The 57671-nt window shown below is 42.0% G+C and carries 49 protein-coding genes and 3 pseudogenes (2 of these 52 cut by a window edge); 34 read left to right on the top strand and 18 right to left on the bottom strand.

The window, feature by feature from the left end; all coding sequences use genetic code 11:
* Positions 1-619, top strand: the 3' portion of a protein-coding gene (locus tag V7K40_RS16440; RefSeq protein ID WP_334961428.1) for a peptidylprolyl isomerase. 488 nt of this gene lie to the left of the window's left edge; the window shows 619 of its 1107 coding nt (coding positions 489-1107); its start codon lies beyond the left edge, outside the window; its stop codon occupies positions 617-619.
* 70 nt (positions 620-689) lie between these two features.
* On the opposite strand, the pseudogene V7K40_RS16435 reads toward V7K40_RS16440, so the two are convergent.
* Positions 690-1272: pseudogene (locus V7K40_RS16435) on the bottom strand (Uma2 family endonuclease).
* Between the two features lie 88 nt (positions 1273-1360).
* Here V7K40_RS16435 and thiL point away from each other — a divergent pair.
* The gene (gene thiL / locus V7K40_RS16430; protein WP_334961381.1) at positions 1361-2392 is read left to right on the top strand and encodes a thiamine-phosphate kinase; all 1032 of its coding nucleotides are present in this window, start codon (positions 1361-1363) and stop codon (positions 2390-2392) included.
* Between the two features lie 29 nt (positions 2393-2421).
* Here thiL and V7K40_RS16425 read toward each other — a convergent pair whose 3' ends face one another.
* Together V7K40_RS16425 and nadD are read right to left on the bottom strand one after the other, a co-directional pair.
* Positions 2422-3435 carry a type I glyceraldehyde-3-phosphate dehydrogenase gene (locus V7K40_RS16425; protein ID WP_334961379.1) on the bottom strand — a complete coding sequence of 338 codons (1014 nt, stop codon included), beginning with the start codon at positions 3433-3435 and terminating at the stop codon, positions 2422-2424.
* 116 nt (positions 3436-3551) lie between these two features.
* Positions 3552-4178, bottom strand: coding sequence for a nicotinate (nicotinamide) nucleotide adenylyltransferase (gene nadD / locus V7K40_RS16420; RefSeq protein ID WP_334961377.1), 627 nt, complete (start codon positions 4176-4178; stop codon positions 3552-3554).
* 403 nt (positions 4179-4581) lie between these two features.
* Here nadD and murC point away from each other — a divergent pair, with 403 nt between their 5' ends.
* The 4 genes from murC to V7K40_RS16400 all read left to right on the top strand — a co-directional run bounded on the left by murC (position 4582) and on the right by V7K40_RS16400 (position 8409).
* Positions 4582-6045 carry a UDP-N-acetylmuramate--L-alanine ligase gene (gene murC / locus V7K40_RS16415; protein ID WP_334961375.1) on the top strand — a complete coding sequence of 488 codons (1464 nt, stop codon included), beginning with the start codon at positions 4582-4584 and terminating at the stop codon, positions 6043-6045.
* 124 nt (positions 6046-6169) lie between these two features.
* Positions 6170-7168 carry a UDP-N-acetylmuramate dehydrogenase gene (gene murB, locus V7K40_RS16410; protein WP_334961373.1) on the top strand — a complete coding sequence of 333 codons (999 nt, stop codon included), beginning with the start codon at positions 6170-6172 and terminating at the stop codon, positions 7166-7168.
* A gap of 315 nt (positions 7169-7483) precedes the next feature.
* Positions 7484-7831: a YbaB/EbfC family nucleoid-associated protein gene (locus V7K40_RS16405; RefSeq protein WP_273768304.1), complete on the top strand. Its 348-nt coding sequence runs from the start codon at positions 7484-7486 to the stop codon at positions 7829-7831.
* Between the two features lie 62 nt (positions 7832-7893).
* Positions 7894-8409 (top strand): low molecular weight protein-tyrosine-phosphatase, encoded by a 516-nt coding sequence (locus V7K40_RS16400; RefSeq protein WP_334961370.1) that lies wholly within the window; start codon positions 7894-7896, stop codon positions 8407-8409.
* Between the two features lie 43 nt (positions 8410-8452).
* On the opposite strand, the gene V7K40_RS16395 is transcribed toward V7K40_RS16400, so the two are convergent.
* On the bottom strand, positions 8453-9136 hold the full coding sequence (locus tag V7K40_RS16395) for a response regulator transcription factor (protein ID WP_334961368.1): 684 nt from the start codon (positions 9134-9136) through the stop codon (positions 8453-8455).
* A 594-nt stretch (positions 9137-9730) separates the two neighbouring features.
* On the opposite strand from V7K40_RS16395, the gene V7K40_RS16390 reads away from it, so the two are divergent.
* From V7K40_RS16390 to V7K40_RS16380, 3 genes are all read left to right on the top strand, one after another.
* A complete protein-coding gene (locus tag V7K40_RS16390) occupies positions 9731-10012 on the top strand; it encodes a helix-turn-helix domain-containing protein (protein ID WP_334961366.1) in 282 nt (93 codons plus the stop codon).
* 36 nt (positions 10013-10048) lie between these two features.
* Positions 10049-10516 (top strand): SsrA-binding protein SmpB, encoded by a 468-nt coding sequence (gene smpB / locus V7K40_RS16385; RefSeq protein WP_334961363.1) that lies wholly within the window; start codon positions 10049-10051, stop codon positions 10514-10516.
* A 180-nt stretch (positions 10517-10696) separates the two neighbouring features.
* Entirely contained in the window at positions 10697-10975 is a 279-nt protein-coding gene (locus V7K40_RS16380; RefSeq protein ID WP_273768299.1) for a WGxxGxxG family protein, read from the top strand.
* A 70-nt stretch (positions 10976-11045) separates the two neighbouring features.
* Here V7K40_RS16380 and V7K40_RS16375 read toward each other — a convergent pair whose 3' ends face one another.
* Together V7K40_RS16375 and V7K40_RS16370 are read right to left on the bottom strand one after the other, a co-directional pair.
* Positions 11046-12464, bottom strand: coding sequence for an IctB family putative bicarbonate transporter (locus V7K40_RS16375; protein ID WP_334961360.1), 1419 nt, complete (start codon positions 12462-12464; stop codon positions 11046-11048).
* A gap of 304 nt (positions 12465-12768) precedes the next feature.
* On the bottom strand, positions 12769-14322 hold the full coding sequence (locus V7K40_RS16370) for a GAF domain-containing sensor histidine kinase (protein ID WP_334961359.1): 1554 nt from the start codon (positions 14320-14322) through the stop codon (positions 12769-12771).
* A 552-nt stretch (positions 14323-14874) separates the two neighbouring features.
* Here V7K40_RS16370 and V7K40_RS16365 point away from each other — a divergent pair.
* Positions 14875-16068: a DegT/DnrJ/EryC1/StrS aminotransferase family protein gene (locus V7K40_RS16365; protein WP_334961357.1), complete on the top strand. Its 1194-nt coding sequence runs from the start codon at positions 14875-14877 to the stop codon at positions 16066-16068.
* Positions 16069-16131: 63 nt separating this feature from the next.
* On the top strand, positions 16132-17025 hold the full coding sequence (crtB, locus tag V7K40_RS16360; RefSeq protein WP_334961355.1) for a cyanoexosortase B: 894 nt from the start codon (positions 16132-16134) through the stop codon (positions 17023-17025).
* On the opposite strand, the gene V7K40_RS16355 is transcribed toward crtB, so the two are convergent.
* A complete protein-coding gene (locus V7K40_RS16355) occupies positions 17022-17375 on the bottom strand; it encodes a hypothetical protein (RefSeq protein WP_334961353.1) in 354 nt (117 codons plus the stop codon). The genes crtB and V7K40_RS16355 overlap by 4 nt on opposite strands.
* A gap of 68 nt (positions 17376-17443) precedes the next feature.
* Here V7K40_RS16355 and V7K40_RS16350 point away from each other — a divergent pair, with 68 nt between their 5' ends.
* The 3 genes from V7K40_RS16350 (at position 17444) to V7K40_RS16340 (ending at position 22397) form a co-directional block, all read left to right on the top strand.
* Complete coding sequence (locus V7K40_RS16350; RefSeq protein WP_334961351.1) at positions 17444-18166, top strand: cyanoexosortase B system-associated protein; 723 nt, start codon at positions 17444-17446, stop codon at positions 18164-18166.
* A 399-nt stretch (positions 18167-18565) separates the two neighbouring features.
* Positions 18566-19921: a polysaccharide biosynthesis/export family protein gene (locus V7K40_RS16345; protein ID WP_334961349.1), complete on the top strand. Its 1356-nt coding sequence runs from the start codon at positions 18566-18568 to the stop codon at positions 19919-19921.
* 301 nt (positions 19922-20222) lie between these two features.
* Entirely contained in the window at positions 20223-22397 is a 2175-nt protein-coding gene (locus V7K40_RS16340) for a lipopolysaccharide biosynthesis (protein WP_334961347.1), read from the top strand.
* A gap of 84 nt (positions 22398-22481) precedes the next feature.
* On the opposite strand, the gene V7K40_RS16335 is transcribed toward V7K40_RS16340, so the two are convergent.
* Positions 22482-23153 carry a rhomboid family intramembrane serine protease gene (locus tag V7K40_RS16335; protein ID WP_334961426.1) on the bottom strand — a complete coding sequence of 224 codons (672 nt, stop codon included), beginning with the start codon at positions 23151-23153 and terminating at the stop codon, positions 22482-22484.
* A gap of 126 nt (positions 23154-23279) precedes the next feature.
* A complete protein-coding gene (locus tag V7K40_RS16330; RefSeq protein ID WP_334961345.1) occupies positions 23280-23999 on the bottom strand; it encodes a rhomboid family intramembrane serine protease in 720 nt (239 codons plus the stop codon).
* Positions 24000-24222: 223 nt separating this feature from the next.
* Here V7K40_RS16330 and V7K40_RS16325 point away from each other — a divergent pair, with 223 nt between their 5' ends.
* Positions 24223-24843, top strand: coding sequence for a hypothetical protein (locus tag V7K40_RS16325; protein WP_334961343.1), 621 nt, complete (start codon positions 24223-24225; stop codon positions 24841-24843).
* Between the two features lie 81 nt (positions 24844-24924).
* On the opposite strand, the gene V7K40_RS16320 is transcribed toward V7K40_RS16325, so the two are convergent.
* From V7K40_RS16320 to uvrB, 3 genes are all read right to left on the bottom strand, one after another.
* Entirely contained in the window at positions 24925-26082 is a 1158-nt protein-coding gene (locus tag V7K40_RS16320) for a GUN4 domain-containing protein (RefSeq protein ID WP_334961341.1), read from the bottom strand.
* Positions 26083-26175: 93 nt separating this feature from the next.
* Positions 26176-26757 carry a Uma2 family endonuclease gene (locus V7K40_RS16315; RefSeq protein ID WP_334961339.1) on the bottom strand — a complete coding sequence of 194 codons (582 nt, stop codon included), beginning with the start codon at positions 26755-26757 and terminating at the stop codon, positions 26176-26178.
* Between the two features lie 77 nt (positions 26758-26834).
* Positions 26835-28832 carry an excinuclease ABC subunit UvrB gene (uvrB, locus tag V7K40_RS16310; protein WP_334961336.1) on the bottom strand — a complete coding sequence of 666 codons (1998 nt, stop codon included), beginning with the start codon at positions 28830-28832 and terminating at the stop codon, positions 26835-26837.
* A gap of 253 nt (positions 28833-29085) precedes the next feature.
* Between uvrB and V7K40_RS16305 the strand changes: the two genes are divergently transcribed.
* The 5 genes and pseudogenes from V7K40_RS16305 (at position 29086) to V7K40_RS16285 (ending at position 32476) form a co-directional block, all read left to right on the top strand.
* The gene (locus V7K40_RS16305) at positions 29086-29550 is read left to right on the top strand and encodes a hypothetical protein (protein ID WP_334961334.1); all 465 of its coding nucleotides are present in this window, start codon (positions 29086-29088) and stop codon (positions 29548-29550) included.
* Positions 29551-29878: 328 nt separating this feature from the next.
* Complete coding sequence (locus tag V7K40_RS16300) at positions 29879-30061, top strand: CsbD family protein (RefSeq protein WP_334961332.1); 183 nt, start codon at positions 29879-29881, stop codon at positions 30059-30061.
* A gap of 381 nt (positions 30062-30442) precedes the next feature.
* A pseudogene (locus V7K40_RS16295) lies at positions 30443-30782 on the top strand (hypothetical protein); the annotation flags it as partial.
* Positions 30783-30985: 203 nt separating this feature from the next.
* Complete coding sequence (locus tag V7K40_RS16290; protein WP_334961330.1) at positions 30986-32146, top strand: epoxide hydrolase family protein; 1161 nt, start codon at positions 30986-30988, stop codon at positions 32144-32146.
* Positions 32147-32227: 81 nt separating this feature from the next.
* On the top strand, positions 32228-32476 hold the full coding sequence (locus V7K40_RS16285) for an SDR family NAD(P)-dependent oxidoreductase (protein ID WP_334961328.1): 249 nt from the start codon (positions 32228-32230) through the stop codon (positions 32474-32476).
* A 180-nt stretch (positions 32477-32656) separates the two neighbouring features.
* Here the strand turns inward: V7K40_RS16285 and V7K40_RS16280 are convergent.
* Positions 32657-33474: pseudogene (locus V7K40_RS16280) on the bottom strand (IS5 family transposase).
* 148 nt (positions 33475-33622) lie between these two features.
* Between V7K40_RS16280 and V7K40_RS16275 the strand changes: the two are divergent.
* The 3 genes from V7K40_RS16275 to V7K40_RS16265 all read left to right on the top strand — a co-directional run bounded on the left by V7K40_RS16275 (position 33623) and on the right by V7K40_RS16265 (position 39097).
* On the top strand, positions 33623-34261 hold the full coding sequence (locus tag V7K40_RS16275; protein WP_334961326.1) for a histidine phosphatase family protein: 639 nt from the start codon (positions 33623-33625) through the stop codon (positions 34259-34261).
* A gap of 1506 nt (positions 34262-35767) precedes the next feature.
* Positions 35768-37507, top strand: a complete 1740-nt coding sequence (locus V7K40_RS16270; protein ID WP_334961323.1) for a hypothetical protein — start codon at positions 35768-35770, stop codon at positions 37505-37507.
* 462 nt (positions 37508-37969) lie between these two features.
* Positions 37970-39097, top strand: coding sequence for a succinylglutamate desuccinylase/aspartoacylase family protein (locus V7K40_RS16265; protein WP_334961321.1), 1128 nt, complete (start codon positions 37970-37972; stop codon positions 39095-39097).
* Between the two features lie 134 nt (positions 39098-39231).
* Here V7K40_RS16265 and V7K40_RS16260 read toward each other — a convergent pair whose 3' ends face one another.
* Entirely contained in the window at positions 39232-40314 is a 1083-nt protein-coding gene (locus tag V7K40_RS16260; RefSeq protein WP_334961424.1) for an ATP-dependent 6-phosphofructokinase, read from the bottom strand.
* Positions 40315-40597: 283 nt separating this feature from the next.
* Here V7K40_RS16260 and era point away from each other — a divergent pair, with 283 nt between their 5' ends.
* From era to V7K40_RS16245, 3 genes are all read left to right on the top strand, one after another.
* Positions 40598-41572 carry a GTPase Era gene (gene era / locus V7K40_RS16255; RefSeq protein ID WP_334961319.1) on the top strand — a complete coding sequence of 325 codons (975 nt, stop codon included), beginning with the start codon at positions 40598-40600 and terminating at the stop codon, positions 41570-41572.
* 159 nt (positions 41573-41731) lie between these two features.
* Entirely contained in the window at positions 41732-42409 is a 678-nt protein-coding gene (locus V7K40_RS16250; protein ID WP_334961317.1) for a response regulator transcription factor, read from the top strand.
* Positions 42410-43287: 878 nt separating this feature from the next.
* Positions 43288-43728, top strand: a complete 441-nt coding sequence (locus V7K40_RS16245) for a hypothetical protein (protein WP_334961315.1) — start codon at positions 43288-43290, stop codon at positions 43726-43728.
* On the opposite strand, the gene V7K40_RS16240 is transcribed toward V7K40_RS16245, so the two are convergent.
* On the bottom strand, positions 43723-44196 hold the full coding sequence (locus V7K40_RS16240; protein ID WP_334961313.1) for a hypothetical protein: 474 nt from the start codon (positions 44194-44196) through the stop codon (positions 43723-43725). The genes V7K40_RS16245 and V7K40_RS16240 overlap by 6 nt on opposite strands.
* 418 nt (positions 44197-44614) lie before the next feature.
* Here V7K40_RS16240 and V7K40_RS16235 point away from each other — a divergent pair, with 418 nt between their 5' ends.
* Positions 44615-45088 carry a TspO/MBR family protein gene (locus V7K40_RS16235; RefSeq protein ID WP_334961311.1) on the top strand — a complete coding sequence of 158 codons (474 nt, stop codon included), beginning with the start codon at positions 44615-44617 and terminating at the stop codon, positions 45086-45088.
* Between the two features lie 90 nt (positions 45089-45178).
* On the top strand, positions 45179-45652 hold the full coding sequence (locus V7K40_RS16230) for a TspO/MBR family protein (RefSeq protein ID WP_334961309.1): 474 nt from the start codon (positions 45179-45181) through the stop codon (positions 45650-45652).
* Between the two features lie 440 nt (positions 45653-46092).
* Here the strand turns inward: V7K40_RS16230 and V7K40_RS16225 are convergent, their stop codons facing one another.
* The 3 genes from V7K40_RS16225 to V7K40_RS16215 form a co-directional block, all read right to left on the bottom strand.
* Positions 46093-47016, bottom strand: a complete 924-nt coding sequence (locus tag V7K40_RS16225; RefSeq protein ID WP_334961307.1) for a glycosyltransferase — start codon at positions 47014-47016, stop codon at positions 46093-46095.
* Positions 47017-47416: 400 nt separating this feature from the next.
* Entirely contained in the window at positions 47417-47569 is a 153-nt protein-coding gene (locus V7K40_RS16220) for a hypothetical protein (RefSeq protein ID WP_334961305.1), read from the bottom strand.
* A gap of 33 nt (positions 47570-47602) precedes the next feature.
* Positions 47603-48325, bottom strand: a complete 723-nt coding sequence (locus tag V7K40_RS16215) for a M15 family metallopeptidase (RefSeq protein ID WP_334961303.1) — start codon at positions 48323-48325, stop codon at positions 47603-47605.
* Between the two features lie 336 nt (positions 48326-48661).
* Between V7K40_RS16215 and V7K40_RS16210 the strand changes: the two genes are divergently transcribed.
* The 6 genes from V7K40_RS16210 to V7K40_RS16185 all read left to right on the top strand — a co-directional run.
* A complete protein-coding gene (locus V7K40_RS16210) occupies positions 48662-48973 on the top strand; it encodes a CU044_2847 family protein (protein WP_334961301.1) in 312 nt (103 codons plus the stop codon).
* Between the two features lie 60 nt (positions 48974-49033).
* Complete coding sequence (locus V7K40_RS16205; RefSeq protein WP_334961299.1) at positions 49034-50617, top strand: serine protease; 1584 nt, start codon at positions 49034-49036, stop codon at positions 50615-50617.
* A gap of 301 nt (positions 50618-50918) precedes the next feature.
* Positions 50919-53783: a hypothetical protein gene (locus V7K40_RS16200; RefSeq protein WP_334961297.1), complete on the top strand. Its 2865-nt coding sequence runs from the start codon at positions 50919-50921 to the stop codon at positions 53781-53783.
* A 117-nt stretch (positions 53784-53900) separates the two neighbouring features.
* The gene (locus tag V7K40_RS16195) at positions 53901-55436 is read left to right on the top strand and encodes an aminotransferase class I/II-fold pyridoxal phosphate-dependent enzyme (RefSeq protein WP_334961295.1); all 1536 of its coding nucleotides are present in this window, start codon (positions 53901-53903) and stop codon (positions 55434-55436) included.
* A 204-nt stretch (positions 55437-55640) separates the two neighbouring features.
* Positions 55641-56618, top strand: a complete 978-nt coding sequence (locus V7K40_RS16190) for a choice-of-anchor A family protein (RefSeq protein WP_334961293.1) — start codon at positions 55641-55643, stop codon at positions 56616-56618.
* Between the two features lie 137 nt (positions 56619-56755).
* Positions 56756-57671: the 5' portion of an ABC transporter ATP-binding protein gene (locus tag V7K40_RS16185; protein WP_334961291.1), read on the top strand. Its footprint extends 104 nt past the window's final position; the window shows 916 of its 1020 coding nt (coding positions 1-916); it begins with the start codon at positions 56756-56758; its stop codon lies off the right edge, out of view.

Below are 57671 nucleotides of genomic sequence, written 5' to 3'. Positions count from 1 at the left end.
CTTTGAAGTACCTGCCCAGTACAGTAACCTACCACAACTTAAAGGTCGTGCCACTGTAGAATTCAAAACCAATAAAGGCGATTTGACCCTCGTAGTGGACGGTTATAGCGCCCCTGTCACTGCTGGTAATTTTGTAGATTTGGTGCAGAGGGGTTTTTATAATGGTTTAGAGTTTACCCGTTCTGAAGAATCTTACTTTCTGCAAACTGGAGATCCAGCCGGCAAAAACGTGGGTTTCATTGATCCAAAGACGGGCAAATATCGCGCCATTCCCTTAGAAGTCTTAGTTCAGGGTGATAAAGCACCTACCTATGGCATTACACTAGAAGAAGCTGGTCGTTATATCGATATGCCAGTTCTGCCTTTCTCTGCTTTTGGTGCAGTGGTGATGGCTCGTCCCGAAAGTGAAGTAAATGGTGGTTCATCACAATTTTTCTTCTTTTTGTTTGAACCAGAACTCACCCCCGCCGGACGCAACCTGTTGGATGGTCGTTATGCCGTTTTTGGCTATCTCACCGAAGGCAAAGAAATTTTGGATAAACTGAAGGCAGGTGACAAAATTGAATCGGCAACTGTGGTTCAGGGAATAGAAAATCTGGTTGAGCCGCAAGCAGCATAAGAGGAGAGCAGGGGAAGCCGGAAATGAGGCAGATGAGGGAGAATAATTACTAACTCTTAACTTCTAACTCCTAACTCCCCTGACTCAGATTCCCAGCGGTGAACACCTGATCAACTGTAATCGCTAATTCTGGAAAAGTCCGTGCTCCAATTTGGTCACTATCGATAAAAACTGTTTCTTCGTAAAATCCATATTCCAGTAGTAATACTGAAACTTTTGCTTTTAAAGGGTCTACAATCCAATATTCAGGAACCTCTAAGGCTGCGTATTCGGAGCGTTTATGACGATAATCCCGTTTCACCGATTCTGGACTGACCACCTCGACAATTAGTAACGGGGATGACTCAAATACTGCTGAGGCATTGAACAATTCTCTAGCTTGCTCCAGTAGTTACTACACACAAATCAGTCAACCTAGATTTATTTATACCCGTTATCACCCCACTTTCCCGGAAACATAGCCAAGTAGAGCTACAACGTTTGATTTCTGCGTCTAGCAATTGCTAAATTTATTGAGCAATTAGAAAATATTGAATAGTAGGTGGATTCATAAACTCTAGCTTGCCATCCACCAGTTCATAATGAAGATCGTTGCCATGATTATAGGTTAAGTATTCCTCAAATGTGATGCTGGTTACTGGTGTTGTTACCATCCCAACTGACTGCTAGACAATACTTTATATTAAACAGTAAAGCAAATCATCAGTTTTCTTAGTAATTTTGCAACACGGAAAACCGATTGTGAACAGTGAGTTATCTTCCCTACAAGTACAAGATATCGGAGAACAAGGTCTTTTAGAAAGATTGCAGCGCTTCTGTCCTCCAGAAATTATTGGAGATGATGCAGCAGTACTTGTGACTGCACCAGAGCATTCTTTAGTGGTGACTACAGATGTGCTGGTTGATGGCGTACATTTTAGCAATGTCACCACTTCCCCAGAAGATGCTGGTTGGCGAGCTGCTGCTGCCAATTTATCAGATTTAGCAGCAATGGGTGCTTCCCCATTGGGAATCACCGTCGGGTTGGGACTCCCCGGTGAAGTTAGGGTGAGTTGGGTTGAGCAACTATACCAGGGAATGACAGAATGCCTGCAAAAATACAATACCTCAATTGTCGGGGGTGATATTGTGCGATCGCCTGTAATTACTCTGGCAATTACCGCTTTTGGTCAAGTTAACCCAAGTCAAATTATCCGGCGTTGTGCTGCTGTTGTCGGGGATGCGATCGTCGTTACAGGTGTTCATGGAGCCTCCCACGCTGGCTTAGAATTGCTCTTACATCCCGAATTGGGACAAAACCTCAACAACGAAGAAAAGACGGCTCTAATCCGCGCACACCAACGCCCACAGCCACGGTTAGATGTCTTACCAATCCTTTGGAAAATCTTAGCATCCCCATGCCCTATGCCCATTGCTGGTATGGATAGCAGCGATGGTTTGGCGGATGCGATTATCCAAATTTGCCGTGCCAGTGGCGTTGGCGCTGTGCTAGAACGCAGACAAATTTCCTTCCCAGCAGCTTTTGACCATTGGCTGACACCAGAGCAAGCGCTAAAATATACTTTATACGGTGGCGAAGACTTTGAATTAGTGCTGTGTTTGCCACAAGAGCCAGCATTAGCTTTGGTGCAACATCTTGGTAAGAGGGCTGCGATCGTGGGCAAGATTACACCTGGATCAATAGTACTATTTCACGACGAACAAAAAAAATTCCCTGACCAAGTTCTAAATCTTAGCCAGGGATTTCAACACTTTAAAAGTTATGAGTTATGAGTTTTAATTCCTCACTCCTAACTCTTTAATTAAACCCACTTCTGGGCTACCAATTCTGCCAAATCCAAGACTCGTTGGCTGTAACCCCACTCGTTGTCATACCACGCCATAACTTTTACTAAGTCATTGCCCATAACCAAAGTCAAGCTGGCATCAACAATCGAAGAAGCATCACTACCTTGATAATCGGAAGATACCAGTTCTAGATCGCTATAGTCCAAAATACCTTTGAATGAACCTTCGGCAGCATCTTTGAAAGCTTGGTTAACTTCTTCAGTAATAGTACGCTTCTCAACCTGAACTACGAAATCTACCATTGAGACGTTCGGGGTAGGTACACGTAAGGCAACACCATTTAGCTTGCCTTTGAGGTCTGGGATAACCAGCGCCACTGCTTTTGCTGCACCAGTGGAGGTGGGTACAATATTGATCGCTGCTGCCCTCGCCCGTCGCAAATCCCGGTGAGAAGCGTCTAGCAAGCGCTGGTCACCTGTATAGCTATGGGTGGTGGTCATCGTACCTTTGATGATGCCGAACTTATCGTTCAACACCTTGGCGACGGGCGCCAAGCAGTTGGTAGTACAGCTAGCATTACTGATAATGTTGTGTATGTTGTGATCATAGTCGTGATGATTCACACCAATCACAAAAGTGCCATCCTCGTTTTTACCAGGAGCGGTAATCAGAACTTTCTTAGCTCCAGCATTCACATGCTTCAGCGCTCCTTCTTTGCTAGTAAACACCCCCGTTGCTTCGATAATTAGGTCAATTTCCCAATCTCTCCAGGGCAACTTTTCTGGGTTGCGATCAGATACGCACTTAATGGTCTTACCGTTAACGATGATAGAGTTATCATCGGCACTAATCTCAGCATCTTTGATCTTCCCTAGCATCGAGTCATACTTCAGCAGATGAGCATTGGTTCTAGGGTCTGACGTGTCATTAATAGCCACAAGGTCGATTTTACTATTCTCTCTACCCACCCAGCAGCGCGCAAAGTTACGTCCAATCCGCCCGAAACCGTTGATTGCAACTCTAATCACAGTGTCTTGCCCTCTGTATTTATGCTTATATGTTGATATCGTTGACCCCAATCATATCGCAAAGGGGGGGAGCAATAATAACCATAAACTGTTAGATCAATAAAAAAACACATAATTTATTCAGATTTGTTCGAGTAGAGATTGTTGTTAGTGATATATGATCTGACCGATTCCGGGACTAAATAACGAATTGACTGGCGTTCGCGGCAAAATTTGCGAATTAGACTTGACGAAACTCCTACTAAAGGTATATTCAAGAATTGCCAGTGAATAGTGTATGACTGTTCCCTCAGTTGTTGCTCCACTTGCTTGCAGATTAATTTGCTTTGAGTTATAGTCTCACCACCTAGCAGTCGGGGTGCGATTAACCAATCACACATTTGTGCTAGTTCGTATCCACGGTACCAACGGGGTAAGGTTTGGAAAGTATCCAAGCCTACAATCCAGTACCAGTGAGTATTTAGGTAAGAAGCAGATAAGTCGATCAGGGTGTTAATCGCATAGGAAGTCCCAGAGCGATTTGCCTCCACTAGTGAGACGGTAAACGTTGGGTTGTCTTTTATGGCTAATTGCAGCATTTCCACACGATGCTCAAACAAAGCTGCTTCTTTGTGAGGAGGATTTAGGGATGGCACCCAAATTACCTTTTCAAGGGATACTTCTTGCATTGCTGTCTCAGCTACGAGCAGGTGTCCCCAATGAATTGGATCAAATGTGCCACCAAAAATTGCTAGTTGCTGCATCCAGTTATGCCTGGGTTTTATGCAATTGAAAAATAGTTTCATTACCAATGTACTATTGTACTCAATTCACGCCTAGACTTAGTGCAATTTTAAATAAGTTTCACTAAACAATGTATTATGTAGCCAATTCCAGTAAGGTAGCCAAAAATATGTATTTGACATTACAAGAATTTCTTTCCCGATGTAGCCAAAATTTTGAGAATAATCTTAAGAACAGTTCAAAAATAGCAAAAACCTCCAACCAAGGTAAAATCATTCTGAACCAGCAAAACCAGAGCAGAAACATCATCTGGGCATTAAACATAAACATGATATAGGAGCAGTTACGGTAAAAATCAAATTCCTGTTATGATACGCGTGTCATTTGTGATTATGGTGTGGTGTGGTGTAAGAGGAGCAATAAATGACTAATTCAGTAGATTTTAGTGGTAGACCATTTCATTTCATTGGCATCGGTGGCATAGGTATGTCTGCTCTGGCATACGTTCTCACTAAGCGTCAATTTCCAGTATCAGGTTCGGATCTTCGTCCGAACCACATTACGCACAAATTGGAATCTATTGGTGCTCATATTTTTGGTAGACAAGAGGCAAGCAATCTCGAATTCTTTCGCCCTCAGGTATTGGCTAATGCAGTAGTATTAAATTCACAAGAACAATTACCTACTGCTACTAAGTCAAAACTACCTCAAGTCATTTGTTCAACAGCAATTAACACGAATAATTTAGAATACAAAGCAGCACTGGAATTAGGTTGTCCAATTTTACATCGTTCAGATGTACTAGCCGCCTTAATTTCCGATTACTACAGTATTGCAGTGGCAGGAACACACGGCAAAACTACAACCAGTAGCATGATTGGCTATATGCTTCTGGAAGCTGGTCTAGATCCAACAATTTTAGTGGGTGGCGAAGTCAAAGCTTGGGAAGGTAATGCTCGATTGGGACAAAGCCAATATTTGGTGGCCGAAGCAGATGAATCTGATGGTTCTTTGGTAAAACACGCTCCAGAAATTGGCATCATTACCAATATTGAACTCGATCATCCTGACCATTACGATACATTAGAAGAAGTCATTGACATCTTCCAGACATTTGCTGAGGGTTGTAAAACGTTAATAGGTAGCATTGACTGTGCGACAGTGCGCGATCGCTTGCAACCCACAATCAGCTACAGTTTATACTCAGATACCGACGCTGACTACACTGTGACTAATATTGATTATCGTGCTGATGGCACCACGGCTTTAGTTTGGGAAAGAGGCAAAGCTTTGGGCGTATTGAAGTTGCGGCTGCTCAGTCGGCACAATCTCAGCAACGCTCTAGCAGCGGTGGCTGTTGGTCGGGCGTTGGGCTTAGAATTTGGAGCAATTGCCAAAGGCATCGCCACCTTTGAAGGAGCAAGACGACGCTTTGAGTTCCGAGGTGAAGTTGATGGTATTACCTTCATCGATGACTATGCTCATCACCCCAGCGAGATTCGTGCTACTCTAGCCGCAGCACGCTTACAGGCAAGACCAGGGCAAAGAGTGGTTGCCATCTTCCAACCCCATCGCTATAGCAGGACACTGACCTTTTTAAAAGAATTTGCCGAGTCTTTTACCCATGCTGATTTGGTTGTGCTGACTGATATTTACAGTGCAGGCGAACCCAATTTAGGGCAAATTAGTGGTGAATATCTAACGGCGGAAATTGCTAAACAGCATTCTCCTGTAGTTTATCAACCAACTTTACCCGCAGTGTGTGAGTACTTGCTGCAAACACTACGCCCAGGAGACTTAGCGCTATTTTTGGGGGCTGGGAACTTGAACCAGGTGATTCCTGAAGTAATTACAACACTTTGTGAGCCAGCTAAAGCCACATCCTAAGTGGAGACTTTGCGAAGTTTTATTTCTGAGCAAAGCGCCCCTCTAGCAACGGTTTCATAGGTTAACTCTATTACCGTATCTTTGCGGTAAATAAATGTAAAAATTTTACCAAAACAAAGTAAAGATGACCATTTCCCAGGCAGCTGGAAACGTCTGCACAGTTTCTGTTTTGAATACAAAGAAACACCAAACAACTAATTCGGTGGAGAGTGAAGTAATTTACTTACCCAGTACTGATTGTGTGATTAAGTCCCAGGCTTCCTTGTCAGCGTTTACTTCCTATAGGGTTGGGGGAGCTGCTGATTTGTACGTTGCCCCCCGAAACTTAGAAGCACTGCAAGCAAGTCTTAAATACGCAAAAGAACGTAATTTAAAGGTGACAACACTGGGAGCAGGTTCTAACTTGCTAGTGAGCGATCGCGGTATATCAGGTTTAGTCATTGCTACTCGTCATCTCCGCTTCAGCAACTTTGACCTCCAGACAGGTCAATTAACCGTTGCTGCCGGAGAATCAATTCCCAGCTTGGCATGGGCGGCAGCAGAATTAGGGTGGGAAGGATTGGAGTGGGCTGTTGGTATCCCTGGAACAGCAGGAGGTGCCGTGGTGATGAATGCAGGGGCACATAATAGCTGTATCGCAGATATGTTAGTTAGTGCCCAGGTACTTTCACCCGATGGGACGCTAGAAACTATTACCCCGGAACAGTTAAGTTATAGTTACCGGACTTCATTATTGCAAGGTGGCGATCGCATAGTCACCCAAGCTACCTTACAACTCGCGCCAGGTGCGGAGCCAGCAAAAGTTATAGCAATCACCAAACAACACAAAAAGCATCGGTTGAGCACCCAACCATACAACTTCCCCAGTTGTGGCAGTGTGTTCCGCAATCCCAAACCTTACACCGCAGGCTGGTTAATTGAACAAACTGGTCTCAAAGGCTACCAAATTGGTGGAGCACAAGTAGCACTACTCCATGCTAATTTTATCGTCAACCGTGGTGGGGCAAAAGCTAGTGACATCTTCTGTCTCATTAGTCACATCCAACATCAGGTACAAGAACGTTGGTCTATTCGGTTAGAGCCAGAAGTCAAAATGCTCGGAGAGTTTCAAGCTGCTTGTTGAAACTTTCAATCTCGGAAATGGAGCGTTAGAGATTTGGAACTGGAAAGATGAAGGAGACAGAGTGTAACCAATGCCCAATACAACTCTTGGAGAGGCTGCGCCCTAAGCGTAGCTATGCCGCAGGCTTTACGGCTCCTTTTGGCTTCGGTTCCATCGAGCCTAGGCGTGATGCTCAAGGCAAGCCGCTTAGGACAAACTCAGTACAAGTGCCCAATGCTAAGATGCATTAATTATTGGTAAAAAAAGAGGCAAATTACTTACCGCATCTATAATTGAATTTGATTTGTTATTCAACGCACAAGCGTACAACTAATTATGACAGGAAAAGGACAGGGATTCGGCTTTGGTTTAGGAAAAATGAAGGAACTGGCCGAAGCTTTTAAGAAAGCCCAGCAAGTTCAAGAAGGCGCAAAGCGACTTCAAGAAGAATTGGAGCAAATGGAGATTCAAGGAGAATCTGGCGGTGGTTTGGTGAAGGTGATTGTCAGTGGTAACCAAGAACCCAAGCGGGTGGAAATTTCTCCAGATGCTTTAGCCGAAGGTGCAGAAGTACTTTCTGATCTGGTGACAGTGGCAATGAAAGAAGCCTATACCAAGTCCACTGCAACAATGCGGGAACGTATGGAAGAATTGACCAGTGGACTGGAACTTCCTGGATTTTAGTCAAAAGTCATTGGTCATTGGTCTAATGACTTTTGACTTTTGACAAAAGGCAAAAAATATCTATGGCTTACAAGTTGCTATTTGTCTGCTTAGGTAATATCTGCCGATCGCCATCGGCAGAAAACATTATGAATCATTTAATTGAGCAGGCTGGCTTGAGCGATGGCTGTGCCGATCCCAAACGTGTCCGCATCCTTTGTGACTCTGCTGGTACATCTAGTTATCACATTGGTAGCCCACCTGACAAACGCATGAGTGTTGCAGCTGCTACAAAGTTGGGAATTAAACTGCGTGGTCGAGCCCGCCAGTTTCAAGAGTCAGACTTTCAAGACTTTGATTTGATTTTGGCGATGGATCAAGAAAATTATGAGAACATCCTCACTCTTGATCAAACTAAACAATATCAGTATAAAGTGCGTTTGATGTGCGAGTTTTGCTCTCGACACACTCTAAAGGAAGTTCCAGATCCCTATTACGGTGGTCAACAGGGATTTAATCAAGTTATTGATTTACTGATTGATGCTTGCGAAGGTCTGCTTACAAAAGTTATGAGTTATGAGTTAGGAATTAGGAATTAGGAGTTTTAATTTCTCACTCTTAACTTCTAACTCCTCACTTTTTTTATTCCACCAGACCATGCTTAATCGCAAAACGTACTAATTCCGCTCGGTTGCTGGTTGAAGTTTTTCTCAATAAACTGCTAACATACTTTTCCACTGTTCGAGGACTCAGATATAGCTGATGACCCATCTCGGCATTAGAAAGACCATGAGTCAATAACTCTAAGACTTGCTGTTCTCTATGAGTTAGGGATGAGTGCAAGTGGGATTTCTGAATTTGAGTGGACAAAGAATTATGGGCATCCACCGCTTTTGTCGAGGTGGAAAGACCCAAACTATCTTTATGAGAAAAGCGGTACTCTGATTGAATGATTTGCGATCGCTCTAAAAGATTACGGATTGCTGCTGCTAACTCTTCCAGTTCAAAAGGTTTGGGTAAGTATAAATCGCACCCTGACTGGTAGCCCATAATTCTTTCCTGGGTCTTAGTTCGGGCTGTTAATAAAATTACAGGCAATAACCGAAATACTGGTTGTTGACGCACCCGGCGCACTAGTTCGTAGCCATTCATCTGTGGCATGGCGATATCCGTGACAATCAAATCCGGATGATACTCATCCACCATAGCCAAAGCCTCTTGACCGTCATTAGCCGTAATCACCGAGTAGCCAGACAGTTCAAGATAGTCGCTAATATACAGACGAGTGCCCAAATCATCATCCACTACAAGGATCGTCAAGGGCATGGACAATACACCCCAAGCTTTTTTTTACTCAGAAATTTGCTTCTACGTATTCCATCAGTGAACACAGGCAAGAATAGTGTTCTTATGTTTCATACTATGACAGGATTACCAGCTAATGAATGCCTTTAGAGTTGATTTATAAAGGAAATCTTAAATCTTTAGGAATAGGGTTAAATATTATAATTCACCTTTGACTTATTATGCTGGGGAGGTACAGAAAGTTTTGTAATTTGTAACAATTCATCAATAAGGCAGAGCAAATGCTCAATATAGTGTAAATTAATATTGACATAATTAATAATTTTCCAAAAGAAAAGTAACTATAAATATGTTTTATCGTTTGTCCTTTGTGATTAGTTTTTAGCTAATCACTAATGATTATTGGCTCCAGGTAACTTAAATTTGCCAGAAAACTTTTAATTACGAACTTAGAAAAGTTAAATTAGTGATATACAGTTCAGCATTTATAGCGGTTATAAGATATACCCTATATTTTACAAGCCAATCCAAATATTTTTTGAGAATATTTTTGGTAACTCTGCTATAATCACGCTCTGTCTGAAATGACAATAGTGCTTAAAAACAAAAGCTAATATGTTACTGAATTACCAGTATCACGCTTACCCGAATACCAATCAAAAACTAGAACTGAATAGTTGGTTGCGAGTTTGCCGATACTGGTACAACAAGCAACTGGGTGAGAAATTTGATTGGTGGGAAAATAACTGCAACAGTGTCAATGCTTGTCGCCTTGTTTGCTCGTTACCAGAACTGAGGGATAATCCGAATTTCTCCTCTCAGAAAAAACAGCTTCCTGTTATCAAGGAGGACTTGACTTATATTGAATATTCTAGTGAATCGTTAAAAGAGGTGTAGGTAGTTCACGTACATTAAAAGCACACAAAATTATCAATGAGCGACAACAACGAAGGTTACAAAGTTATTAGCGACAACCGCCAAGCCCGTTATTTGTATGAAATTCTGGAAACTTATGAAGCTGGAATTGAATTGACAGGAACCGAGGTTAAGTCGATTCGTGCGGGTAAAGTCAATCTCCAAGATGGCTATGCTTTGCTTCGCAATGGCGAAGCATGGTTGATCAATGTGCATATCTCACCTTACAACGCTAGTGGACAATATTTTAATCATGAACCACGCCGTACACGCAAGCTGCTGCTGCATCGCCAAGAACTCCGCAAGCTAATTGGCAAAGTAGAACAGCAGGGTTTAACTTTAATCCCTTTGAAAATGTATCTCAAACGAGGCTGGGTAAAAGTGAGTATAGCCCTTGGCAAAGGTAAAAAGCTCCACGATAAGCGAGAAGACCTCAAACGACGCCAAGATCAGCGTGATATTCAACGGGCTATGAAAAGCTATTGAGGATCGGTTTGCTAAACTACCACAGTAAGAGTGAGAAACTGATTGCTGTGAAAATTATGTTGTATGTCTACAGCCTGAGTTCTGGAAATGCCTAGTTTATAGCCGCAGATTGATTTTGTTAAGGTTGGGACTCGATACAGTGGTGAGTAACTTCGGATGGCATCAGGAATTTTCAGATTTATGAAAAGTAATTTCATTACATTTGTTGGGGCTGGCGTTCTCAGCTTGAGTATGGGAATTTTACCCTTAACTCTATCTGCACAAGCTCAGACAACTAATGACTCCGGGGCCACTACTGCTCCAACAACGACCACTAATGAGCGCAACGATTTTAATTGGGGTTGGCTAGGATTGATTGGTTTATTTGGTCTAGCTGGGTTGGCTGGCAAAAAGCGCGATCCTCAACCGACTGCTTATCGCGACCCTAATGCCCCAAGTGCCACTACCTACAGAGATTAGACAATTAGACAATTCAAAATTTAAAAGTTGTCAGTTGTTCAGTAAGACAACAACTGACAACTTATTGATGTTAGTTTATTGCTGGTTCTGAGTTAGTTGAACTTGTCTGGTTTTGAGCTAAAGGTGTCCAATAGCTGGCAATTAAGGCAACGATGAGCCACCAGAGAGTATTGACTTCAGGACGATACCAAACAGTATCTACGGTGCCGTGAGCTAGCATACCCAACAAAATAGCGATCGCCCCAATTAACCAAAATCCCTCTCCACTTCTCAATCGTCGCAATCGTCGCACTTGTAGTAATGCCGTATTAAATGTGACAATTATTAGCCAGAGAAAGCAAGCTAAACCAACAAAGCCAGTTTCTACAGTCACTTCAAATAAAATCGAATAGGCACTTAAAGCAGTGTAACGAGGGCGTTGGTAGAGGGGATAAACTTGATTAAAAGAGTTGTGACCAGGGCCAATGCCGAAAATCGGGCGATCGCGAATCATCTCAAAGACAGCATCCCACACATTTCGGCGAAAATTATTACTGCTATCTCCACGGTCAGCAAAAATACTGAATACTCGCAGGCGGACTGGCTCTACAAATATCACTGCTAGTATTAATACCCCGATCAAACCTCCCAACACAATCGGTAGTGACCAAGTACGCCAAAAAAGAGGCATTTGGTCGCTTTTCCAATAAACTAGCGATGCCATCACAGCCAAAACTGCCACCACTAGTCCAATCCAACCGCCACGACTAAAAGTCAGGATCAGGCAGGCAGTATTGACAATCAACATTGTTAATCCTAAAGCTTTTTTGAGCCAGCTTTGCCATGCAAAAATTGCCACCAAGCTAAAAATTACTGCTGGTAGGAGGTATCCAGCCAATAAGTTGGGATTCTCTAAATAACTGTAGACTCTTGTAGTCTTAGACAGAGGAGATTCTGGATCAACCCAAGTTGCCAGTGCTGTGGCTCCAAAAAACCATTGCCGCAATCCATATACACTGACAATTAACGATACGTGTAGGTAAAGGATGATAATCCAAGACCGGAGGCGAGGTGACCTCAGTATCCTCGCACAAAGGGTAAATAGTAGCAAATACAAGGTCAACGTTGCCAAGTCGTTAAGTGCCGCCTTTTTCACTGGTGATAATGCTGTTGCGACTGCGGCAATTCCCCAGTAGAACAATACCAGCAGGTGAATGGGAGTGACTGACGAGACATTTGCTGGTGTTGCTTCATCAGATAAAGTCAACAACAGCCAAAATACCACACAAGCCAACAATAACAAGCCTACCAATGTACTCGAAGCAAAAGGTGCAAGCGCATATACTAAACTCAGTAAAGCCGCTGCGATCGCATCTCCCCACTGAATCAAGACGCTGGTTTGCCGCCAAGAACTTAACAGTCCCACTAGAGAACGGTGTACGTAACTGGTAGCAAGATATTCTTTGAGCGGTAAAGATGATAAAGTAAATCGTTGCCAGACTAAATTCATAAAAAACATTGCGATCAATTAGCCTGCCGACGCAGAACTTGGAATTGATCATAATGCGTATAGCTATAAAAAGGTAATAATGTAGATTGCAATTTAGTGATGATGCTCTTACTCATGCCCATCAGCTACCATCTGTAATCTAAAGCTCCCTGCTTTTCTCTAGTGCGAAAGTAAATAAATGTCAGTAATTGTTAGCTTTTTGACTAGTGTTGATTAACCCTTCACGTACTTAGTACACAACTAAAGTATGAATTTGTCTTTTCCTATCCCCTATCACCTGTAAAATGTTCCCTAATGGCTGTAATCAGACATCGCTAATTGCTTGTGAGGAAGTCGCCAATTGCAATGGCAAACAAAGCACATAACGATATCCTGATTCTGGTGAACCTTGAATTAAAATATGTCCACTATGCAATTCTGCCAGTTGACAACTTAGCAATAGACCCAAGCTTTCACGAGAAAGACTTCCATGTGATTTAGCTAAATTTATACCCGAACTAGCAGCAAATAAATTTGCGTGGGAATCACTCAAATTTTTTGAATTGTCCACTGCTACTGATGAAATATCTGGTTGCTCCTGGCTTTGTGCACGAGTATTGTAAGTTGCTACTTCACCTGTCAACTCCAGCAAGGACAAAGAATTGAGACGGAAGTAGGGATCAACCTCAGTGATCCCGTCCCCTAGCCAGGGATGGGAAACCCAAATAGTAATGTTGAGCGTATCTTCCTTGTAAGAGACATGAATGCGAACAATGCTACCTGTAGCCGAAAGTTGAATCACACTGAAAACCAGGTGATAGAGGATTTGCCGCACTTTGTCTTTATCTAAAGGCAAAATGCGATTGCGTCCCGGTTCTATAGAGAGGCGAATATCTTGCTCACGGCGATTAGCCGCTTCTTCTAGGGTATTGATAGCTTGTTGACACAGCATTTCGATATCCACAGGAGCCAGATTCAGCACAGTTGAGTTTTCATCCATAGCTCCTAGTTCGGTAATTTCGTTTACTAGGGAAAGTAAGTAGCGACCACTGTGTTGGATAATTTCTAAATATTCTCTCTGTTTAGGCATTAAAGGCCCATAAATCTCACGTCCTAAAACACTAGCCATACCAAGTACAGATGTTAAGGGTGTGCGTAACTCCTGAGTTAGTTGAGCCAAAAGTTCCAGTTTCAACTGCTTGGTAGAAATAGAGTCGCTATCTTTAGTGCGTGGGGTGATTTTAATCTCAGCGTTACGTTCGTCATTGAGTGAAAATATCGGAGCGCTCTTAGGAGTGTTTGATTCGAGTTTCCCTTGCAAGAGTCGGTTACGTTCAAATTCACTCATGCTCCAACGAGCTATGATTTGTAAAAACTCAATGTCTCGGTTTGTAAAATTGCGCGGCACTAAATCCATCACCGCTAATGCACCTAAACAATGTCCCTCAGCATCAATCAGTGGCGCTCCTAAGTAAGCACGAATACCATAATCCTGCACCAACTTACTGCTAGCAAGTGCTAGATCTGTAAGGTTATGTGTATCATTAATTACAAATATTTGTAAACTTTCTACTACCTGAGTACAAAAGGATTCCCGACGTGACAGTTGGCGGCTTTGTGCCAAATGGTTCATTAGTCCCAGCCTAGATAAGCCCACCGCCGACTTGAACCAGTGGCGTTCTTGATCTATAAATCCCAATATGGAAATTGGTGCTTCCAAAAAGTGGGCAGCAGTCTGTGTGGCTTCTTCAAAAACCGGAATCGTTTCTGGCTGTCGCAAACCTAAATCTGACAAAGCTTTGAGGCGTTGTTGTTCTCTTGATTCATGAGAATCCCAACCATCCTTTAGGGCAAATAATTTGTTTTCAGGCTCTATCATTGCCACTGCTACCTTAATAATTTCTCGATACTGTAATTGATATAAGCCCTATTTCTGGGTTATCAATTGCTATTTTTAAGCATTCCCTAATTTTGCCTCTGACAAACAAATTTGGGGCAAAAATTTTTTATCCCTTCCATTAAGTCGGTGAGGTGGTATTTACAACTTCCTAGCTACTGATACTGAATGTTCTTTATTTAGCACTGGTGTAGTCTTTAGTGCTTGAGATTTTACAATCAGACTGCGTTAGATTTGGATTCAGCTAGGGTAACCTAATGCTAAGGATACAATACAAAGGGGCTATCATTTTTTATGTACAGAAGAAAGAATTCTGACTGGCATATTAGAAGTAAATTTACTTATAAAAACTATATTAATGTAATTTTTATAGCCATTTTTACTGATAACAGCTAGCACCGATGACTGACAATCCTAGATAGTTAATATAAGTCTCTATCCAAGAGATTAAACCTATTACAATTTCTTCCTGAAAACTGTGCAGGGTTTTCTATTTTTTCCATGCAAGGAATATTTTTTTAAGGACAACTGGTAATGAATAAAATGACTATTAGAGTTCCTTTTGTAGACCTGAAGTTACAACACGAACCAATTCAAACGCAATTGCAATATGCAATCCAATCTGTATTGGAACAAGGAGATTTTATTTTAGGGCAAGCCCTCTCAGATTTTGAAGCAGCATTTGCGGCAGTGTCTGGGGCAGAATATGGAGTTGGTGTTGCATCAGGAACAGATGCGATCGCTCTCGGATTGCAAGCGTGTAATATTGGTGCTGGCGATGAAGTGATTTTACCAGCAAACACTTTTATAGCAACCTTGATTGGGGTACAACGGGCTGGTGCGAAGCCAATTTTGGTAGATTGCGATCGCCAAACAGCTTTAATTGACTTAAGAAAAGCAGCAAAGGCAATTACGCCTCATACCAAAGCAATTATCCCTGTGCATCTCTATGGTCAGATGGTATCACCACGCGAACTATTAAACTTTGCCGATACCTACAAACTACTAATTTTTGAAGATGCAGCACAAGCACACCTCGCCCAAAGAGACGGATATCAGGCTGGTTCAGTAGGAATAGCAGCAGCTTTTAGTTTCTATCCCAGCAAAAATTTGGGAGCATTTGGGGATGGGGGAATGCTGCTGACACAAGATTCAGACGTAGCCGAAAAGATGAGGCGCTTGCGAAATTATGGGGCATCGCAAAAGTATTTTCATACTGAAGCAGGTACAAATAGCCGCCTGGATACTTTACAAGCAGCGGTATTGCACGAGAAACTACCATATTTGCCACAGTGGAATCGCGATCGCCTGACTGTTGCCCAGCAGTATGATCAGCAACTAGCACCCTTAGCAACTGCTGGGATTATCCCTATGGAAAATCAAAGTGCTACAGGACACGTTTATCATCTTTATGTGATTAAAATTGATGATTCTTGCCCAATAGAACGCCAGCTACTCCAGGAAAAACTAACAGCAGTAGGAATTCAAACTGGCATTCACTACCCAATTGCTTGTCATCTCCAGCCAGCATTTACCAACTTAGGCTATCAGTCTGGAGATTTTCCTCAAGCAGAAAAACTGTCAAAGCAAATATTATCATTACCGATGTATCCTGGTTTGAGCAGTAGCCAAGTCAAAGAAGTTGTTACAGCGATCGCCAATGCAGTCTCAACGAGTTCTAAGGCAGATAATTCATGCCCTGCTGACCTTGGCAGCGTGGTAGCCTAAAGTTAATTCAATGGCAAAAAATCTGACCACTGACTACTGACAGTTTTTGAATTACTGAAAATCATGGCACTCCAGCAACAGGTTAAAAACAGAAACGCGTCAGGCTTGTTAAATCTAGCTATTTTAGGCGTTTTGCTACTGCTTTATGCTCCTATATTGCTCCACTGGTTGGATGGTTGGCTGCACAAAAATATCAGTACAGAACACGAATATTTCAGTCACGGGATTATTGGTTTACCATTTGCTGCTTATCTGGGCTGGATGAACCGGAAAAAGTGGACACGTTTACCAAATACTATCCATCCTTTGGGCGCTGTTTTATTGTTATTAGGGGCAGTATTTTATCTGAGCGGTGTTACAGAGTGGGTTAACCTTTCCTTGCCCGTTATACTGGCAGGATTATGCTTGTGGTTTAAGGGAATACCAGGTTTGCGATCGCAAGGATTCCCCCTGCTACTAGTATTTTTGGCAACTCCAACAGCAGTACCCTATCTCATTGCTCCCTATACCATGCCTCTCCAAAGCTTCATCGCTGGCACAGCAGGCTTCATACTGAATCAATTTGGTATGGAAGTAACCGTAGATGAGATAAATCTCTACGTGGGAGGACGGATTGTGGAGGTTGCCCCCTATTGTGCAGGGCTGAAAATGTTGTTTACTACTCTCTACGTAGGCTTGATGCTGCTTTATTGGACAGACGCTTTGTCTTCACGCCGCACAACTATATCGTTTTTATCTATTGCTGCGATCGTTAGTACTACTGCCAATATCATTCGTAATACTTTACTGACTTTCTTTCACGGCACAGGTCAAGAAGCGGCTTTTAAATGGCTGCATGAGGGTTGGGGTGGTGACCTCTACTCTGCTTGTATGCTGGTGTCACTAGTGCCCTTACTGAATGGGATTAATAGCTATTTCTCAACATCTCTAGAAACTCAGCAAGAAGGAGAAAGTTAGAACCATTGGGCACTTGTACTGAGCGGCTTGCCTTGAGCGAACGCAAGAGCATCTCGTAGAGAAGCCGAAAGGAGCCGACTTGTGCCGAGTTTAGCCTGAGCATCTCGGCTTTGCTCGATGGAGCTCGGCGTTGAAGGGCGAAGCCGAGGATAAGGGCGGCGTCGTAAAGCCTGCGGCATAGCTATGCTTAGGGCGCAGCCTCTCCAAGAGTTGTATTGGGCACAATAGGCAGAAGGGCAGGGGGCAAGGGGGCAAGGGGGAGAATTAAAATTACTTCTTTCCCCTCTTTCGTCTCCAGTCCCTGCTCCCTGCTCTCTGCTCCCCTGCTCCTCTGCTTTTTCTCTATGCATAAATATTACTGAACTCACAGTGTGATTTTATGAAGTAAAATTTTGCCTAAGTATTATAAATTTTACTGATGATTTCCTTCTCCAAGTTTTTCAAAGAAAACCAATTGAGTCAGGTAGCAGCACTTTTGTTATTGCTACTGCTGTTAGCAATGGGAGGGGTTCCCGGATACTTGACAGGACACTGGCAGTGGAAACAACCGCCACCTGTTAGTACCCTCAACGAGTTAAAGCAGATCCGCAAGACTGGGTTAGCCCTTCCTGGTTGGCAAACTATTGAACAAGCAGAACAGCAAATTGGCGAACATAAATGGTCTTTGCAGGTAATTAAAAAAGAAGGTTCTCAATCTCAGGCAATCCTACTTTTGCTGCCGCAAAACGGGCCTATGGATCAACCAGAGGTAGAGTGGACAGACGTTAACGGCTGGGGAAGGTCACGCTGGGGAAAGTGGGATGTAGCTCAATCTCGTTCTGCGAAATTTACTGTGAAACCGCCTACAAAGTTGGTTTCTAATGTGGAAACTCAAGTAGAAGCTAGGTTCTTTCGCGCCTCCACACCACAGCAAACCTTCGCTGTCTTACAATGGTACGCTATGCCAGACGGCGGAAATCCATCACCTTTACACTGGTTCTTAGCGGATCAATTGGCACAGTGGCGTAAGCAACGCACTCCTTGGGTGGGCGTGAGCATTCTGATTCCAATAGAACCTTTGGGGCAGGTAGAAACATCTTGGTCTTTAGCCCAGTCTATTGGAGAAACAGTGCAAGCTGTATTGATGGCAGGCCCTTTGTAAAGTATGTTACACCATATTTGCGGTGACGACGCTGCGGTTCCGGGTTTTGATAAAGCAAGTATAATGCTGAATCATAACCCAGCTTGCAGATTAAATGTAAATTACGATATCGAACATCAGCTGTTTGTGGTTTTTGAGTTGTCGTTTTGGAAGACAACAACTCTATTACATCAGCCCTATCTATTCATACTCTTTTTTTGGCAAAGATATTGTCATAAGTATCTCTATAATTGCCTTCAGGCTGAAACTCGGCTAAAATATGAAGTAAATATTAAAATCTGCAAAATTTTCCTTTTATTGATTGGTAAATTCTTGCAGACACAAAAGACATTTAGAACATTAATAGAGTAAAATAACCACTCGGCGCGACTAATTCTTAGATTCAGTTTTCCTGCACCAATGTTCATAGATCCTAGTTCTTATATGCGTGCATTCAGCGCCCTGTGTTTTGTCAGTCTTCAAGTAGGAGTTTTCTTAACAACACCTATCCAACTTGTTGTTGCCCAGCCTTTCCCATCTCAAGGACAATCACCAGGACAACCCCCCCCGCCTGTGCCGGGTACTGAGGTTGTACCTCCAGGTGCAAATGATGAAATTTCACCCCAACTCAGCCGCTACCTCTTGGGACCAGGAGATACAATTAGTGTTGTGCTTCAGCGTCCTCCTGGCCCATATCGCTTAGGAATAGGAGATGGAATTAGCGTTTCGGTTCAGCGCTTTCCAGATTTGAGCTTTCAAGCTTTAATCAACCCAGAAGGTAACATTGTGGTGCCGCTACTGGGAAAAGTTTCCTTACAAGGTTTAACTTTGGAAGAAGCTCAAGAAAAAATTCGCTTGGGTTTAAATCGTTATGTGGTTGATCCAGTAATAGTTTTAGCCTTAGCAACGCAGCGTCAAGACTTAAGTTTTCAAGCTGTAATTAGTCCAGAAGGTAACATCGTAGTGCCGCAAGTGGGAACGGTATCATTACAAGGTTTAACCTTGGAAGAAGCTCAAGAAAAAATTCGCTTAGGTTTAAGTCGCATTGTACCAGATCCAATCGTAGTTGTATCCTTGGCAGGAACGCGACCAGTTCAAGTTACCATTAGCGGGGAAATATTTCGACCAGGAATTTATCCGATTAATTCATCAACACCCCGCGTTGCTGATGCCTTGCTAATATCTGGTGGTTCAACGTTGAATGCAGACCTGCGACAAATACAAGTCCGCCGCAAGTTAATCGATGGTTCTGTGATTTCACAAACTATTGACTTATATGCAGCACTGCAAAATGGCGGTTCAATTCCTAATTTACGCTTACAAGACGGAGATGCGATACTTATCCCCCGTCGTGAAGTTGGTAATGATGACGGTTATGACCGCAATTTGGTAGCACGTTCATCCTTGGCCACACCACAGATTAAAGTCCGGGTTTTAAACTACGCAGCAGGAGGTCTTTCCATTCAAGCACTGCCTAACGGCAGTACATTTGTAGATGCTTTGGGAGGAGTAAATCTCGACACTGCTAACCTCCGAGATATCGCTCTGGTTCGCTTTGATCCGGAACGAGGTAAAGCTGTTACCCAGAAACTTGATGCAAAAAAAGCTCTGGGAGGCGATGCATCTCAAAATGTGGCGCTTCAAGATAATGATGTTATTGTTGTCGGTCGGAACCTCATCGGTAAAATTACTAATTTCCTGACTACCATTACCCAACCTTTCTTCAATGTTCAATCCTTTCTCCGGTTTTTTGACGACTTCGGTGGCAATCGATAAAATTAGTGACTCTGAAAGAAGGGTACAATCTATAAATAGTTGGGAGTGGAGGAAGCCATATCTCCAACTTCTCTTTAAATTCCTTAATGGAAAAATATTAAAGATATCAACTGATATATACAGTAGGAAGTTGATAGCGTTTTTATCTCAAAGCCACTATCTTTAGTTTGGTGCTTCTTAATTTTGAATTTTGTTAGCGCAGCGTAAAGCCTGCGGCATGGCAACTCTTAGAGAGGCTGCGCCAACGCTTAAAGCAAGTCTGCGAGCGTCATTTTGAATTTTAAATTGGAGCGAAGCGACCATGACCCCACCAATTGTTAAGCGCTATCTTATTGCTTTTGATAAGTACAAGTGGATTGGACTAGCTAGTTTTGCTCTAATTGTAGCAGGGTCAACTGTGGTGGCTATGCAGCCAGAGCCACCTACTAGTTACATAGCATCTGCTGCACTTACCTATAGTGGTCCACCAGTTTCTTTCTCGACAACTGGTAGTCAAATCCAACAGCAAGGAAAAGAACTAACTCAGGAAATTTTACTATCAAACCAGATAATTGCAGCAGTCGCAGAGAAAGTCGATGTCAAACCGAATAAGCTCGGTGCTAGTGTCGTTCTTTCTCTACCTAAAAAAAACCCCAGAAGTGGAGAGTTGGAATCTAATATCTTGGAATTGAAATATGTAGATAGTGACGCCAAACGAGGTATACAGGTCTTGGCGGAATTGATGCAAGCAATGATCAAGTTGAGCAGTGATATTAATACTGGGCGATTACAAGCAATTATTCAAAAGATTAATGATCGCTTACCACAAGCTAAACGGGAATTGCAAATTACTGAAAAGAAGTTAGAACAGTATGATCGCATAGAGCGAACGGCAATATTGGCAGCAGAGAATGGCAGCTTGTTAAGCGCTATTACTGCTAGCCAAAATCTGCAACGGCAAATTCAATTAACTATTTCTGGGGTTGATGGTCAAGTTCGCAGTATACAAAGTAAGTTAGGCTTAACAGTTGGACAAGCTTATATTTCTTCTGCTTTGAGTGCTGATCCAATTATTGGTAATTTACGAGCACAAATTTATCAAAGTGAATCGCAAATCGCCTTACTCAGAAAAGATTTGCGACCAGAACACCCAACGATGATTCAATTGCTGCGTCAGAAACAAGCTGCTGAGGAATTGCTGCAACAACGTGCTGCTGAGGTGTTAGGTGGTGATGGTACGGCGGCTCCACTTCAGGGTAGCGTTACAGGTATTCGCACCCAAAGTAGCTTAGATCCAGCCCGGCAGCAATTGGCAAACCAGATGGTGGCATTGCAAACGCAGGGGGAGACGCTTCAACAACAACTAGCCCAAGAAATTCAACAAGAAGCACTACTACGGCGAGAGTATTCTCTCATACCCAATAAGCAATTAGAGCGATCGCGTTTAGAACAAGAGGTTGGACTCAAAAAAGCCATCTATGACCAAATGCAGGCGAAGCTAACTGATGCTAAAACCGCAGAAGCAGAAACTACCAGCAGCCTTAGCATTGCCAGACGCCCCACAGTCGTTGTCGATGTCAAACCACCCAAGAGTGTACCTATTACCCTTGCTGTGGGTGGTTTCTTAGGTGTGTTGGTTGGTGGCGGGGTGATATTTTTACTGGGAGCGCTGGAAGGAACTTTCAAAACCAGAGAGGATATCCGCGAGAGCCTCAAGCAACGGGAAGTGGCACTGTTGGGAGAATTGCCTTTAATGCCAGTTGATGATTTGGATAAAGAAGCAGTGCCTGTGATACTTTCTGCAGATTCTCCTTATTTAGAATTTTATGAGAAATTCCGCAGTAATCTGCGCCGGATTGGTGGTAAAACCTTAAAGGTAGTGTTGATTACTAGCACCAGTAGCCTAGAGGGTAAGACGGCAAGTGCTTATAACTTGGGTATAGCTTCTGCCCGTGCTGGTAAAAGAACCTTGATTATCGAAACAGATTTGCGATCGCCTTCCCGTTGTACATCTCTAAAAGTAATTCCTGACCCCGACGCTAGTATTGAACCCCTGCGTTATTACGCTAACTTAAGTGAATGTATTCGTTTAGTTCCTGATGTTCAAAATTTATACATTCTTCCCAGCCCTGGACCTGTGCGGCAATCCGCTGCTATTCTTGAATCCAGCGAAATGCGGCGGCTGATGGAAGATGTCCGCGAACGCTTTGATTTAGTTATTTTAGATACAAGTGCCCTCGGCATATCCAATGACCCTTTATTAATTCAACCTTACAGCGATGGTATTGTACTTGTAGCGCGACCACACTATACACAAGAGAACATGCTAGGTGAAGCTATTGATCAATTAGTTGAATCGGAACTGGGGTTATTGGGAGCAATTATCAATGGTGCTGATATCATCGTTTCTGTACCTGAACAAGTCGTACAATCATCAAGATTTGCATCTGAGGTACAAGAATCAGAAGAAGTTTCAGCGGGTGCCAGTAAAAACTAATAGTTTCCCAAATAATGCAAGGTAGATGGCGAATTGGTAATTGTTTTTCGGCGTTGCACAGTGAAAATTTTAATTTTGAATTGCTTAGTCGCGCCTAAACAAGCCAAATAAAGGAGCAAGAATTATCCCAAAAACAAAACCACCAATGTGGGCCCAGTAGGCAACTCCACCAGTTTGCACAGTCATGTTAGCGGCTGTTTGCAGGGTAGCAAGACCGGATATCACATTTTGCACAATAAACAGTCCAATTATTACTATTGCTGGAACTCTGATTGTGGTGATAAAAATCCCCAAAAATATTAAGGTCATGACTTTAGCCTGGGGAAAGCGGATAATGTACGCACCCAAAACCCCAGAAATTGCACCACTTGCCCCCAAGGAAGGAATCTCAGAATTTATGCCAATGAACCATTGGCACAAGGCAGCTAAAGCACCACATGCCAAATAAAAAATCAGATATTTGGCATGACCTAATCGATCTTCAATATTGTTGCCAAAAATCCAGAGAAACAACATATTAGAGATTAAGTGCCACCAACCGCCGTGTAAGAATTGCGACGTAAATAACGTTATCCACTCTCCACTCAAATTAGTGGTTAACTCTTGAGGTATTACTGCATACTGACTTAAAAACTGATTCAATTGTGCATGTGATAGGCTCGCCTCGTGAATAAAAACTAAAATATTCATGCCAATTAACCCGTAGGTGAAATACGGGGTGATTCGCGTCGGATTTTCGTCGTAGAGGGGAAACACAGGTGTTTTTCCTAAATTATTGATTAACTGCAATATAGCTTGTAAGGCTAGCAGTTGCGAAGGTTAAGCAATTTCACCTACTAAATAAATCAGGATAATTGAGGGTTACTACGATACTATGAAGAATTAGTTGTACCAAGATTCTTCCTGGGATTTATCGTTAAATAAACCCAAGAGTGGGCCGAGAATTGCCCCAAAGATAAACCCGCCTGCATGGGCCCAGTAGGCAATACCGCCGCTTTCCATACCGATGTTGGTAGGTGTTTCGAGGCTAGCAAATCCGTAGAAGGCTTGTTCGAGAAACCAGAATCCCAAAAAGAAATATGCCGGGACACGGAAAGTTGGGAAGAAAAACCCTAAAGGCACTATGCTGAGAACTTCGGCGTTGGGAAAGCGGAGAATATACGCTCCCAGAATGCCTGCGATCGCACCACTTGCACCCAAAGAAGGAATGCTAGAATCTTGAGCGAAGAACCACTGGGTTAAGGATGCCAAAACACCGCAAGATAAATAAAACAGTAAATATTTGGCATGACCTAATTTATCTTCAACATTATTCCCAAAAATCCAGAGAAACAGCATATTGCCAGCTAAGTGCAAGAAACCACCGTGCAAAAATTGGGAAGTAATCAAAGTTGCCCACTCTGGCAGTGGTTGATGTAGAGAGACACCAGCAAAGCTTAAAGTCAGTTCTCGTGGAACTACAGCCGCAAGGTGTAAAAATCCATTTAATGATTGTGGAGGAAGACTTGCTTCATAAAGAAAAGCGAGGACATTGGCAGCAATCAGCCCATAAGTTACATAAGGCGTGATTTTTGTGGGATTATTATCTCTGATTGGAACCACGGGCGTTTCTTCCTGATTTTTTAAGACACGGACTCTACAATACTGAATTATATAAGTAGTTTCTTCTACCTCGTGGATGGATTTCAATTCGATATTTGAGATTTATTGTAGGACTTACCCAAAAGCAATAATTGTCATGCCATAATTTTCCAGTTATAGAAAAAAGCAGCTTGAGTTCATTTAAGATGTTCCATAAGATGGTATATTCTCGGCTTGGCTACTCATGTTTTTCTCAAATTCTTTAGAAAATCAACTTCAGCGCTGGAACGAAACCATCCACAATCAGCCGAAAAATCATAATGCTTACATTCGCCGAGGCATGGTTAACTTTCAACTAGCCAAGATTGATGAATCTATTCAAGATTTTGATATGGCAGAGCAATTGGATATCCGTATCAAAGCCTACCTCTGGCAACGTGGATTATCGTACTATTATGCAGAAAGATTTGCTGAGGGCGCTCAACAATTTGAAATAGATTTGACAGTGAATGCTCAAGATGTAGAAGAAACAGTATGGCGATATCTCTGCATAGCTCGTTCGTTAGGTGTTGAAGAAGCACGTAATTCTTTACTAACTGTGAAAAATGATCCTCGACGTGTTATGCAGCGCGTATATGATTTATATGCGGGAGATTGTACACCAGATGATGTTTTAACTGTTAGTCAATCACAAGGAGAGAGCGGCAAATTTTACAGTCATCTTTATTTGGGATTATATTACGAAGCCCAGAATAATCTTGATTTAGTTCAGAATTATATAGTTAAAGCTGCTGACCAGTACAAAATTGATGACTATATGTGGTATCTGGCGCAAGTACACAAAAAATTGCGGGGCTGGATATAGTCGAGTATTAATGTCTTAGAGGGTTGTTAAACTGCGTTATATACTAAAGAGTTTGCTATATTCTTCTCGCCATTCTACAGCTTAAAAGTCGCTACGACAAAGAAGAGTAAAACTATGGGGCGATGTGTAAAAAGCATCGTTTGGCGCACTGTAGTAACCAGACAGTCCTGCAACCAAACAGGCTTGCTCTAGGGGTTCAGTAATTTTTGGAAAAACTATGGGCAGGTGACCTTGCGGTGCTGAGATATCAAAGCTAGCTTCGGAATGCCAAATCCACTTCCCGTTCACACGCCATCCGATAGCATCACCAAACTTCTTCCAGGCATCATCCTCATAATGCATGTACACCCGGTTTGCCTTCTTACAAAACTCCAGGTAGATTTTCTTTTGTATACTGAAACCAAATCTACCCTTGCTGTACTTTATCCATAGAGTATCAATAGTATGTAAGTCAGTATGAGGAAGCTTATGTATATGTTCATATTCTAAGTAGCCATGTTTCTTTCGTCTTGCCACTTGTAGCATTGCATTCAAGGTCGCCTCGTCTGCTTCTCTCCATCTGCTCGCTTTGAGTAAATCTCGTAAATTGCTGTAATCTATTCCTTTATCTGAACGCAGATCATCTTCGATGCAAATAGATTCAACGGTGAACTGAGGTTTCTTTGGCGAAACTTCAGTTTTTTTACCGTAGAAAACAGGTTTTGAATGCTCTGGAATGCCCTGTAACTGAATTTCTAAACAAGCGAACTTATAAGCATCTTCAATTGAACGCCCTGCTCCCAACGCTTTATAAAATCCGACAGCGAAGATAATTGCAGCTTTATCTCCAATAGATTGGTTCATTCCAATAACAAAAGGAATCTGTTCAGCGATGGCTTTCGCTTGGATTTCTGAATAACACGCATTCAAAATCACACAGCTAACTCGATCAGCTACTAATCCAAATAGATTGGTAAGCGCATCAAGTGATATAGGTTGTGTTCTGCCTGAAACATTCTCAAAGCAAAGCTCTCCAGTACTCAAACCATGTCCTGAAAAATGAATGATTTGAGGCTCAACATCAAAAATTGCCTGAGTTAAATCTTCTGGACGCACAGACTCACGAGACTCTAGCAAAAAACCATCGCGCTGTTTAGAAAGTTGTAATTTCTCTCGAATGTCTCGTAACTCCTGCCCTAGACGCAATCGAGCAGCATCGTTAGGATCGGCAGCTAGAAATAAAATCTTAATCTTGTCCATTTGGAGGATTTGTATAAATCATTATCTAATCATAAGTAGGCGATGTTTAACGACAAGCCGCTGTGCATCTACGCATGCTCATTGAGCATATCTTCAATTTTCGGTGGCTTCGGTTTCAAACTGCACTTGTCGGTACAAATCAGCGATCGCTATTTCCACATCCACCGATTCCAGTCGCAATTTATCGCCCAAATTATACTCTGACAGCACCCATTTTCCCTGTTCGTTGAGCCGAAACACTTCCACATCGGGTTGAGCTACTTGTACTAAGACATATTCTTGCAAGGTTGGAGATTGGCGATATTTGGCAAACTTTTTCCCCCTATCGGCTGCTTCGGTTGAAGGTGATAGCACTTCGATAATTAAACAGGGAAATTGTACCAATTGTGGATCGATATCTCGCTCGTCGCAAGTCACCACCACATCTGGATAAAAATACTTTTGCCCCGGTTCTACCTGCACCTTCACATCTACAATGTATACTTCACAGGTGCGATCGGCTAGGGCATCATCTAGAAGCTTCGAGAAATTCAGAGAAACCCGATTATGGTTGCGTGTACCACCGCTCATCGCCACAACTTCGCCATCCCAATATTCGTAGCGTTGCTCTTGGGTGGGTTCCCAAACCATATATTCCTCTGCACTCATCAAAATATGATCGGGTAAAGCAACCATTAGCGCGATCTCTTAATGATTAACTTTTCTAGGATAGCGAAAAAAGGGATTCTTTTTATTGCTATCCTAACTTAGCACTAACGTCCCAGCATTTTATCTCGCAGGTGCTTAATGCGATCGCGCAATTTTGCCGCTTCTTCAAATTCTAGTTTCTTTGCCGCTTCTTTCATCTGTGTTTCTAACAGAGTAATCAACCCTGGAATCTGTTCTAATGGCAGTTCATCTATATGTTCATCTACAACTTTCAAGTCAGTTGCATTTAACCGTCGAGATACATCTAAAAAAGCCAAAATCGCATTACTTGATTTTTTCACAATCGGTTGTGGTGTAATCCCATGCAGTTGATTATGTGCTGTTTGAATACCACGCCGCCTGTCTGTTTCATCAATGGCTTTAATCATGCTATCTGTCAGATTATCCGCATATAAAATTGCTTGTCCTTGGATGTGACGCGCGGCTCTACCAATAGTTTGAATTAAGGAACGCTCGGTTCGCAAAAAACCTTCTTTATCTGCATCCATAATTGCTACTAAGGAAACTTCGGGTAAATCTAAGCCTTCCCGCAGCAAATTCACACCAACCAAAACATCAAAATTTCCCTCGCGCAAGTTCTGCAAAATTTCAATGCGCTCTATAGAAGTAATCTCAGAATGTAAATACCTTACCCTGATACTGTGGTCTTGCAAATACTCGGTTAAATCTTCCGCCATCCGCTTGGTTAATGTGGTGATTAACACTCGTTCATGGCGATCGGCTCTATCTTTAATTTCTCCCAACAAATCATCAATTTGTCCTTCTGTGGGACGCACAGAAATTTCTGGATCAACTACCCCAGTTGGTCGAATTACTTGCTCAACTACATGATCTTCAGAAACTTCTAATTCCCAATTTCCCGGAGTTGCTGAAACAAAAATACACTGATTCACCTTTTGCCAAAATTCCTCGGCTTTCAAAGGACGGTTATCAGCAGCACTAGGAAGACGAAATCCATGTTCAATTAAAACTTTTTTTCTCGCTTGGTCACCGTTATACATGCCCCGAATTTGTGGCACTGTAACGTGAGATTCATCTATAACTAGTAGCCAATCTTTGGGAAAATAATCAATTAAACATTCTGGTGCTTCTCCAGCTTGTCTTCCTGCTAAGTGACGGGAATAGTTTTCGACGCCGTTGCAGTAACCTACTTCGCGCAGCATTTCTAGGTCATAGCGTGTACGTTGATCTATGCGTTGCGCTTCTAATAATTTCCCAGCTTGTTCTAAGTCTGCTTTTTGCTGTTTTAACTCGGCTGCAATGTCATAACAAGCTACTTCTAACCGTTCTTCTGGAGTGACAAAGTGACGTGCAGGGTAGACATTCACTGCTTCTAAACTCTTGAGAATTTCACCTGTTACCGGATCAATATAGCGAATCGCGTCAATTTCATCACCAAAAAATTCGACACGAATAATTCGGTCTTCATATGCTGGGCCAATTTCTAAGACATCGCCTCGGACGCGAAATTTTCCCCGACCCATTTCTATGTCGTTGCGGCTATATTGAACATTTGCCAAATCTCGTAAAATTTGGCGTTGATTTACTTCCATACCTATCTGAAGGGGGATGGCAGCTTTCAGATATTCTGCTGGCATTCCTAAACCATAGATGCAACTAATGGAAGCAACGACAATGACATCACGGCGTTCAAAAAGCGATCGCGTCGCTGAATGCCGCAACATATCTATTTCATCATTAATCGCCGCTGTTTTTTCAATATAAGTATCGGTAACGGGAATATACGCTTCTGGCTGATAGTAATCGTAGTAACTAACGAAATACTCGACTGCATTGTTGGGAAAGAAATCTCGCAACTCGTTACAAAGTTGTGCAGCAAGAGTTTTGTTATGCGCCAGAACTAAGGTAGGCTTGCCAATTTTCTCAATCACTGCTGCTATTGAAAATGTCTTGCCAGTTCCAGTGGCTCCTAGTAAAGTTTGGTAACGATTACCAGATTGGATACTAGCAGTGAGTTGGGCGATTGCTTGTGGTTGATCGCCTGTGGGACTAAAAGGAGCTTGAAGACAAAATTCTGTCATACAGTTTTGCTGGAAATACCCGATTTCATGGTGAGGATTTCGCCCTGTATCCATTGTAGCTGGCTTATTAAACCAAATAAATAGTAATAATTATTTACAAAAATTATTACTTTAAATTTACTTATGTATTAGTTTTAAAGATTCTTATATCTATATGAGATTTTTTAAGGTTAAACTCTAAGGTATATGGGAAAAAATTTCACCTTTCCTTAATTATTGTAAAATTCAATTAACAAACTAGAGGTGTTCGTTTATGACTATTAGCAACACTGGCAAAGCAACCAGTTCTCGGCAAAAGCATGCCAAGTCTCCAGAGGAAACTATAGAGGAAGTTGAAAATCAACAAGACAAGAGCTTGAATGTAGATAAAGTCGAGGAAGTCAATGAACTGCCGGTAGGAGCTTCTGGAACACTCGCCATTTCTGGAATTCGTCCCATAGGCGCTAGCGACTTAGAAGTTGCTGAAAAACTCTCAATTGCTGGGGTACGTCCTGTTAGCACCAGTCACTTGGAAGTCGTTGAAACCTATAATGCAATGGGTATTCGTCCAATTGGTGCTAATACACTCCAAGTGGTTGAAAGTATTAATCTCTCTGGGATTCGTCCAATTGCCTCAAGTTCATTGGTAATTGATGAAAGCTATTCAACATTCGGGAACCGTCCGATAGCATCAAATGAGATTGACAACCCTGAAAGCCTGATGGGTTTTCTAGATTAGACAAAAAAATATCCTCATAACTTTATTAACCCAGCTTCTGTACGGAACTGGGTTTTTTTAGTTAAACAGTCAAAAGCAGAGATGACAATATTTGTACTTTTTCTATGTCTTTTAGCATAGGTAACTAAACTGTTATTGCTTTATTTTGTATTAAACCAACAGCCAGAACGCTTACTAATACTAACTTTCTGAATTATGAATTCTTGAATATGCCTTGTGGTGGAAGGCTTTAGCAAAAACTTTAAGCTATTATATAAGAGTAATAAAAAAAATTTCAAAGTTAGTTTATAGCTTTGAAAGAATTTTTTAATTAAATCAGGAGTACAAAATGAGTATCGAAGATCGCGCAAAAGCAGCTGCTAAAAATGTTGAAGGTAAAGCCCAAGAGGCATTAGGAAATGTCACTGGAGATCCAGAAGATAAAGCAGAAGGTAAAGCAAAACAAGCTGAAAGCGAAGTCCGTCACGGGATTGAAGACGTAAAAGATGGCGTCAAGAAAAATATTGACTAATAATTCAGAACTTTTTTGCAGAAACTGTAGGGATATCAATGGGATAGATTCCCTTTTTGCAAAAAAGTATGAAGTTTTCAAAATTAAATGCAATACATCTTTCTTCTACTCTTAGCAAGCGTTGAAAGATATAGGGCTCGCTTGATTGGTATAACTTTTGTAGAGACGTAATAAATTACGTCTCTACATTAAAAAATGAATTTATCGATATAGAGGAATAACCTCTATAAAATTTAAACTAGATAATAAAAGCAAGCAATTAGTTTAAATATACAACTTATTCTATCTGTTGTTTAAATTTTTTTTTAGTGAAGTAAAAAATTAATTTTTGTTCAGCAAAGTCGCTAAATATTGGCGACTTTCGTCTTAATTGGAGTATTGATGATAACTACCGCCTGTGGAGGTAGTACTATTGTCACAGGTTGACTGCACAACTACCTCGCCAGCAATTGGGTGAGATGTAACTTATGCAGAGTTAGAGCGAGGCAATACCCCAAGAGGACAAACCTTTGGTAACTGGGTTGTGCAAACATCTCAAGGATTAGTTCAGGACGCTTATGTTCGTGATAACAATAAACTAGGTGTTGTTGTTTTCCCTAAAGTTCGTCCTAACGAAGTGCGACTATTAGCAAAATCCCTGGCTCAAGGTTTTCATAAGAACTTCCCCAATCAAGACTTAAAGGTTTTGATTTATGCGTCTGATAAGAAATTGATTTTGACTAAAGTTAAAATTAAGATTAAGAACCCCATAAATAAATTTAGTTGCTCTGAGTCAACTAACGTAGTATTTCTTGTAGTACATATCTCGAAATACATTTATTTATTTTCCATAAATAAATTTAGGGGCTTGTACCTTTTTCTTTCTGGTCATTCTGATTCCCGTCGCAACCAGCGAAGTTCACACGATGTTATGAGGAATTGCTGATGAAGAACACACTGATCGAAGCAGCACCGATCGCGGTTTCAGAGGTTGAGCTAAAAGACTTGCAAGATCGCCTCGCTCGGACGCGATGGCCAGAGAAAGAACCCGTGAGTGGCTGGGTGCAAGGTGCCCCATTAGCCAAAGTCCAAGCATTATGCGAGTATTGGCGCGATCGCTACAATTGGCATCGCTGCGAAATGATGCTCAACGGCTGGAACCCGCAACGCACTGTGATCGACGGCTGCGGCATCCATTTCTTTCATGTGCCGTCACCCGAACCAAACGCGCTACCCGTAATCATGACGCATGGTTGGCCGGGATCGGTGATCGAGTTCCACAAAGTCATTGCGCCCTTGACCGATCCACGATCACAGGGAGGTGATCCCGCCGATGCGATTCATCTTGTACTTCCTTCGCTGCCGGGTTACGGTTTCTCGGAAAAGCCGAATGAACCGGGCTGGAGCCTATTGAAAATTGCCGATGCCTGGATTGAACTGATGCAACGCTTGGGCTATGGTGAACGCTGGGCGGCGCAGGGCGGTGATTGGGGTGCTCAGGTGAGTGCAGCGATCGGCAGCAGACAGCCCGATGGCTGCATTGGTATTCATCTTAATGGCATCGCTTGGAAACCTTCTGAAGCAGAGATTGCAAGCGCAGATACACACGAACGTCAGCTAATTGAGCGACTGCAACGCTACAACAATGACCTCTCCGGATACAACAAAGTACAAAGCACTCGCCCGCAAACGATCGGTTACGCCCTTGCCGATTCGCCCGCAGGTCAAGCTGCCTGGATCTATGAAAAATTTCATGACTGGACAGATAACGAGGGCGATCCGGAGAGCATTTTTTCAATGGACGAGATGCTCGACAACATTATGATCTACTGGATCACGAATACGGGCGCATCTTCGGCTCGACGCTATTGGGAAAACGATCGCGATCCATCGCACGATTTACCCGTCAAAGTACCATTCGCTTTCAGCCGGTTTCCGAAAGATATTGGCGGGTCTTCGCAGCGCTGGGCGAAGCGACGCTTCCATCAGATTGTGCGGTGGAGCGAAACTTCAAAAGGTGGTCATTTCGCTGCGTTCGAGCAGCCAGCGCTATTTGTTGAAGAAGTTCGTGCCGGACTTCGGGCAGTTCAACAGAAGACACTTTAGGCTCAGGGGTGCCAAGCAGTTTTGTTGCAAAATCCAAGAGAGATATGAAATCTACTTCCATTCGCTCTTAGATTCAATATATTGTTCATTGAAAGAGAAGAGGTACGAAATGAAATTAAACGAAAGATTGCCGTTGTGACAGGAGCAAGCCGAGGCATCGGAAAAGCGATCGCCACCCGATTAGCTAGTGAAGGTGTGATCGTCGCGATTAAGTACTGCGAAAATGTCAAGCCGAAGAACTGGTTGCTGACCTGTGAAGAGTTAGGGATACAAAGACTCAAGCTTTTCATGCGGATGTCAGTCAACAAACTGAATGTTAGAGGTTGTTGAACGATGTGGTTAAGGCGTTCGGACGAGTCGATATTCTTGTGAGCAATGCTGGGATCGAATATTTCAGCAAGCTAGAAGATATTAACCCAAGTTGCTAGTTATTTGAGATAGCGATCGCAAAAACAATAAAATCCCCTCCAATTAGAGGATGTCTGAAAAGTTTTGAGGAGGTAATTTTGACTACGCAAGCTGTTTTAACATTAAACGAATCATTGCGACATAAATAAAAGCCTCTGTCGTTTCAGGTAAAATCTCATAGTCCTTACTTAATCTGCGACACCAATTGAACCTACCCATTAGTTCTCTCAACCAGCCAACGTTTTGGCAGGACAACAAAACCCTTCTGTTCTTGAGAGCGTGTAACAACGCTCCAGAGCCAGCGATAAACATCCATTACCCAGTGCGTAAAATCCTTACCGCGATAGCCACCATCAACCCAAATCCGAATCAATCTACCCATGCGATGCCTACGGCGGGCTACGCCTACGCGTACTTGATGCAGTTTTGATAGAACTTTTTTTGCTCCTGCTTGTTCACTTACGTTTGCGGCGGTAATTAGGACAACGATAAGTAAGCCTAATGTATCGATCAGTAGATGCCGCTTACGTCATGCAAATTTTTTTACCTGAGTCATCGCCGACTTCCTTGGAAACCATTGTTGTTGTCTCAACCGATTGACTGTCCATAATAGCCTCAGATGGAGATGGTCAAGGGTTTTGGCTTACACGCACCCACAAGCGTAATCGCTGATGAATTTGTTGCCACGTCCCGTCCTTACCCCACTGTCGGAAATAATGGTACACAGTTTTCCAATTGGGAGAATCGTACGTTTGCATTCGCCACGCGCAACCCGCACATAATAATATGTATAGGATTGCGTTAACTCGCGCCTGCATATCGACACTACGTTTTCGACCACCACTTTTGGGCTGAGGAATTAGTCCTGATAGTAGTTCCCACTGTTCTAAAGTCAGATTACTTGGGTACGATGGAATCATAGCTCTCATAACGCTGTCATACTTAAGTATTTTTTCTACTGACAGGATACCGTTATCTGGGCTTTCTTATTTCTCAGACATCCTTTAACTATCTTCAGCTACATCTGATTATTAGCGCTCTTAAATTCACAATCCATGAGAATATACCGTGAGCCTAACCATTTATTTCCTCCGTCATGGACAGACAGAATGCAGTCGCAATAATTCCTTTTGCGGTTCCATAGACTCACAACTTACCCCAGAAGGCTTGGAGATGGCCAAGGCTTTTGCTGACGCATATATTTCTAAAGATTGGACAGCTATATTTTGTAGTCCAATGCGGCGAACTGTATTGACAGCAAAACCTTTGTGTGAAGTAATAAAGATAGAACCACAACTCAGAGATGGTTTAAAGGAAATTAACTATGGCTTGTGGGAAGGAAAAACGCCAGAAGTAATTAGCCGTGAATATCACGATGATTATATTCGCTGGTCAGCCGATCCAGCTTGGTATGCGCCAAATGGTGGAGAAATGGCAGTTACAATTGCTTCTCGCGCCTTGCAGGTAATTGAAGAAATCAAGCAAAATTACACTAGTGGCAATGTTTTAGTTGTTTCCCACAAAGCAACCATCAGAATTATTCTGTGTAGTTTATTGGGGATTGATGTGGGACGCTTCCGTTTTCGTTTGGGATGCCCTGTAGCTTCGGTCAGTATTGTAGAATTTTCCTCACATGGGCCGTTGTTAAAGGTTTTGGCAGACCGTAGTCATTTGGATGGGCGGTTGCAAAATTTACCGGGAACGTGAAACGCGATTAATCGCGTCTGTACAGGAGTTAGGAGTTATTATTTTTACCTTGCTCTGCTTCGCTATCTGGTGCAGTGTATTTGCACAAAACATTTATCCCAATTTTTAGAATATATAATACGACAATTGTGGCGATGTCTACGACGGGCTACGCCTACGTACCATCAATCGGTATTCCATGTATAGACATCTCCTAGAAAATTACCTAGAGAGAATTTATTAGTTCTTGAATCAACGATCGCAGTTATAAATGAATGTCTTGTCGTCACCAACATTACAAGATTAAGTCTTAAGGTTATAGCCTTAAGCCTTAAGGTTATAGCAATAAGCCTTAAAGTTACAAGATTAAGACTTAAGGTTACGACATTAAGCCTTACAGTTACGAGATTAAGACTTAAGGTTATAGCAATAAGCCTTACAGTTACAACATTTTGGCAAAAGCTTATGCGATCGCTTTTTAGGGTAGTGCGCTCCGTGCGATCGCTACCAATGCTTAAACAAAACTTATTTGAAGGGCTGCAAGATCCTTAGCTTCTTGAAGAAGTCAGGGATCTGAATCAACCTAGTATAGGGCAAAAATAAACCTACCTTTTAAAACAGCCAGAAAGCCTAAAATTAAAGCATTTTGAATGCGTGAATGTATGACTTCCGCCTTGCGGTACTAGCCCATCCCGCACTGAACTCTCATCAACTATGTCAAACCCTTATTGCTAGGTTAATTGAAGACATATTGTAGTCCGCCGTCAAAAGCCTTCTATAGACTGAGTTGTAAATTTCCGGCTGAGTCTAAAGATATATAAAATATATATCTAAAGATAGATTGTATTAAATACTGAGCTAGTGGTAATTATACTTAGAGAAAGTAATCAAATTTTCTTTTTTTGTAAGGTGCATAGGTCATTTCCAGATTATGGAAATGTCCATCAGCCTGTTAGATGATCTACAAGTACAGCACGGCGTAAATCCAAATACCACCTCAATATAACAAGCTTTGGGGCAAAATCCCCTTGCTAAAGGTAAGCAAACAGACGCCGACCTGTACTAGTTGAACGCAGAAAAATATCATATTTCTGCGATGTCTGCGGTGGTCACTGAGTTTCTTGTACTGAGCGCAGTCGAAGTATGTCGGGCATTGCATAAATGCAGGATGAATCGGCGCTTGAAACCATTGATAATTCGTTCCAAATTGGGCGAAATCATCCGATGATTCAGCAACGCCGTATGTCGTACCACTTACCTACGGCACGCTACGCGAACGTGGAAGCAAGCTACGCGCAGCGTTTCGTAGAGAAGTGCGGGCTATGCCTACGCATCTACTGTTGGGTGGGTTTAATGCCCTGAAATTCTGATTATTTTGTTGGAACAACATTGGTTTAACTGACTTCTCCAAAAGCTATTCAATGATTCAATAGCCGTTGGAGAAAGGATTCTGGGAATTTGATTGAGAAACTGGTGATTTGAATCAGCTTTCGCTACCGTACTAACTTAATTAAGAGGATTTTTCTCATGCCTAGACTAAACGTTCCACCTAATTTCACTGGCACCGGGGGTGCGGATACTTTAATCGGAGAACAGTTAAATGCATCACCGGCAATTGGTATTGATATTTTAACTGGAGGTTACATTCGTACACTTTCAGGAATAGACACGATCACTGGCATCGCTACTGGCGATGACGGCCCTGAAGAGAAGATCAGCAACGGTGCTTCTGGGACAGGCATCGCTAACAGTGGCAGTATTGATGCAGGAGACGGAAACGACGCGATCGCTGGCACAGGCAACGGCGGTAGTGGCACTGACGGCCGCTTTGAGAGCGGCAATGGTGCTTTTGGGACAGGCATCGCTAACAGTGGCGGTATTAATGCAGGAGATGGAAACGACACGATCACTGGCACAGGCAGCGGCGGCAGAGGTGGTTCGGGTTACAACGGCGGCAATGCTGGTAATGCAATCGGCATTACTAACAGTGGCAGTATTAATACAGGAGATGGAAACGACGCGATCGCCGGCACAGGCAACGGCGGCAAGAATGGTGGGGGTTACGTGGGCGGCAATGGTGGTACTGGGACAGGCATCGCTAACAGTAGCAGTATTAATACAGGCTCAGGAAAAGACACGATCACTGGCATAGGAAGGGGCAGCGACGGCGGCAAAGACCGCGGCAGTGGCGGTACTGGAACTGGTATCACTAACACTAAGGAACTGGATACCGGAGACGGAGAAGACACGATCACTGGCACAGGTACTGGCGGCAACGGCGTCATCGGCGAAATCGGTGGGGGCGGCGCTACTGGAATCGGCATCGCTAACAGTGGCAGTATTAATACAGGCTCAGGAAAAGACACGATCACTGGCATAGGTACTGGCGGCAACGGCGCCAGTGGGTATTACATCAACGGCGATGGCGGTACTGGAACTGGTATCACTAACAGTAAGGAACTGGATACCGGAGACGGAGAAGACACGATCACTGGCACAGGTACTGGCGGCAGCGGTGGCCGCCAGGACAGTATACAATACCCCCCATACGACAAGGGCGCCAACGGTGCTACTGGGACAGGCATCGCCAATAGTGGCAGTTTGAATACAGGGAACGCAAACGACACGATCATCGGCACAGGGAACGGCGGCAACAGTGGCACCAGTCCTGTCGGTAACGGCGATGGCGGTACTGGAATCGGCATCCAAAACACTAAAGACGCCACCATTACTACAGGGTTGGGCAACGACACGATTATCGGTTATGGGAACAGTTCTGAAAAAAACGCCATCAGCTATGGCATCTTTAACGATGGAGTCATTGATACGGGCAAGGATTCTGACAAACTTACCGCACAGGCATCTTCAAAAATTGGTGCTACTGCCTATGGCATTTATGGACAAGGAATCATCAAGACTGGCGATGGGAATGACTCTTTGATCGCCACCAGTATCCTAGATGGAGTTCAACAAAAAGTCTCTATCGGTGGCGGGATCAAGATTGATCTGGGCACTGGGAATGACTACTTCAAAGGATTTGGGGAAGCGAGTGTTGATGGCGGGGACGGTTTTGACACCCTGGATTTGGGCGCTTTCAAACGCTCCCAAGTGATTGTATCTGGTGTTATTTCTGGCAATACCCTTGAAAGTGCCAATATCAGTTTCAACAACAATGGAAACACCATTAGTTTGTCTACGACTGGCTTTGAGAAATTTATCTTTGCAGATAGCTCTTTTTGCTACAGTACTTTGGCAAACGGGGCGTGAGTTTGTTAATTCCTCTATCTCGTGTTTCAACCCCTGATTGTTTAATTGAGTTTACGTCTCCCTCCAGTTGAGTTGATCCGAACTTTCTGAGGTTCTGCCTCAGCTTATCGCTCTTTATGTCTCAATTTCTCTTGTTTAACTAACAAGAGTAATTGAGCATAGCTAATTCCCAATATTTCTTTAGTAGGGTGGGGATATTTGTAAATATAGGGTGAGTTACACCTTCCTTGTAACCCACTATTGCTATCAAAGACTCTTGGCATAGATAATTTGGTGCATTAGCCTACCCTTCTCTTATCGGAGATGCTACGCGTAGCTGGCTTTTGAGCAGGGGTGCGGGAACGCTAAAAGCGAACGGCATAACACACCCTACAAAGATACTTGGTATGATTTGGGTTTACGTGGCTTTTAATTCGGTACAGATACAGCGATAATTTACTCAAATTATCACTGAATTCTCTTATGCTGCCAGTTATTGAAAGTATTGTATTACGTCAAATGGCTTCGGGCGATCGCCTCTACTTACAAGTTTACAAATTCATTGGCGCTCAACCTGGTAAAAAGGTTTACATTCAATCTAACCTGCACGGTGCAGAAATTGCTGGCAATGCCGTTATTCACCAGCTAATTGAGTTTTTATTAACAATAAATGATACAGATTTAACTGGAGAAATTTGGTTAGTTCCCGTTTGTAATCCAATGGGGACAAATGAACGCGCTCATCATTTTTCCCCTGGACGATATTGCATTTACGAAGCTAAAGACTGGAATCGGATATTTTGGGACTACGAAAAAGAAGCTGATGATTTAGTAGCTTTTACTAAATCTCAACTTCATATTAATATAGAGGTCGTTCGACAAAATTATTTAACTATAATTAAGCAACAATTTGCGAAAATTTTAGAAAAAATTAATTCTAACAGTGCAGTACCATACACTGAGCTTTTTGGTTACAAACTACAAAATTTGAGCTTAGATGCAGACTACTTAATTGATTTACATAGTTCTACAAATCAAGCGTTAGACTACATTTATTACTTCCGAAATCGAGAAGACAGTGCAAAATACTTCCTGCTTGATTTTGGAATTTTACTTGATAAATACGATGGTGATGCTTTTGATGAAGCTTTTATCAAACCTTGGTTAGCACTGGAAGCTTGTTTTAAAGAGTTGGGTAGAGAAATCAAGTTTGATGTAGAAGCTTGGACACTGGAATTAGGAACAGGAATGCAAATGAACCCTGATTCAGTGGCCAAAGGTGTACGGGGTGTAAAAAACTATTTAGCACAAAAAGGTGTACTGCAAATTCCTGATTTATTGGATGACACAAAAACTCATGAAATGACTTTTGTATCTAGCAGCAACAGGAAAAAATATTATGCGATCGCAGGTGGCATGATTCAATCCAGAATAAAATTAGGTAGTTCAGTAAAAGCTGGAGAAAAACTGTATCAAATTCTCAGTTTTAATAAAGAAGGTAAGTTACCCAGTGTAATTGATGTCTGCGCTCAACAAGATGGATTGGTTTATGATGTCGCAACCAATCAAGCTGTGAATGAAGGAGAATTTGTACTAGGAATTGTTAGTTAGTTATTTGTCATTTGTCATAGGAGTTAGGAGTTTTTTACAGCAGTTTTCATTTATTTGAACCACATCTGTTGTAGGGGCACAGCAATGCTGTGCCCGTAGGGCGTGGTATATTTACTCCTCACTCAGCATTAAATTTAGTCTCCTAAATAAATACCCATACCACGAGCGGTTTTAACTAAAGTCCCATTGGGATCGACGGCGCTATATTGAGCGATCGCTTCTGTAATTGGTACACTTAATACTTGGCGATTTTGCCAAATCACCATGCGATCGTATTTATTCTCTGCAATTAGATTAACCGCCGCAACGCCAAAAACAGTTGCAACTAATCTATCGAGTGGTGAAGCAGTTCCACCCCGTTGAATGTGTCCTAAAACTGTAACTCGCGTTTCTACACCAATGTGCTGAATAATTTTATCTGCTAAATATTCGCCAATTCCACCGTATCGAGATTGACCTAACCGATTTGTAATCGTCACATTTTCCCCATCTTGGGTACGAACCGCTTCCGAAACAATAATCAAACAATAGTTTTTGCCTTTATCTTGGCGTTCTTTGATTTTGTGGCAAATGTGATCAACTGTGTAAGGGATTTCAGGAATTAAAATTACATTTGCTCCCCCCGCAATTCCCGCAGCTATTGCTATGTGTCCGGCATCACGCCCCATTACTTCCAAAATCATGACTCGGCTATGACTTGCAGCAGTAAAATGTAATCGGTCTAGTGCTTCCGTGGCAATATTGACTGCTGTATCAAAACCGATGGCATGTTCAGTAATGCCAATATCGTTATCAATCGTTTTGGGAATACCAACTAAATTAATGCCGCCTTGTTGGGCGAGGCGGCGGAGAATTGCCAAGCTACCATCGCCGCCAATCCCAATCAAAGCGTCTAAACTTAGTTGATGATAACCTGCAATAATTTCTTCGGAGCGATCGCATAAACTTCCATCCGCCATTGGAAAAGCAAAAGGGTCGCCTTTATTGGTTGTCCCCAACATTGTGCCACCCGCAGTTAATAGCGAGTCAACTTGATCAATTTCCAGCTTGGTGAATTGTGGCGGACGCGCCATTAATCCTAGAGTCGCTTGACGAATTCCCAAAACCTCCCAGCCGTAAGTATTCACAGCACAATTTACTACAGCCCTAATCACAGCATTTAAGCCAGAACAATCACCTCCACTGGTAAGAATTCCTATGCGTTTGCGTTCTCCGATATCTTTTATTGACATTTTGATCCAAATATATTGAGTAGTCGATGAAACTTAAGCCAAAGTTAGCAGCAGATTAAACCTAAGCAAAAATATTCTCTGTAAATGCCAAAGTAATTTTATGTTTGTTTTGTATCTAAAAACAAAACAAAGTTATCTCAGCTGTAAAATATTAAGTGTAGAGCCAGTAGTAGATTAAACCTCGGCAAAAACAATCCCTAAAAATGCCAGGGTAATTTTATGCTTGTCTTGTGTCTAAGAAAAAATCAAGTTATCCCAGCTGTAAAATATGAGGGTGGAGCCAAAGGTGACTAGTATTGATAATTACAACTTCTCTTTTTCAGGAGAAGTAACAATCCCACAGGCTCCTCCTGAGTTTAAATCAGGTTTTATCGGCATTGTTGGTCGTCCTAATGTCGGTAAATCTACTTTAATGAATCAATTGGTAGGACAAAAGATTGCCATTACATCACCAGTAGCACAAACAACACGTAACCGTTTGCGCGGTATATTAACTACATCAGAGGCGCAGTTAATATTTGTAGATACGCCAGGAATTCATAAACCCCATCATCAGTTGGGGGAAGTGTTGGTGCAAAATGCCAAAATTGCGATTGAATCGGTAGATGTAGTGCTATTTGTGGTAGATGGAGCGGTGGCATGTGGTGCAGGCGATCGCTATATTGCTGATTTGCTCAGTCGCAGCAAAACCCCGGTGATTATCGGTGCGAACAAAATCGACCAACAATCGGTTGATTCTCAGTTTATAGATGATAGTTACGCCCAGATGGGCAAGTCCCATGAATGGGAATTCGTGAAATTTTCTGCCAAGACTAGTGCAGGATTACCGCAACTTCAACAATTATTAATTGAACATTTAGAAATTGGGCCATTATATTATCCTCCAGACTTAGTAACTGACCAGCCAGAGCGCTTTATTATGGGTGAATTGATCCGAGAACAAATTTTATTATTGACTCGTGAAGAAGTACCCCATTCAGTAGCGATCGCCATTGACCTAGTAGAAGAAACTCCCAGCATTACCCGTGTACTTGCTACCATCAACGTCGAGCGTGATTCCCAAAAAGGCATACTCATTGGCAAAGGCGGAGCAATGCTCAAAGCAATTGGTAGTGAAGCTCGTGAACAAATCCAAAAGTTAATCGCTGGTAAAGTTTACTTAGAATTGTTTGTCAAAGTCCAGCCGAAATGGCGACAGTCGCGGATCAGTTTAGCAGAGTTAGGCTATCGCGTGGAAGAATAGAAAAATTAGGAGTTAGGAGTTATGGGTTTTGAATTAAAAACTTATGAATAACTTTTAACTCCTAACTTAGACAATTTTAGATTTTAAATTTTTCCTTCAATCCAAAATCAAAAACCAAAAATCAAAAATTGAATGACTCCTAACTCCTAACTAATAAAAATGTCTTTAGATACTCGCTATCCCTTAAATTTACCAATCAATGCTCCGCCGTTGCGCGTGTTAATTGTCGAAGATGATCCGATGATGCAACTAGGATTAGAGCAATCGTTAATGGCTCATCCTCAGTTGGAGATTGTTGGACAAGCAGAAGATGGTTATTTGGGAGTCCAAGCAGCACTGCAACTGAAACCTGATTTGGTGGTTATGGATATTGGGTTGCCGCGATTGGATGGCATTGCAGCGACACAGCAAATTAAGGCGGTGCTGCCAGCAACTCATGTGGTGATGCTGACATCTCATCAAACGGAGACAGAAATTATTGCTGCCCTGTCTAGCGGTGCAGATGCATATTGCATCAAAGGTGCAAGTGTGGAACGATTGTTAAGTGCGATCGCAGCCGCAGTTGATGGTGCAGCCTATCTCGATCCCCAAATTGCGCGGCGAGTAATTGATAATCTCAAACCGCCCTCACCCACCAGCAACAACGCCAACTTATCTGGGCGCGAGTTAGAAGTATTGAAACTCATGGTAGACGGGTTGAGTAACCCAGAGATTGCTGAAAAACTCTATCTCAGTCCCAACACCATCAAAACTCATGTCCGGGGGATTATGAATAAATTAGCAGTAGACGATCGCGTGCAAGCAGCAGTTGTAGCATTGCGTTCTGGGTTAGTTTGATTATCTGTATAATTACAGCTATCAAAATCCCTTGGCGCTGGTGAATACCCGCATTGGCTACGAAGCCAAAAATTAGAGTATTTACTTTTTTGTTAACAATATCTTTGATGAGATATATGTCAGTACAGACTTAAGACCACCTGATACACTTGTATCTTATGGCGATCGCTGCACCTTTGGCTTTCAAGTTCGCACGAATTTTTAATCCCATTTACAAGTAGAGGCGTACATATATATGTACGCCTCTGTAGCCGATTCATTTTTTGCCAAGATTTTTGAAAAATAGTCTACCTCAATCGATTTTAGTTAAAAGAGTTTGAGAATTCATTCGGGTCTAGATCAGCAGGAAATAATAAAATTTCCTTACCTTCTAGCTTTGCCTTCTGGTGAAGCACAATTGCCTTCTCCAAAAAACAATATTTAATTGGAACCCATCCATCGTTATAAAAGTAGACAGTCACTCGGCTCATTGCATACTCTTTCAACGGCATTGGAAGATACCAGGACGAGTTCACAATTAGAACCTTACCTGTCAAGTGCATTCTTTGAACCTCAGTTAGTAAGTATATTTACTTTTACTACTTTCACTCATCCAAGTGAGTTTTAGTAACTATCATAAGTAATAAGTTAATGAGCCTTTAAGTTAGATATTTAGGTGATAAGTTCAAAAGTCAACGAGTTTTTAGTTGGGATTAAGCCTTAGTAGTTGGTGAGGAATTTTCGGGCGAAGTTTGACAGGTTGTCTTTTGACGCAACTATACTTTTAAAATTATCGTTCCTAAATACTGGTGGAAAAGTAGCATCAAAAATCTTTGAATTTTCCTTTAATTGCTTTTTCCCAGTCAACCTGGTCTACTTCGCTTACTCTTATAAACTCTATGTTCCACTTTACCCTAGAGAAAAATTTGGGATGGCTATTATTAATTTCGGTTCTAATTGCCACACCAGTTAATGCCCACACCGAAAAAGTGTCAAAAGACGTAGGCGGGATGCTGCATATTGAACCCAATGACAATCCTCAAGCTGGCAAAACCGCTCATGCTTGGATTGTCCTCACCCGTAAAGGCGGGCGACTAATCCCCCTGACACAATGTAACTGTCAGTTGGCTGTCTATCCTCAACCTCACAGCGAAACTGATACCCCATTACTGAAGCCAAGTTTACATAGTGTATCAACCAAGCAATATAAAAACATTCCCGGAGCCGAGATCGTATTTCCCAAAGTAGGAGCTTATGAATTGGAGTTAAGCGGTACTCCCAAATCTGGAGCTAATTTCAAGCCTTTTGTGTTGTCTTATACCGTCACTGTCGGCTCATAAAAGCTGAACTGGTAAAATGTCATGCTGTAGCAATATCTCGTAGGGTTCAGAAATTGTGGTGCGATCGCCTCCATTGCGGTAGCGATCGTATAACCTAGTTTTATCAAGAAATCTTTTGTGTGCTTGAAAACCGCCTGTAAAAGTTTGAATACTGTCGTCTCGCCTCTCTTGTTGAGATTCTGAATCATTGTTCACGAGTATCAAAGACTCGTTAACGGAGTTCAAACACTCATTCACGAGTATCAAAGACTCGTTAACGGAGTTCAAAGACTCGTTAACGGAGTTCAAACACTCGTTCACGAGTATCAAAGACTCGTTAACGGAGTTCAAACACTCATTCACGAGTATCAAAGACTCGTTCACGAGTATCAAAGACTCGTTCACGGAGTTCAAACACTCGTTCACGGAGTTCAAACACTCGTTCACGAGTATCAAAGACTCGTTCACGGAGTTCAAAGACTCATTCACGGAGTTTAAACACTCGTTAAAATTTACTTAGCGATCGCGCTTCTGATTCAGTTTGCATATAAACAACCATTGAATCTAATTGCCTTATCCCCCTATTGCCAAGAATATTTCCACGCTTCGCCCCATACCCTCACCCCTAGACATAATCACTTCAACATCCTGGGGAATAAATGGGCAGAGGGGCACAGGGGCAGAGGAGAATAATTAATAACCAATACTTCGGCTTCGCTGGTTACTGAGCGAAGCCGAAGTATCAGTACAAGTGCCCAATCCTCAATACCCATAAATTAAAATCCTGCCAAACGATCTGAAGGTATCAAACTCAGGGATGATGAGTAATTAGCAATTAAATTGACAAAATCACACTATAAAGAGTGATATTAAGCGATAGATAGCGCTTATATAAGGACTAACGGTCATGATTAAATCTTGGATGGTGATTGGGGGTGTGGCTTTCTTGGTTGCCTTAGCAGCTAACGTGATTACGCCTAGCGATCGCCAATGGTTCAAGCGCTTACAACGACCGAGATGGCTAACTTTTGAGGGTGCAATTCCAATTATTTGGACTGTAATATTTATTTGCGGTGCTTGGTCAGCTTATATTATCTGGGAAAAAGACCCAGGAAGCACCCCAACCTGGTTAATCATGGGTTTATACTTGCTTTTAGAAATTGTGACCATTGCCTATACGCCTGTAATGTTTAAGCTTCGCAGTCTGAAAGTGGGTACAGTTCTTGGCGGCACAGGTTTTCTCATTTGTGTTTTATTGATACTTGCAGCCTTAAGTATTTCTGGTTGGGCAGCACTGTTACTAGTTCCTTATTTGCTCTGGAGTCCCATTGGTACTTATACTACTTGGCAGATGGTCAGTCTCAATCCTCAAGATGCCTAAGAATCGCACTAGCGAATGATTCAACCTACGCCCTAAATTGTCAAACTTGCAGTGTATGACTTGACAAAATACACAAAACTTGAGTGCATTATGATTCCATCTTGGATAATAATTGGGGCTGTAACTTTCTTGGTTGCCCTTGGTAGTTTCTTAATCACGCCACGTGATGTTAAATGGTTTGCACAGTTACGTCGCCCTCGCTGGCTAGTTTTTGAGCCGTTGATTCCGCTGATCTGGACTGTGATTTTTATTTGCGGTACAGCTTCAGCTTATATTGTTTGGGAAAAAAGCCCAGGAAGCCTAATTACTTGGCTACTAATGGCTTTGTACGTCCTGGTGGAAATTATCACCGTCGCTTACATACCTGTAATGCTGAGGTTTCGCAGTCTCAAAATTGGGGAAATTCTTGGGCTAATAGGTTTTATTTCAGCCGTTATCCTTGCAATCTGCGTTTTGCTAATTTCTGGACTAGCAGCGCTATTACTCCTTCCTTATCTAGTTTGGACTCCCATTGGTACTTACACCACTGACGAGTTAAAGGAGCAAAATCCTCAAGATGCCTAGTACCGCAAGGCGGAAGTCACTCATTCAAAAGGAGCCAGTGCGTTGGGCGGGCAATGCCCGACTTGTTCGCGCAGCGTCTCCTTTAGGAGAAGCAACTGGCGTTCAAAAGTCAAAAATATTACGGAATAGGCTTTTTAGGGTTTTTAAATGGTTGCTCTATTTCCGCCGTGTTGTACTAGTTAACTAAATACAGCATTTCATTAATTCGCAGCAAATTAAATCTAGCAAAGCTCTGCGTCCCTGTGCGTTGAAAAAAGTAGTGTTTTTAAATGATCCAAAAGCGCAAAGGTTGGCGCAGAGTAATATTATGTCCGATCAAAGACTTATTATTTAGACCGCAGTTATTGCTGGGGGAAAGAGACTTTTCCGATTTTGCACAGATCAGGTAATTATAAGTGATTAACCAAACTTGATATAATACACAGGTTTAAGGCTAAAACTTAATCCTTAACTTCTTCATCATTAGCAATAGACTTAATAATTCCATCTACAATTTGTCTAGAATTCCGCCAACTACTCATTTGGAAACTGCCTGAATGTATTCGATGATAATAGTTTAGATTATTCAGAATATATAATGAATATCCTTGTTGCAACCATGAATAGTTAAAAACTATAACGTCGGCAGCAGGTACAGAATTAAACTCGTTAATTTTACTACACTCTATATATTTTTGCACATTAATGAAATAATTTCCATCATTAAGAAGACTACGCAATAATTTTATATTTTCATTTTTTAAGATAAGTTCTTTGACTTTATATAAAGTAAGTTCTGTGTTTGTGAATTGTCGAAAATCAAAGTTCGGTTCGGCAAAACTAGGGCAATATATAAGGTTGGTATTCCATGTGGATATTTGGTAAAGTCTATCAACATAATTTCTGCTCAGTGCATTATCAGAGTCAAGAATAATTGCCCATTCATTTTTACATTTTGATATTGCTGTCACCTTACTATGGTATGGCCCTAAATTTTTTTCGCCTCTATAAATAGAAATTTTATTAGACATTTTTTTAGTAATAGCTTGCATTTTAGAAAATTCGTCCATGCTAGAGCAATCATCATAAATTATAACGTCATTAATTCTTTCATCCATTAAGACATTTCTCAATGCACCTGCTATTAAATTAGACCTGTTATAATGTGTAATAGCTAAAGATATTTTTCTTTCATTTGCTGTAGCATCTCTTCTAATCGATAATAAACGAACTCCAAGAGAGTAAGTTAGAATTTTGGCAGTCAGATTATATGAATAATTAGAGATTTTTTTCCTGATGCCTAAACTTTTAACTTTGCGGTTGATTTTGCCTAAAATATCCATCATATGACTCTTGCTTGATTTTTGAAAAAACGCACTACTCATCTACCTCTCTTCTTTCCCTGTTGTCTGTTCTGACTTTTCACGGTAAGTCCTCAAGCCCCAAAAAAGCGTGACTTTTTCCACAGGCTAATTCTCAATAGCTTTAATTTAATGAAAATATCTAATGGAAAAATCAGGACTTGAAAAACCCTCAAAATGGTCTTTTCCACATGCCGTGAAAAGTCAGCTTGTCTGTTGCCTGGCTCTATAATTAAGTACACTAATTAATTAGGACGGCTAGATAACAAAGGGTGAAACTCTATATAATTTTTTTAAATTCAAGATAGGTGCTTTGATTATCAATGATTGGCTAATTAATTATATTTAGCTATTTATATATTTGTCACTACAATGACAACCTTTAAATGCCCGTCTTATATTAATTGTACCTAGCTATTTACCACTAATTGCGTGGCGATCGCTTGCGTTTCTCAACCAGAGTGGGTATGATCGCCTGTTCAATTACCGTTGCTGGAATCGCCGTCTCGATTGCTTTAAGCAAACCACCACTTTGTATATCAGGAGACACCAATGACAAATCCTTCAGATCCAGCACACTCAATTTCCATTCTTGGGAACAATGCTTAACTTAGATGACTTCTTGCCTTGCAAGCCGCCCATAACGTGCAGTAACAGGATTAACCGGATTGGATTGATTATTCAACCAAGCCCACATTTGATCGCCAACAGAAAAATGCCACCACTCTCTGGGATTGCGCTGAAAGCCGGCTTTTAACATTACATCTCGTAACAACTGACGATGAGCATGATACTTTTGCGCTTGTGGGTGGTCATTATTGGCATAATAATCGGGATGCGATCGCTCGGACATTTCATCAATCGGCGAACCCATATTTACTATTTGCCCTGCATCATCAACTAGTGTCACATCCACCACCGCACCAGTACTGTGAGGAGGAGGAGTTTTTTCATCCAAACTCGGTACAGCCCAAATTTCATAAACCGCTTCCCAAATCTCTTGGCGTTGGTTTGGCGATAACTCCACCTCAGTCAGTCCCCTCTCCTTAACTGCTTGCGCGAAGCTGTAATCTACCATAAACTGCTGGACTGCGATCGGGCGATAGGCATCAAAGATTTGGATATGCCAGTTAGGATGCAGGAGATTAAGATAATTTTGCGCTTGGAGCAAATTTTCGATAACACTTTGACGGAGATAATAAGGGGAGTGTTCGCCATAAGGCGCACCCAACTTTTCATAAGGATGAGGAGATTCCACCGCAAACAATTCTAAAGGAATCGCCATTAGGGGTTCACCACACTCAAAAATCGGGATTTGATGATAAGGCCTCATCTAGTTAGCCACGCAGGACTTACGGATTTTAACGCAAGCATAGCATTGTGCGTAACGAGTCTCTTCTTCTTCTGTGTCCTTTGCGCCTGTGCGTGCAATACCAATTTTTCTCAATTTAATCGCGCCTGAAAAATGTAACAATACCATAAGTAGATAGACAAAAATATTTACAGTCATTGCGAGCGAAGCGAAGCAATCGCAAGGGCTGAGATTGCTTCATTCCGCTTCGCTCCATTCGCAATGACATTGTGTATTTAATTCTGTCTGACTATTTATACCTTCTTCTGATTATTCAGAAATATCCTTGCATGAAAAATTAACATAAAAAAATGAAGTATGGCAGATAAAACCAAAATTATTTCCTTTCAACTTTCTGACGGCAAAATAATTAAAGTAGAGGTTACACCTATAGGGGAACAACCTGTTTCTGATGAAACCAGAATTTTTAAACAAGCCACAGAAATTATTAAATCCATTGCTGAAGATGTCGCAGGTACATTAAAAGATATTAGCGAGACAGTCAAACCAGATAAATTTAGTGTCAAACTTGGTTTACAAATTGGAGTTGAGTCAGGACAACTAACCGCTTTACTTGTGAAAGGAACAGGCACAGCTAACCTGGAAATTACAATGGAATGGAGTAAATAACAGTTGATTGTCTTACAGTTGTGGTAATCTTTTTACAAAGATGCTAGATGAGAGCAATTAATGGGTAACGAAGACGATTTACAACGCTGTACAGTGCGTTTAAATGTTGCCAGTAGTCAGGGAACAGGTTTTTTTGTTGCACCGAATTGGATTCTCACCTGCGCCCATGTAGTCGAATCTGCGAAAGATAATCCTGTGCAAGTATTTTGGAAAGCGGGAAACCAGAATTACACAGCTAAAGTTACGCAATTATACAAATATCCCCTTGATTTAGCCCTTTTACGATTGGACAAGGATTGTTTGGATCATCCCTGTGTTGAATTGGATGATACAAAACCCAATACCAATGATGATTTATATATTTTCGGTTATCCCAAGAATAGCGAAGTTGATTATTCGCAGGGAGATTCAGTAAGCTTTAAATATGAAGGAATAAGTTTTAAACAGGATATTATTCTCTATAAGTTAAAGCAAGGGCAAGTTATCTCAGGCTTTAGTGGATCGCCTTTGTTAAATTTACTAACAGGTAAAGTTTGTGGAATTGTGCATCTTTCCCGTGATGAGGGTAACGATTTAGGTGGGCGGGCAGTTTCGGCTCAAGTTATTGTGCAACAGTTTCCCAAAATTGCCCAACTTAATCAACAATTTCATCAGCCAAAGCCTAAAGGTGATAATCCATTTGAATATGGTTCTCCTGTTTCTCCAGAACGTTTTTACGGACGGAGAAGAGAAATTTTAGAGATTAAAAACCGCATTGGCGCGATTAGTCCTCAATGTATCAATTTGGTAGGCTTGCGGCGCAATGGAAAAACCTCTCTATTGCGATATATCAGAGAAAGAATCAGCGAATTTTGTTCGCCAGAACAAAAGCCTTTAGTTGTTGCCTTAGATTTAACGAATGGGAATTTTCATACTCCAGAGGGGATTATTGAAGGCTTAAGGCGAGGGATTCACAAACTAACAGGGAATTATCCTTGGTTAAAGGAAGATAATGAAAATGGCTTTGCAGTAGAAGATGGCTTACAGTTTTTAGTAGATGAAGGGTATCGTTTAATTATTTTATTGGATGAATTTGAAGCCATTGCTAGTAAAAAAGATAGATTGGAATTGTTTCAGGATTGGGGAGAAGATTGGCGTTCTAAGGCTTCTGCGGGTTTATTAACAATGGTAATTGCCAGCAAACGCCCTCTTAATGAAGTTTACGAAACTTTGAGTCTGGGTTCTCCTTTTGCCAATATTTTCAGTACAACTATTGTAGGGGCATTAGAAGAGGAAGCTTGGCAAAGCATCATCCAGAAAGGAGAGAAAGAATTTCTGCCTAATTCTACGGTATTACAATGGGTGGATGAGTTAGCAGGAGGGTTGCCCTATTATGTGCAGATGGCGGGGGCGATGTTGTGGCAAAATAAGAATCAAGAAATAGCTAAAAATGAGTTTAATTTTCAAGCAAAGCCTCGTTTTGAAGAACTTTGGAAAGATTTAACCGAAGTTGAACGTTTAGCATTACGTTATGAGTTGAGAGGGGGTAACTTACCTATCCCTGATTTGGCAATTGTAGATAGGCTTCAGCGTCATGGGTTATTACGGAAGAATGGGGGTTTATTTAGCAGTGTGTTTGCAGAGTTTGTTAAAGGTCAAAGATAAAGCAATAAGCCAAAAAATCATACATTAAATATAAAAAATGTTGCTCTTTTTGCGAGAAACTTGGGAACTATTTTGGTGGGCAATGTTTTGTCCTTCAAGGCTTCAACAACGAATGAATGAATGGTTGCCTCAAAAAAAACATGTACGCAGATCAGACACAGATTTTTTTAATATTTTATTTTTCGTAAAATCACGATTTATTATTCAGTATTTATTACTATTGTTTATTTTTAATATCCCTCTTATTTTAAGACTGATTGAACGTAATCAATTATTAGATTGGTTACAATTACCTTGTGTAATGTTAATTGCTTATACGACAGGAGTTTTATTTTTACCTTTAGGACTGGTTATCCCCTGGTTGTGGTTGATAGTTGTATTAAATCAGCATGATAGCTGGTTAAAAGGCTCAATAGAAGCTATTAAATTTTTACCTCCTTTACTTCAAATAGGAATAAGTCTTGCAGCTTTTGGAGTATCTATATCATTAACTGTTTGGTTAATATGGCAACTGTTAAAAAAAGAACATCTTTCCCTTGCTCCTAATGTGATAGTGGTGGGAGGAACAATCAGTGTGATGTTAGCAGGGTGGTTAGCACTTAAAAACTGGTTGTTTCTGTTGTTAGTAATTGGAATGACAGTTATTGTCCTATTTTCAGCAAAAGAAAATATAAGAAATAGTGATGATGCGGGAGTCGTGACGGTCGCCCTGGCGGGAGTCATGGTGGGAGTCATGGCGGGAGTCATGGCGGGAGTCATGGCGGTAGACGTGACGGATGTGGCGGTCGAGGTGGGAAGAGTGAAGCTAGTAGTGGACCCAGTAGTGGCGGTACTTCTGGCGCTAGGAGTGGCGGTCGTCGTGGCGGCAGGAGTGGCGGTCGTCGTGGCGGAAGGAGTGGGAGGAGTGACGCAAGTCGTGGTGGGAGGAGTGGCGGGAGCCGTGGCGGGAGTCGTGCCGCCACTCCTGACGGTCGTCGTGGCGCTAGGAGTGGCAGTCAAGGTGGAAGGAGTGGCGGAAGCGTCGACACTCGGGACGAGAGCCTTCGTGGTAGAAGTGTCGGCACTCGGGACGAGAGCCGTCATGGCAGCAGTGCCGGCAGGAGTGGCGGCAGGAGTGGCAGTCGTCGTGGCAGTCGTCGTGGTACGAGTTGTGGCAGGGGTCGTGGCGGGAGTCGTGACAGTCGTCGTGGTGGCAGGAGTGGCGGCACTCCTGGCGGGAGTTCCTACTTTACCGCTTACTTGGCTTTCGGTTGTTACAAGTTTAATCGCTTTTGCTCTTGCACCAGCAAAAGACAACACAGTTTTTATCACCACCACAGTGATTTTAATAGCTCTTTCTGCCCAAAAATTAGGATGGTTTTCAGCATTAATTATCCCTGTGACCTTAGTCAACTATTACAGAATTATTGACTATTTTTTCTTTGCTCCTTTCAGTTTTTTTACATTAATTATTAATCGCTTTCGTCCTCAACCATGGCAATTACTTCGTAGCTTACCTCCTTATACCAGTGAACTTCTTTGGCTACCCTTAGCATTACCTAATCACGATCAACTTTTAATTTCCGCTTTTGCTAACAATCCTCAACAAGCTTTAACAATCTTTCAATATACCCAAACTTTTTCCTTACCAGGATCTCAAATAACCCTGCAAAATGCCTTACCACAAATTGTTGCTGACCAACTCAAGCAAATTCAAAGTATTCCAGAACTAATCTTTACTGCCAACTCAGACCATCCTATATTACCCTTCCTAATTTCCCCCTTCTATCACCTCGATTCTGAAAGCGATACCCCCACTCCAGAAACACCTTTACCAAAGGTTAAACCCGAACTTTCTATCCTTCTTCCTCGCCTGCAAACTATTATTCAAGATATTCAATCTGCACTTGAAAATCAAAATATACCTCTACGAGAACGAGGATTAGAACGAATTAATAACAATCTTGTTCGATTACAATCCCAATTACCCTCTCTCGGACTTAAAGACGAAGCTATTAAACGCTGGACACCTGTACTACAGCATTGGCAAAGGGTTATTGAACTAGAACAAAATGAACAACGCAAACTCTCTCAAGGTGAACTAATCAACCCGTTCCATTATGGAAATCCAGTGCGACTTGACCAAAAAAACTTGTTTAAAGGTCGTCAGAGATTTGCCAATGAAGTTGTCCGTCGAGTTTTAGACCGTGACCGACCTACCCTTGTACTGCATGGCCCCCGTCGCTGTGGTAAAACTTCCTTTTTGTATAACTTTCCCCGCCTGCTTCCCAGTGATATCCTCCCCGTATTTGTGGATATGCAAAGTTCCGCCATTACCACCAGCGAATCTGACTTTTGGTTTGGCTTAGTCCGTGCAATTCATAAAGACTGCAAAAGTCAAGGCGTTCAATTACCAAACATTCCTAAACGCGCCGATTTTAAAAATAGTCCCTATCCTACCTTAGAAGATTGGTTAGATGAAGCACTTGCCCAAATTGGAGAACGGCGCATCCTTCTCAATCTTGATGAATTTGAAAAAATCGGTACTGCTATCCAGAACGGACAGATAAACTTACGTTTATTTGATCAACTGCGCCACTTAATTCAACATTATGAACAACTCGGCTTTCTCTTTTCTGGGGTGCAAACTTTAGAGGAATTAGGCCCGAATTGGAGTAGCTATTTTATCAGCGTTGTCCCGATAGAAATGCTTTATCTTGAACCTAACGAAGCCGAAGAATTACTCCTTAATCCAGATCCAGCTTTTGCACTGCATTACGCTCCAGGTATTGTAGAGGAAGTATTAAGGTTTACCAATTGTCACCCTTACTGCCTACAATTATTGGGCGCATCAATGGTGAATCAAGCTAATTTTAACCATACTGATTTTATTACTGCTGAACTCTTGCAAGCTTCTATTAATGACGCATTTATTTCCGGTCAACCTTATTTTACAAATATTTGGACAGAATTTACAGGAACTACACCAGAAGAAATGGTAATTGGTCAAGAATTATTATTACAAGTTGCCAAGATAGATATTTCATTAGATATAACTACTGAAATTGCTGAAAAGGTATTAACCCGCTTGTTGCGTTATCATATTTTACACAAAATCAATGGAGGATATGATTTTGAAATTCCTCTGTTAAAACAATGGGTGAGAGAGCGTGCAGTAAGAAGCTAATTATTTAAAGTAAGAAATTATATGATGTCAGCTTGCTCACCGTTGGGTAATTTCATCGTCTATGAATATGCCCTAACAGACTTAGGATTCTATCATTAACGGTTCGTTTTTTCAAAAATGCTTAATCAAAACCAAACGCCCTTATTAGACGCTTTAAAAGCCAATGCAGCAAGACCTCATGCGCCTTTTTACACTCCAGGACATAAACAAGGTGAGGGAATTTCTCAACCTTTGGCTGATTTATTTGGCAAAGCTGTCTTTCGCGCCGATTTAACCGAATTAGCAGATTTAGACAATCTCTTTGCACCCCAAGGCGTTATTCAAGAAGCACAACAACTAGCAGCTGAGGCATTTGGCGCTTCGCAAACATGGTTTCTTGTTAATGGTTCTACTTGTGGGATTGAAGCGGCAATTCTCGCTACCTGTGGCACAGGCGATAAAATCATTTTGCCTCGCAATGTACATTCTTCTGCGATCGCTGGTTTAGTTCTCTCTGGTGCTATACCAATTTTTCTCAATCCTGAATATGATCCAGTTTTAGATATTGCCCACAGCATCACGCCCAATGCTGTACAATTTGCACTCCAACAACATCCAGACGCTAAAGCAGTGTTAACGGTTTACCCAACATATTACGGCGTTTGCGGAGATTTGAATGCGATCGCCAATATTACCCATCAATACAATATCCCTCTACTTGTAGATGAAGCACACGGTGCCCACTTTGCCTTTCATCCAGAATTACCCACTCCAGCCTTAGTCGCAGGTGCCGATTTAACTGTACAATCCATCCACAAAGTACTCGGTGCGATCACACAAGCATCGATGCTGCACGTTCAAGGTAATAGGATAGATTGCGATCGCATCAGTAAAGCTTTGCAACTCCTCCAGTCTACCAGTCCTAGTTATTTACTTTTAGCTTCTTTAGATGCAGCACGTCAGCAAATGGCACTCTACGGAAAAATGCTGATGTCTCGCACTTTGCAACTTGCTGATGAAGCTAGAACAAAAATCAGTCAAATTCCTGGATTATCTATTTTAGAGATTCCTAGCCCTGCTTATGAAGGGGAGGATAGTACCGTGCAGAGGTTCCCGCCATTGAAGCGACTCTCCGTAGGGCTGGGGGGATCTCCTGGCTTTGTGGCTTTAGATAAAACGCGACTAACTGTCACTGTTTCTGGTTTAGGCTTAACCGGATTTGAAGCAGATGAAATTCTCGATGAAAAATTTGCTGTCACTGCTGAATTCGCCTCACTGCAACACCTTACTTTAATCATTAGTTTGGGCAACACCCCAGCCGATATTGAGCAATTAGTGCAAGGTTTTACCACTCTTGCCAAAGAATATCGCCGAACCAACTTGAATGTTAAAAGCCATCTTTGGCAGGATTTTGTTAGTACATTAAGTCCGGCATTACATTTCTCTCCCCGTGAAGCTTTTTTTGCTGTCAGTGAAATACTACCTTTGATACAGACAAGCGATCGCATCTGTGCAGAAATCGTCTGTCCCTATCCCCCAGGAATTCCTGTGTTAATGCCCGGAGAAATAATCACTAAACCTGTCCTTGATTACCTACAACAAATCCAGGCAATGGGGGGATTTATCAGTGGTTCTGCTGATACTAGCCTCAAAACTTTAAAAGTTGTGAAATAACGTCCTAACGTCATAATTACTGAGTTCTTGTTGAGAAAAAATTAATTGATATGGTCAACAGTAAATGTGCGGTTAAATGAGTAATCAAGGCAAAAATATACATCAATTATATTAAGTATAAAAATTCAATGAAAATGGCTAGCAAACTAATGCCATCTTTAATTTATACCCATAGCATGATGTTGATAATTCATAAATCAGAAAATGAAATTAAAAACTTATTATGTTTGGGGAGTAGTAGCAGCTCCAATTTTAGTCACACTAGCGCTGGGTTTCTCGGCAAAAGCGAATGCAGTTGAGTTAGGTGCTGCCTCTGATTACAATGTATTTGTCTTAGGAGATATCTCTCAAAAAAATACAGATATTGAAGGAAAACTTGCTGCTGGCGGTAACGTGAATTTTGCTGGCGGACTCGGAAGCAAACTTTCTGGCAATAGCGGCAACGTAGTAGTAGCTGGACAAAACTTAACTCTGAGCACCGGTCAAGTCTACCACGGTAATGCTGTCTATGGAGGTACCGCCAATGTGTCCAGCAATGTGGGATTTCCACAGGGAACTCTCAAGAAGAGTAAACCCATCGACTTCAATGAAGCAGGGAAACAATTGCGAGGGCTATCTCAATATTTGGCAACCTTAACTCCTACTGGTAAAACAACAGTTCAATCTTGGGGTGCTATTAACCTTAGTGGCAGTGGTACTGCCTTCAATGTTTTTAATGTTGCCGGATCATCTGTCTCCAAGACAAACTCTTTTGGAATCAGTGGGGATGCAAATTCGACTGTTGTAGTCAATATCAGTGGTAAGGATGTGTCGCTGCAAAACTTTGGGTTCAATATCACTGGCACAGATAAACAAAAGGTGATCTACAACTTCTATGAAGCGACAAACATAACTGCCAGTGGGATTAGCATACTAGGTAGTATTCTTGCTCCTTTGGCTAATTTCAATTTCAATAATGGTCAAGTTAACGGCAACGTGGTGGTAGCTTCTTTGACAGGAAATGGGGAGTCTCACAACTATCTGTTTAATGGCGATCTGCCGGATGTCCCAACTAAGTACTACACTCCGCCTGTCATCCGGACTCAGGTTCCAGAGCCTGCAAATCTTCCAGGTTTAGGATTAATTGCTGTAGTATTTGGTTTATTTCGCCACAAACGCAATCAAGCAACTTGCCCAGAATAATCATAAATTTGCTGGCAGCATAGCGCATGAGACGAACTTGTTTACATATATTTCGCTCATGCGCTATTTACTTGCTCCCTACCTTCTACAATAAAGATAGACTTTATTGAGATTTGTATAGTTGGGGATAAGCTGTCATGGCTCCCGCCGTTTTAATTCAAAATCTGCAAAAACGCTACGGTACAGTGGTCGCCGTCCAGGATGTTTCCTTTCAGGTAGAATCAGGAGAAATCTTTGGTTTACTTGGCCCCAACGGTGCTGGTAAAACTACTACCTTGCGTGCTTTGTGTACACTTACCACACCGGATGCTGGCAAAATTGAAGTATCTGGCATCTCTGTGTTAGATAATCCGAGAGTGGCAAGACAACGACTAGGCTATGTTGCTCAGGAAGTTGCTATAGATAAGGTGCTGACTGGAAAAGAACTGCTGCAATTGCAAGCAGCACTTTATCACCTTCCAGGCGCGATCGCCAAACAGCGCATTGAGACGGTATTAAATTTACTTGGTTTGCAAGAATACGCTAATAAAAAAACAGGAACCTACTCTGGCGGTTTACGCAAGCGCCTAGACTTGGCTGCTGGATTGCTCCATGCACCCGATGTTTTGGTGTTGGATGAGCCAACTGTGGGACTTGACATAGAAACTCGTTTTGTGGTATGGGATTTCCTGCGAAAATTACGCGCCTCTGGGACAACGGTAGTAATTACCAGCCATTATCTAGAAGAGATTGACGCCCTAGCCGATCGCGTGGCAATTATAGATCGGGGCGTTGTGATAGCCGCTGGTACACCTTCACAATTAAAAGATCAAGTAGGGGGTGATCGCATCACCTTGCGAATCCGCGAGTTTTCCCCCATTCAGGAAGCAGAAATTGCTAAAAACCTCCTGCAACCTTTGCCATTTGTACAAGAAGTCATCATCAACAGCGCTCAAGGTAATTCTCTCAACTTGGTGGTGACACCACAGAATGATGTTCTGATTAACATACAGCAAGCGCTAAATACCGCTGGCTTGCCAATTTTTGGCATTGCCCAATCTCGCCCCAGCCTCG

Origin of the sequence: Nostoc sp., assembly GCF_036917195.1 — a bacterium.
GTDB lineage: Bacteria > Cyanobacteriota > Cyanobacteriia > Cyanobacteriales > Nostocaceae > Nostoc.
Note: the sequence above shows the minus strand (reverse complement) of the source record. Positions and strands in the feature narration are given on the sequence as shown.

Excerpts from the sequence above, each read along its gene's own strand:
- uvrB (WP_334961336.1), bottom strand. The coding sequence starts at position 28,832 with ATGACAGAATTTTGTCTTCAAGCTCCTTTTAGTCCCACAGGCGATCAA.
- V7K40_RS16320 (WP_334961341.1), bottom strand. The coding sequence starts at position 26,082 with ATGGACAAGATTAAGATTTTATTTCTAGCTGCCGATCCTAACGATGCT.
- V7K40_RS16225 (WP_334961307.1), bottom strand. The coding sequence starts at position 47,016 with ATGAGTAGTGCGTTTTTTCAAAAATCAAGCAAGAGTCATATGATGGAT.
- V7K40_RS16215 (WP_334961303.1), bottom strand. The coding sequence starts at position 48,325 with ATGAGGCCTTATCATCAAATCCCGATTTTTGAGTGTGGTGAACCCCTA.
- V7K40_RS16355 (WP_334961353.1), bottom strand. The coding sequence starts at position 17,375 with ATGCATAGAGAAAAAGCAGAGGAGCAGGGGAGCAGAGAGCAGGGAGCA.
- V7K40_RS16350 (WP_334961351.1), top strand. The coding sequence starts at position 17,444 with ATGATTTCCTTCTCCAAGTTTTTCAAAGAAAACCAATTGAGTCAGGTA.
- crtB (WP_334961355.1), top strand. The coding sequence starts at position 16,132 with ATGGCACTCCAGCAACAGGTTAAAAACAGAAACGCGTCAGGCTTGTTA.
- V7K40_RS16380 (WP_273768299.1), top strand. The coding sequence starts at position 10,697 with ATGAAAAGTAATTTCATTACATTTGTTGGGGCTGGCGTTCTCAGCTTG.
- V7K40_RS16375 (WP_334961360.1), bottom strand. The coding sequence starts at position 12,464 with ATGAATTTAGTCTGGCAACGATTTACTTTATCATCTTTACCGCTCAAA.
- V7K40_RS16270 (WP_334961323.1), top strand. The coding sequence starts at position 35,768 with ATGCCTAGACTAAACGTTCCACCTAATTTCACTGGCACCGGGGGTGCG.
- smpB (WP_334961363.1), top strand. The coding sequence starts at position 10,049 with ATGAGCGACAACAACGAAGGTTACAAAGTTATTAGCGACAACCGCCAA.
- V7K40_RS16250 (WP_334961317.1), top strand. The coding sequence starts at position 41,732 with ATGTCTTTAGATACTCGCTATCCCTTAAATTTACCAATCAATGCTCCG.
- V7K40_RS16305 (WP_334961334.1), top strand. The coding sequence starts at position 29,086 with ATGACTATTAGCAACACTGGCAAAGCAACCAGTTCTCGGCAAAAGCAT.
- V7K40_RS16210 (WP_334961301.1), top strand. The coding sequence starts at position 48,662 with ATGGCAGATAAAACCAAAATTATTTCCTTTCAACTTTCTGACGGCAAA.
- V7K40_RS16405 (WP_273768304.1), top strand. The coding sequence starts at position 7,484 with ATGACAGGAAAAGGACAGGGATTCGGCTTTGGTTTAGGAAAAATGAAG.
- V7K40_RS16340 (WP_334961347.1), top strand. The coding sequence starts at position 20,223 with ATGACCCCACCAATTGTTAAGCGCTATCTTATTGCTTTTGATAAGTAC.
- V7K40_RS16390 (WP_334961366.1), top strand. The coding sequence starts at position 9,731 with ATGTTACTGAATTACCAGTATCACGCTTACCCGAATACCAATCAAAAA.
- V7K40_RS16235 (WP_334961311.1), top strand. The coding sequence starts at position 44,615 with ATGATTAAATCTTGGATGGTGATTGGGGGTGTGGCTTTCTTGGTTGCC.
- V7K40_RS16230 (WP_334961309.1), top strand. The coding sequence starts at position 45,179 with ATGATTCCATCTTGGATAATAATTGGGGCTGTAACTTTCTTGGTTGCC.
- murC (WP_334961375.1), top strand. The coding sequence starts at position 4,582 with ATGACTAATTCAGTAGATTTTAGTGGTAGACCATTTCATTTCATTGGC.
- V7K40_RS16290 (WP_334961330.1), top strand. The coding sequence starts at position 30,986 with ATGAAGAACACACTGATCGAAGCAGCACCGATCGCGGTTTCAGAGGTT.
- V7K40_RS16190 (WP_334961293.1), top strand. The coding sequence starts at position 55,641 with ATGAAATTAAAAACTTATTATGTTTGGGGAGTAGTAGCAGCTCCAATT.
- V7K40_RS16300 (WP_334961332.1), top strand. The coding sequence starts at position 29,879 with ATGAGTATCGAAGATCGCGCAAAAGCAGCTGCTAAAAATGTTGAAGGT.
- V7K40_RS16205 (WP_334961299.1), top strand. The coding sequence starts at position 49,034 with ATGGGTAACGAAGACGATTTACAACGCTGTACAGTGCGTTTAAATGTT.
- V7K40_RS16200 (WP_334961297.1), top strand. The coding sequence starts at position 50,919 with ATGTTAATTGCTTATACGACAGGAGTTTTATTTTTACCTTTAGGACTG.
- V7K40_RS16370 (WP_334961359.1), bottom strand. The coding sequence starts at position 14,322 with ATGATAGAGCCTGAAAACAAATTATTTGCCCTAAAGGATGGTTGGGAT.
- V7K40_RS16395 (WP_334961368.1), bottom strand. The coding sequence starts at position 9,136 with ATGCCCTTGACGATCCTTGTAGTGGATGATGATTTGGGCACTCGTCTG.
- V7K40_RS16315 (WP_334961339.1), bottom strand. The coding sequence starts at position 26,757 with ATGGTTGCTTTACCCGATCATATTTTGATGAGTGCAGAGGAATATATG.
- nadD (WP_334961377.1), bottom strand. The coding sequence starts at position 4,178 with ATGCAGCAACTAGCAATTTTTGGTGGCACATTTGATCCAATTCATTGG.
- murB (WP_334961373.1), top strand. The coding sequence starts at position 6,170 with ATGACCATTTCCCAGGCAGCTGGAAACGTCTGCACAGTTTCTGTTTTG.
- V7K40_RS16345 (WP_334961349.1), top strand. The coding sequence starts at position 18,566 with ATGTTCATAGATCCTAGTTCTTATATGCGTGCATTCAGCGCCCTGTGT.
- era (WP_334961319.1), top strand. The coding sequence starts at position 40,598 with ATGAGGGTGGAGCCAAAGGTGACTAGTATTGATAATTACAACTTCTCT.
- V7K40_RS16365 (WP_334961357.1), top strand. The coding sequence starts at position 14,875 with ATGAATAAAATGACTATTAGAGTTCCTTTTGTAGACCTGAAGTTACAA.
- V7K40_RS16245 (WP_334961315.1), top strand. The coding sequence starts at position 43,288 with ATGTTCCACTTTACCCTAGAGAAAAATTTGGGATGGCTATTATTAATT.
- V7K40_RS16325 (WP_334961343.1), top strand. The coding sequence starts at position 24,223 with ATGTTTTTCTCAAATTCTTTAGAAAATCAACTTCAGCGCTGGAACGAA.
- V7K40_RS16265 (WP_334961321.1), top strand. The coding sequence starts at position 37,970 with ATGCTGCCAGTTATTGAAAGTATTGTATTACGTCAAATGGCTTCGGGC.
- V7K40_RS16195 (WP_334961295.1), top strand. The coding sequence starts at position 53,901 with ATGCTTAATCAAAACCAAACGCCCTTATTAGACGCTTTAAAAGCCAAT.
- V7K40_RS16400 (WP_334961370.1), top strand. The coding sequence starts at position 7,894 with ATGGCTTACAAGTTGCTATTTGTCTGCTTAGGTAATATCTGCCGATCG.